Annotated in this window: 38 protein-coding genes (1 of these 38 running past the window's edge); 24 read left to right on the forward strand and 14 right to left on the reverse strand. The window is 69.9% G+C overall.

Annotated features, from left to right (window positions below):
- Positions 1 to 8,022: calcium-binding protein (locus J8J14_RS20320; protein WP_245216014.1), on the reverse strand; the 8,022-nt coding region annotated here is incomplete at its 3' end.
- Between the two features lie 305 nt (positions 8,023 to 8,327).
- On the opposite strand from J8J14_RS20320, the gene J8J14_RS20325 reads away from it, so the two are divergent.
- From J8J14_RS20325 to J8J14_RS20360, 8 genes are all read left to right on the forward strand, one after another.
- Entirely contained in the window at positions 8,328 to 8,849 is a 522-nt protein-coding gene (locus tag J8J14_RS20325) for a molybdopterin-dependent oxidoreductase (protein ID WP_209381387.1), read from the forward strand.
- A complete protein-coding gene (locus tag J8J14_RS20330; RefSeq protein ID WP_209381388.1) occupies positions 8,849 to 10,249 on the forward strand; it encodes a sensor histidine kinase in 1,401 nt (466 codons plus the stop codon). Before J8J14_RS20325 ends, J8J14_RS20330 begins: the two co-directional genes overlap by 1 nt.
- Positions 10,246 to 11,325 carry a response regulator gene (locus J8J14_RS20335; RefSeq protein ID WP_209381389.1) on the forward strand — a complete coding sequence of 360 codons (1,080 nt, stop codon included), beginning with the start codon at positions 10,246 to 10,248 and terminating at the stop codon, positions 11,323 to 11,325. Before J8J14_RS20330 ends, J8J14_RS20335 begins: the two co-directional genes overlap by 4 nt.
- Before the next feature lie 48 nt (positions 11,326 to 11,373).
- Positions 11,374 to 12,498 (forward strand): 2OG-Fe(II) oxygenase, encoded by a 1,125-nt coding sequence (locus J8J14_RS20340; protein WP_209381390.1) that lies wholly within the window; start codon positions 11,374 to 11,376, stop codon positions 12,496 to 12,498.
- Positions 12,499 to 12,536: 38 nt separating this feature from the next.
- On the forward strand, positions 12,537 to 13,778 hold the full coding sequence (locus J8J14_RS20345) for a glycosyltransferase (protein ID WP_209381391.1): 1,242 nt from the start codon (positions 12,537 to 12,539) through the stop codon (positions 13,776 to 13,778).
- Between the two features lie 52 nt (positions 13,779 to 13,830).
- The gene (locus J8J14_RS20350) at positions 13,831 to 14,862 is read left to right on the forward strand and encodes an MBL fold metallo-hydrolase (protein WP_209381392.1); all 1,032 of its coding nucleotides are present in this window, start codon (positions 13,831 to 13,833) and stop codon (positions 14,860 to 14,862) included.
- Positions 14,863 to 15,080: 218 nt separating this feature from the next.
- A complete protein-coding gene (locus tag J8J14_RS20355) occupies positions 15,081 to 20,306 on the forward strand; it encodes a VCBS domain-containing protein (protein ID WP_209381393.1) in 5,226 nt (1,741 codons plus the stop codon).
- Positions 20,307 to 20,539: 233 nt separating this feature from the next.
- Positions 20,540 to 21,370 carry a hypothetical protein gene (locus tag J8J14_RS20360; RefSeq protein WP_209381394.1) on the forward strand — a complete coding sequence of 277 codons (831 nt, stop codon included), beginning with the start codon at positions 20,540 to 20,542 and terminating at the stop codon, positions 21,368 to 21,370.
- Positions 21,371 to 21,509: 139 nt separating this feature from the next.
- Here J8J14_RS20360 and J8J14_RS20365 read toward each other — a convergent pair whose 3' ends face one another.
- The 3 genes from J8J14_RS20365 to J8J14_RS20375 all read right to left on the reverse strand — a co-directional run bounded on the left by J8J14_RS20365 (position 21,510) and on the right by J8J14_RS20375 (position 25,470).
- Positions 21,510 to 22,124 (reverse strand): DUF2161 family putative PD-(D/E)XK-type phosphodiesterase, encoded by a 615-nt coding sequence (locus J8J14_RS20365; protein ID WP_342452500.1) that lies wholly within the window; start codon positions 22,122 to 22,124, stop codon positions 21,510 to 21,512.
- Positions 22,125 to 22,204: 80 nt separating this feature from the next.
- On the reverse strand, positions 22,205 to 22,528 hold the full coding sequence (locus tag J8J14_RS20370) for an HU family DNA-binding protein (protein WP_209381395.1): 324 nt from the start codon (positions 22,526 to 22,528) through the stop codon (positions 22,205 to 22,207).
- Positions 22,529 to 22,641: 113 nt separating this feature from the next.
- Positions 22,642 to 25,470, reverse strand: coding sequence for a PAS domain S-box protein (locus J8J14_RS20375; RefSeq protein WP_209381396.1), 2,829 nt, complete (start codon positions 25,468 to 25,470; stop codon positions 22,642 to 22,644).
- Positions 25,471 to 25,658: 188 nt separating this feature from the next.
- Here J8J14_RS20375 and J8J14_RS20380 point away from each other — a divergent pair, with 188 nt between their 5' ends.
- The 11 genes from J8J14_RS20380 to J8J14_RS20430 all read left to right on the forward strand — a co-directional run bounded on the left by J8J14_RS20380 (position 25,659) and on the right by J8J14_RS20430 (position 37,974).
- Complete coding sequence (locus J8J14_RS20380; RefSeq protein WP_209381397.1) at positions 25,659 to 26,387, forward strand: sulfite exporter TauE/SafE family protein; 729 nt, start codon at positions 25,659 to 25,661, stop codon at positions 26,385 to 26,387.
- A 61-nt stretch (positions 26,388 to 26,448) separates the two neighbouring features.
- Complete coding sequence (gene ccoN / locus J8J14_RS20385) at positions 26,449 to 27,951, forward strand: cytochrome-c oxidase, cbb3-type subunit I (protein WP_209381398.1); 1,503 nt, start codon at positions 26,449 to 26,451, stop codon at positions 27,949 to 27,951.
- A gap of 13 nt (positions 27,952 to 27,964) precedes the next feature.
- On the forward strand, positions 27,965 to 28,699 hold the full coding sequence (ccoO, locus tag J8J14_RS20390) for a cytochrome-c oxidase, cbb3-type subunit II (protein WP_209381399.1): 735 nt from the start codon (positions 27,965 to 27,967) through the stop codon (positions 28,697 to 28,699).
- A 13-nt stretch (positions 28,700 to 28,712) separates the two neighbouring features.
- The gene (locus J8J14_RS20395; RefSeq protein WP_209381400.1) at positions 28,713 to 28,865 is read left to right on the forward strand and encodes a cbb3-type cytochrome oxidase subunit 3; all 153 of its coding nucleotides are present in this window, start codon (positions 28,713 to 28,715) and stop codon (positions 28,863 to 28,865) included.
- Between the two features lie 12 nt (positions 28,866 to 28,877).
- A complete protein-coding gene (ccoP, locus tag J8J14_RS20400) occupies positions 28,878 to 29,768 on the forward strand; it encodes a cytochrome-c oxidase, cbb3-type subunit III (RefSeq protein ID WP_209381401.1) in 891 nt (296 codons plus the stop codon).
- The gene (ccoG, locus tag J8J14_RS20405; RefSeq protein ID WP_209381402.1) at positions 29,765 to 31,270 is read left to right on the forward strand and encodes a cytochrome c oxidase accessory protein CcoG; all 1,506 of its coding nucleotides are present in this window, start codon (positions 29,765 to 29,767) and stop codon (positions 31,268 to 31,270) included. Before ccoP ends, ccoG begins: the two co-directional genes overlap by 4 nt.
- Complete coding sequence (locus J8J14_RS20410) at positions 31,267 to 31,755, forward strand: FixH family protein (RefSeq protein ID WP_209381403.1); 489 nt, start codon at positions 31,267 to 31,269, stop codon at positions 31,753 to 31,755. The genes ccoG and J8J14_RS20410 overlap by 4 nt, the downstream gene beginning before the upstream one ends.
- Positions 31,752 to 34,115 carry a heavy metal translocating P-type ATPase gene (locus J8J14_RS20415; RefSeq protein WP_209381404.1) on the forward strand — a complete coding sequence of 788 codons (2,364 nt, stop codon included), beginning with the start codon at positions 31,752 to 31,754 and terminating at the stop codon, positions 34,113 to 34,115. Before J8J14_RS20410 ends, J8J14_RS20415 begins: the two co-directional genes overlap by 4 nt.
- Positions 34,112 to 34,288 (forward strand): cbb3-type cytochrome oxidase assembly protein CcoS, encoded by a 177-nt coding sequence (ccoS, locus tag J8J14_RS20420; protein ID WP_209381405.1) that lies wholly within the window; start codon positions 34,112 to 34,114, stop codon positions 34,286 to 34,288. Before J8J14_RS20415 ends, ccoS begins: the two co-directional genes overlap by 4 nt.
- The gene (locus J8J14_RS20425) at positions 34,264 to 34,473 is read left to right on the forward strand and encodes a hypothetical protein (RefSeq protein WP_209381406.1); all 210 of its coding nucleotides are present in this window, start codon (positions 34,264 to 34,266) and stop codon (positions 34,471 to 34,473) included. The genes ccoS and J8J14_RS20425 overlap by 25 nt, the downstream gene beginning before the upstream one ends.
- Positions 34,474 to 34,596: 123 nt before the next feature.
- Complete coding sequence (locus tag J8J14_RS20430) at positions 34,597 to 37,974, forward strand: transglutaminase family protein (RefSeq protein ID WP_209381407.1); 3,378 nt, start codon at positions 34,597 to 34,599, stop codon at positions 37,972 to 37,974.
- A gap of 290 nt (positions 37,975 to 38,264) precedes the next feature.
- On the opposite strand, the gene J8J14_RS20435 is transcribed toward J8J14_RS20430, so the two are convergent.
- The 6 genes from J8J14_RS20435 to J8J14_RS20460 all read right to left on the reverse strand — a co-directional run bounded on the left by J8J14_RS20435 (position 38,265) and on the right by J8J14_RS20460 (position 44,954).
- Entirely contained in the window at positions 38,265 to 39,332 is a 1,068-nt protein-coding gene (locus J8J14_RS20435; RefSeq protein ID WP_209381408.1) for a zinc-binding metallopeptidase family protein, read from the reverse strand.
- Between the two features lie 88 nt (positions 39,333 to 39,420).
- Positions 39,421 to 40,170 (reverse strand): Crp/Fnr family transcriptional regulator, encoded by a 750-nt coding sequence (locus J8J14_RS20440; RefSeq protein ID WP_209381409.1) that lies wholly within the window; start codon positions 40,168 to 40,170, stop codon positions 39,421 to 39,423.
- A 228-nt stretch (positions 40,171 to 40,398) separates the two neighbouring features.
- Positions 40,399 to 41,658 (reverse strand): beta-glucosidase, encoded by a 1,260-nt coding sequence (locus tag J8J14_RS20445; RefSeq protein WP_209381410.1) that lies wholly within the window; start codon positions 41,656 to 41,658, stop codon positions 40,399 to 40,401.
- A 1-nt stretch (position 41,659) separates the two neighbouring features.
- Positions 41,660 to 42,808 carry a UDP-galactopyranose mutase gene (gene glf, locus J8J14_RS20450; RefSeq protein ID WP_209381411.1) on the reverse strand — a complete coding sequence of 383 codons (1,149 nt, stop codon included), beginning with the start codon at positions 42,806 to 42,808 and terminating at the stop codon, positions 41,660 to 41,662.
- The gene (locus tag J8J14_RS25660) at positions 42,801 to 43,991 is read right to left on the reverse strand and encodes a glycosyltransferase family 1 protein (RefSeq protein WP_209381412.1); all 1,191 of its coding nucleotides are present in this window, start codon (positions 43,989 to 43,991) and stop codon (positions 42,801 to 42,803) included. Before J8J14_RS25660 ends, glf begins: the two co-directional genes overlap by 8 nt.
- Before the next feature lie 102 nt (positions 43,992 to 44,093).
- The gene (locus J8J14_RS20460; RefSeq protein WP_209381413.1) at positions 44,094 to 44,954 is read right to left on the reverse strand and encodes a manganese catalase family protein; all 861 of its coding nucleotides are present in this window, start codon (positions 44,952 to 44,954) and stop codon (positions 44,094 to 44,096) included.
- Between the two features lie 342 nt (positions 44,955 to 45,296).
- On the opposite strand from J8J14_RS20460, the gene J8J14_RS20465 reads away from it, so the two are divergent.
- From J8J14_RS20465 to J8J14_RS20475, 3 genes are all read left to right on the forward strand, one after another.
- The gene (locus tag J8J14_RS20465; RefSeq protein WP_209381414.1) at positions 45,297 to 45,800 is read left to right on the forward strand and encodes a DUF892 family protein; all 504 of its coding nucleotides are present in this window, start codon (positions 45,297 to 45,299) and stop codon (positions 45,798 to 45,800) included.
- Between the two features lie 54 nt (positions 45,801 to 45,854).
- A complete protein-coding gene (locus tag J8J14_RS20470) occupies positions 45,855 to 46,364 on the forward strand; it encodes a ferritin-like domain-containing protein (RefSeq protein ID WP_209381415.1) in 510 nt (169 codons plus the stop codon).
- Between the two features lie 105 nt (positions 46,365 to 46,469).
- Positions 46,470 to 47,957, forward strand: a complete 1,488-nt coding sequence (locus J8J14_RS20475) for a glycoside hydrolase 5 family protein (RefSeq protein WP_209381416.1) — start codon at positions 46,470 to 46,472, stop codon at positions 47,955 to 47,957.
- 6 nt (positions 47,958 to 47,963) lie between these two features.
- On the opposite strand, the gene J8J14_RS20480 is transcribed toward J8J14_RS20475, so the two are convergent.
- Together J8J14_RS20480 and J8J14_RS20485 are read right to left on the reverse strand one after the other, a co-directional pair.
- Positions 47,964 to 49,001, reverse strand: a complete 1,038-nt coding sequence (locus tag J8J14_RS20480) for a trans-3-hydroxy-L-proline dehydratase (protein ID WP_209381417.1) — start codon at positions 48,999 to 49,001, stop codon at positions 47,964 to 47,966.
- A gap of 10 nt (positions 49,002 to 49,011) precedes the next feature.
- Complete coding sequence (locus tag J8J14_RS20485) at positions 49,012 to 50,025, reverse strand: Ldh family oxidoreductase (RefSeq protein ID WP_209381418.1); 1,014 nt, start codon at positions 50,023 to 50,025, stop codon at positions 49,012 to 49,014.
- A gap of 142 nt (positions 50,026 to 50,167) precedes the next feature.
- On the opposite strand from J8J14_RS20485, the gene J8J14_RS20490 reads away from it, so the two are divergent.
- Positions 50,168 to 51,532, forward strand: coding sequence for a formimidoylglutamate deiminase (locus J8J14_RS20490; protein ID WP_245216016.1), 1,365 nt, complete (start codon positions 50,168 to 50,170; stop codon positions 51,530 to 51,532).
- Positions 51,533 to 51,583: 51 nt separating this feature from the next.
- Here J8J14_RS20490 and putA read toward each other — a convergent pair whose 3' ends face one another.
- Complete coding sequence (gene putA / locus J8J14_RS20495) at positions 51,584 to 55,276, reverse strand: trifunctional transcriptional regulator/proline dehydrogenase/L-glutamate gamma-semialdehyde dehydrogenase (protein ID WP_209381419.1); 3,693 nt, start codon at positions 55,274 to 55,276, stop codon at positions 51,584 to 51,586.
- Positions 55,277 to 55,450: 174 nt separating this feature from the next.
- Here putA and J8J14_RS20500 point away from each other — a divergent pair, with 174 nt between their 5' ends.
- A complete protein-coding gene (locus J8J14_RS20500) occupies positions 55,451 to 56,074 on the forward strand; it encodes a helix-turn-helix domain-containing protein (RefSeq protein WP_209381420.1) in 624 nt (207 codons plus the stop codon).
- Positions 56,075 to 56,078: 4 nt separating this feature from the next.
- On the opposite strand, the gene J8J14_RS20505 is transcribed toward J8J14_RS20500, so the two are convergent.
- On the reverse strand, positions 56,079 to 57,671 hold the 3' portion of the coding sequence (locus tag J8J14_RS20505) for a TonB-dependent receptor plug domain-containing protein (protein ID WP_209381421.1). It continues 408 nt past the right edge of the window; only the last 1,593 of its 2,001 coding nucleotides appear in the window; its start codon lies beyond the right edge, outside the window — the gene reads right to left on this strand; the stop codon is at positions 56,079 to 56,081.

Below are 57,671 nucleotides of genomic sequence, written 5' to 3' on the forward strand. Positions count from 1 at the left end.
ATCGAAGCCCTTCGAGCCGACGATGTTCTCGACCGAGACCAGCACCGTGCCCGTGGCCGCGAAGGCGTTGCTCTGCGCAACACCCTTCTCGTCCGTGCCGTCCAGATAAATCCAGGACCGCGAAACCATCCTTGACATGTCGAGCGTGTCGGTGCCCGACCCACCATCCAGCCGGTCGCCAAGGTCAAGGTTGACGAAAATGTCGTCACCTGCGCCGCCCTCCAGCGTGTCCGCGCCGCGCCCGCCCGAGAGGGTGTCGTTGCCGTCCAGGCCCTGGATGAGGTTGGCCCCGTCATTGCCGGTGATGCTGTTGTTGAGCCCGTTGCCCACGCCGGTCAGCGCGGCCGTGCCCGTCAGGGTGAGGTTCTCGACAAAGGCGCCAAGGGTGAAGCTGACCGAGGCCTTGACCGTGTCCAGCCCGCCCGCATCCAGGCCGAGCGAGACCGTCTCGGTCACCACATCGCCAAGATCGTCCACCACATAGGTGTCGTCGCCCGCGCCGCCGAACAGGCTGTCCGCTCCCACCCCGCCATCGAGCAGGTCGTTGCCATCCCCGCCCAGCAGCGTGTCCGTGCCATCCAGCCCAAAGAGCCGGTCATCGCCCCCGTTACCTGCCAGGAGGTTCGCGACCGCATCGCCGGTGAGGGTGTCGCTGAACGCACCACCCAGCACATTCTCGATGTTCAGGATGAGGTCACGGTCCTGGTCGGCGCCGATGGTCTGCAGGACCGTCTTCGAGAGGTTCACGGTCACCCCGCCCGTCGCGCCGGAGAGGTCGAGCGTGTCCACGCCCTCTCCACCATCCAGGCTGTCCACGCCCAACCCGCCGACCAGCGTGTCCGAGCCGCCACCGCCGAGCAGGGTGTCGTTGCCCGATCCGCCCTCCAGCCGGTCGGCGCCGCCCATCCCGAGAATGGTGTCGTTGCCGCCGATCCCGATGATCGTGTCGTCGCCCGCACCGCCGACCAGGCTGTCCGGGCCCGGCGTGCCCTGGGGAGGCTGGGTGCCCGGCTCCACGGTGATCGAGGCAGTGGCGGCGGCGCTGTTCAGCCCCCCGTCATTCGCCGTGTAGGCGAAGCTGACCGGTCCGCTGAAGCCGGCATTGGCCTTGAAGTACAGGGCCAGCGTGCCCCCCGCCCCGGCGGCGAGAAGGGTGTTCGCCGTGACCGCCTGCGTCATGGCGGCATCCAGGTAGAGCGTGCCGCCGGAAGGCAGGGTGGTGACGCGGAAGCCCTGCACGGTCCCGTCGATATCCGTGCCCTTCAGGGTGATGGCGATGGCATTGTCGGCCGATCCGCTGGCCGAGACAGCCTCCGCCACCGGCGCGTCGTTCACCGGGGTGATGGAGAGGGTGACGGTCTGTGTCGCGGTGCCGCCCTGCCCGTCGCTCACCACATAGGTGAAGCCCCCGGCCGCGCCATTCGCATCCTGCGCCGGGCGGAAGATCAGGCCGGTGAGCTGCGCCACGGTCAGCACCTGCCCGTTCGCCACGGCGGTGACGCCATCGGCCAGCAGCACCACGCCCTTTGCCGCATCCGGAATGCCGGTCACGGTGATGGTCAGCGGGTCGTTGTTGGCGTCGGTCGGCGCGGTGATGCCCAGGGGCTTGGCCGCGCCATCCTCCGTCACGCTCAGGGCCTTGCTGGCCTGGGCCACCGGGGCGGAATTGGCAATATCGTCGTTCAGGATGGTGCCCGTCGCGGTCCCGGTGCCCAGCACGGCGCCGGAGGGCGAGAGCAGCTCAATGGCGAAGGTCTCGTTCCCCTCCACCATCAGGTCGCCATTCACGGTGATGGTGATGGTCTGGGTCACCTCGCCCGCGCCGAACTGCACCGTGCCGGTGGCGCCGACATAGTCGCTGCCCGCCACCGCCGTGCCGTCCACCGTGCGCCAGCCCACCAGCACGGGCCCCTCGGCCGGGGCGCTGAGGCTGACGGTGAAGGTGAGGGTGCGGGTTCCGGAAGCGCCCTCCGTCACGCTGCCACCCGCGATGGAGACGGTGACATCGTCGTTCAGGATGGTGCCCACCGCGCTGGCGTCGCCGATCGCGGCGCCCACCGCATTGCTGAGGGTGAGGTTGAAGGTCTCGTTCGCCTCGTTCAGCCCGTCGCCATTGATGGTGATGGCGATGGTCTTGCTCACCTCGCCGGCCTGGAAGGTGAGCGTGCCACTGCCGGCCAGGTAGTCGCTGCCGGCCGTGGCGGTGCCGCCACCCGTAGCCCAGGCCACCGTCACCGGGCCGGATGAGGGACCGCTGAGCGCGACGGTGAAGAGCATCTGGCGCGTGCCGTCCGGTCCCTCGACGATGGAGGCATCGCCCACCGAGACGAAGCGCGTCGCACCGCCGCCGGCGAACTGCAGCAGCTCCACATTGCGCAGCACGTCCACACCATCGGCGCCGAGGCCACCCTGGTGGCGCACCACCAGCGCGCCATCCTCGTAGCTGATCTCGTACTGGCTCTGGGCATGATTGAAGACGACCGTATCCGTCTCCGTGCCGCCATCGATCGTATCGTTGCCGCTGCCGCCATAGAGGGTGTCGTTGCTGGCGCCGCCCTCCAGCAGGTCATGGCCAGCGTCGCCATAGAGCGTGTCGTTGCCGTCCTGCCCGGCCAGCGTGTCGTTCCCATCGCCGCCATAGAGGGTGTCGTTGTCCGCCCCGCCCTCCAGCAGGTCGCCATCCGTGCCGCCGACCAGGTAGTCATTGCCGAAGCCGCCACGCAGCGTGTCGCTCCCGGCCTCGCCATAGAGGTCGTCGCTCTGGCCGTCCCCCTCCAGCACATCATTGCCGGTGCCGCCATAGAGGGTGTCGTTGTCGTCACCACCCATGAGCGAGTCGTTGTCCGCACCGCCATAGAGGCTGTCCCGGCCCTCGGCGCCGCTCAGCGTGTCGTTGCCTGCCGCGCCGGAGAGGTTGTCGGCGCCGCCCAGGCCCAGCAGCAGGTCATCCCCGCCCTGGCCGACCATGGTGTCGGTGCCGGTGCTGCCCGTCAGCGTATCCGCGCCATCCGTGCCGCGCTGGACCACGAAGGTGCCGGCGAAGTCGAGGCTGGTGAGGTCGATCAGCCCGTCCAGCACCAGGGCCATGTCGTTCGGGCCCAGCACGCCGTCATCGTTCAGATCGGCATAGAGCCAGGTCTTCCCGCCGGACTGGGCGTACCAGACATCCGCGAAGCCATCGCCGCCATGCGGCACCGCGCCCACGGCCTGCGCGCCCGGATTCCAGGCCAGGGCATAGCTGCCCGCGCCGATGCGGAAGCTGTCGACGCCCTGGGTGAAATCGATGATCCGCGCCGGGGCCGCCGTGGTGCTGCCGGAGGTGCTGGTGCTGGTGGATACCTCGAAGCGATCCGCCCCCTCGCCGCCCGTCAGCGTGTCGCCGGTCGTGGCCCAGAGCGTGTCGTTGCCCTCGCCGCCCAGCAGGATGTCGGCTCCGGCCGCGCCGTTCAGCGTGTCGTTGTCGGCGCCGCCTTCCAGCGTGTCGTCGCCATCGCCGCCGTTCAGCCCGTCATCGCCAAGGCTGCCCAGCAGGTGATCCGCCCCGGCATCGCCATAGAGCTGGTCGGCACCTGCCTGGCCCAGCAGGCGGTCGTCCTGGTCGCCACCATAGAGCGTGTCGTTCTCGCTGCCGCCATCCAGGCTGTCCTCCCCGGCGCCGCCGGAAAGCCAGTCATTGTTGGCGCCGCCCAGCAGCGTATCGTTGCCGGCCTCGCCATAGATGTCGTCACTGCCAGCGCCGCCTTCGCCGATGTCGTTGTCGGCACCGCCATAGAGCGTGTCATTGTCCTCCCCGCCCAGCAGGGAGTCATCGCCCGCGCCGCCATAGAGGGTGTCGCGCGCCGCGCCGCCATCGAGGGTGTCCTTGCCCTCGCCACCCGTCAGATTGTCGGCGCCACCCAGCCCGGCGATCGAATCGTCGCCCCCCATGCCATAGGCAAGGTCACCCGCCTCGCTGCCCAGGATGGTCTCACCGGCGCTGGTTCCGCGCAGCGCGCGGAAGCTGCCGGTGAAGTCGGCCACCGTCAGGTTCAGCGTGCCGTCCAGCTCGATCGAGAGATCATTGGCGTCCAGCACGCCATTGTCGTTCAGGTCGCCATGGATCCAGGTTTTTCCACCGGACTGGCTGTACCAGATATCGGCAAAGCCATCCCCGGCATTGGGCACCGTGCCCGGCGCGTGGTTGCCCGGGGTGAAGGCGAGATAGAGGTTGCCCTCGCCCAGCTTGATCTTGTCCACCCCCTGCTGGAAATCCGTGATCCGGGCGGGGGAGGCATGGTTGGCCGTCGCCTGGGTGCTGGAAATCCCCACCGAGAACACATCGGCATCCGCACCGCCCGTGGCAACATCGCCCGCGCCGAGATGCAGCAGGTCGGCACCCACGCCGCCGTCCAGCGTGTCGGCGCCGGCATCGCCGTTCAACGTGTCGTCGCCCTCGCCGCCCAGCAGGCTGTCGCCGCCCTCGCCGCCACCGAGCATGTCATTCCCGGCGCCGCCCTCCAGCGTGTCCTGGCCTGCATCGCCATAGAGGTTGTCCGCATCGTCCTGGCCGAGCAGGCGGTCCTGGCCGTTGCCGCCATAGAGGGTATCGTTGCCCGTGCCGCCCTCCAGGCTGTCGTCATTCTCGCCACCGGACAGCCAGTCATTGTTCGCGCCGCCCTTGAGCGTGTCGTTGCCGGCCTCGCCATACAGATCGTCGCTGCCGTCGCCGCCCTCGGCCCGGTCCCCCTCGTCGCCGCCATAGATCGTGTCGTTGCCCAGCCCGCCGAGCAGGGAGTCCAGGCCCGCGCCGCCATACAGCGTGTCATTCGCGGCGCCGCCATCGATGGTGTCATCGCCCGCGCCCCCCATCAGGCTGTCGGCGCCGCCGCCGCCATTGATAAGGTCCGCGCCGCCCTGGCCGAAGATGGTGTCCGCGCCATCGCCGCCCGCCAGCGTATCCGCCACCTCGCTGCCGCGCACCACGGCGAAGGTGGAGGTGAAGTCGGCCAGGGTGATGTCGAAGTCGCCCTGCAGCTCCAGCGCCAGGTCGGTCGCGTCCAGCACGCCGTTGTCATTGGTGTCGGCATAGATCCGGGTCGTGCTGCCGTCGCGGGTCACCCAGACATCCGCCAGCCCATCGCCGCCGAAGGGCACGGTGCCGGCCGGGGTGGCGCCGCCGTTGAAGACCAGCGCGCGGCTGCCCGCCGTGATGCGGATCTGGTCCAGCCCCTGCTGGAAATCGGTGATCCGGGCCGGGCCCGCCAGGTTCACGGCCGCCGTGGCGGTGCTGATGGTGATGCGGAACAGGTCGGCCCCGCTGCCGCCGGTCACGGTGTCCGCGCCTTCCAGGATGATCTCGTCGGCATCGGCGCCGGCATTGATCAGGTCCGCCCCTGCGCCACCGGTGATGGTGTCGTTGCCGATGCCGCCGGTGATGGTATCCGCGCCCTCGCCGCCGGTGATGGCATCGGCGCCATCGCCGCCATCCAGCAGGTCGGCGCCCTCGTCGCCATGCAGGCTGTCGTTGTCGGCGCCACCGATCAGCGTGTCGTCCTCGCTGCCGCCATAGAGTGTATCGTTGCCGATGCTGCCCTCCAGGCTGTCCCGCCCGGCACCGCCGACCAGATAGTCATTGCCCTGCTGGCCCAGCAGCGTGTCGTTGCCCTCATTGCCATAGAGGTCGTCACTGGCATTGCCGCCATCCAGGCGGTCATTCTCGGTGCCCCCGTACAGCGTGTCGGCGCCCTCGCCGCCCAGCAGGCTGTCGTCGCCCGCATTGCCGTTCAGGTTGTCGTTGTCGTCGCCGCCCTCCAGCGTGTCTGCGCCCTCGCCGCCATGCAGCGTGTCGCGCCCGCCCGCGCCGCTGATGGAGTCGTCCCCGCCCATGCCATAGATGGTGTCGGGGCTGGCGCCGCCCAGGATGGTGTCCGCCCCCGCGCCGCCGCGGATGACGGAGAAGCTGTCCGCGAAGTCGGAGAAGTTCAGCGTGGGCGCATTGGCCAGGTAGACCAGCAGGTCATTCGTGCCGAAGACGCCGTTGTCGTCCACGTCCACCGCGATGCGGGTGCGGCCCGTGCCGGCCTCGATGTCCCAGATCACATCGGCCAGCCCGTCGCCCGCCAGCGGGAACTGCGTGCCGCTGTTGCCGAAGGTGCCGTCGAAATAGAAGGGCTTGTAGCCATACCAGGCCAGCGGGAGGTTGCCGGTGATGGACAGCTGCAGCACGTCCCCGCCCGCGACGCCGCCGCCCTCGAAATCCGTGATCAGGTTGGGGGAAGCCGCGGGGGAGGTGCCATTGGTCACCACGAAGCGGTCCGCGCCCGCGCCGCCGGTAAGGCTATCCTGCCCGATGCCGGCCTGCAGCGTGTCATCGCCCTCGCCGCCCAGGAGGATGTCGGCGCCCGAGCCGCCGATGAGGGAGTCGTTGCCCTCGCCGCCCATCAGCAGGTCGTCGCCATCGCCGCCATTCAGCGTATCGGCATCGCCGCCGCCCTCCAGCGTGTCGTTGCCGCCATCGCCCCGCAGATTGTCGGCGCCAGCATCGCCGAACAGGTTGTCCTCGCCGTCGCCGCCCTCGAGCGTGTCGCTGTCGGCGCCGCCGCGCAGCGTATCCCCGCCGATGCCGCCATAGAGCTCGTCATTGCCGGCATCGCCCAGCAGGCTGTCCGCGCCATCGGCGCCATAGAGGTCGTCCCCGCCCTCCCCGCCGGCCAGCGTGTCGTTCCCAGCCTCGCCATAGAGCTGGTCGGAGCCCAGCCCGCCCTCCAGGCTGTCGTTGTTCGCGCCGCCATAGAGGCTGTCATTGCCGTCCTGGCCGGCGATCGTGTCATCGCCCACGCCGCCCAGCATCGTCTCGGCATTGCTGCCGCCAAGCAGGTTGTCCGCCCCGTCCGTTCCGCGCACCACGGCGAAGTTGCCGTTGAAGTCGGCAGCCTGGAGGGCATGGATGCCATCCAGCACCACATAGGTGTCCCCGGCATCCAGCACACCGTTGTCGTTCACATCCACCACCACATGGGTTTGGCCATTGGCGTGGTGGAAGAAGGTGTCGGCGAAGCCGTCCCCGCCATTGGCGAGGGAGGCGCCCAGGGCCGCGCTGAAGGCGCGCTGGCCCAGGAAGGCGCCGGGCAGGCCCCCGTTGCCGGCAGGCAGGTCCAGACGGTCCCCAACCACGCTGCCGGCCCCGGTGAAGTCCGTCACCCGGTCGAAGGCGGCCAGGTTGCTCTCATTGCCGCGGCGGATGAGGAAAACGTCCTCCCCGGCGCCGCCGGTCAGGCTGTCCGCGCCCGCGCCGCCGGTCAGCGTGTCGTTGCCGCCGCCGCCGGACAGGGTATCGGCGCCCGCGCCGCCCTTGATGCCGTCCGCCGCGCCGGAACCGGTCACGTCCAGACGGCCATCCGTCTCGGCCGTGCCGTCCAGGTTAAAGCCGGCGGCGGCGGAGGCATCCACACGCAGCACGGCGCCGGCCGGCGTGTTGGCATTGTTCAGCGTGGCATTGACCTGGGCCGTGCCCTCGAAGGCCAGGCGCTCGATCCCGGAGAACAGATTGGCGCCGAGGGTGAGGTCGGCCGCCACCCCGTTGATCGCGAAGCGGAGCGTGTCCGTGCCGCCCTCGCCATCGATGCGCAGGCCGGCGGCGATGCTGCGGCCCAGGATGATGGTGTCGTCGCCCTCGCCACCCAGCACCAGGTCGGCACCGCCCTGGCTGGCATCGATGGTGTCATCCCCGCCCAGCCCCTGCATGTGGTCGGCGGCGCTGGTGCCGGCGATGCTGTTGCCCGCCCCATCCGCGGCGGTGCCGTTCGTCTCGTCGCCGATGCGGACCGCGCCGCTCCAGAAGCTGAAATTCGCCCCGCGCAGCGCGGCCAGGGTCACGCCCGCCAGGGTCACGCTCGCGCCGCCATGGGAAACCACCAGCCCGGCGCCGGAGGCGGAGAAGGACACCCCTGCGGCCGTGGCCGGATAGCCGAAGGAGAGGATGTCCACTGCCGGGTCGAAGCTGACGGTCTGACCGTTGAGGGCGGCGAAGTTCAGCGTGGCCATGGCGCGATGTTCCATCGGTGGGAAGGATTGCTCGCGCCATACGGCGAAGGGGGATATGGCCGCCCCCTCCGTTTGAATGGGAATACTAAACGCGTGTTAACTTTCTTGCGGCCGGATGGGGGCCAGGCCGGCATAGGACGTGGCAGGGCTGGACACCCGTGCTAGGATCGGGTGAGGAACATTCACGATGTCTTCCCCCCGGATACAGATATAGACCCAGCCCTGACAGGCCCAGCACCGCCCACCTGCGCCCGAAACGGGACGCCTGCCGGCCGAGCCCGGCCACCGGAGCCCCGAGCCCCCTGATGCGAGACCTCCTCCGCCCGCCATCCTTCCCGCGCCGCGCCGCGCTGTCGCTGCTCCTGGCGGCGCCGGCCCATGCCCAGTCGCGGCCGGCGGCGCCGACGGGCCCGGTCCTGCTGAGCGTCACCGGGCGGATCACCCGGCCGAATCGTGGCGCCCAGGCCGATTTCGACCGGGCCATGCTGGAGGCCCTGCCCCGCCACCGCCTGCAGACCGGGACCAACTGGACCAGCGGCATCCGCAGCTTCGAGGGACCGCTGGCGCGGGACGTGCTGGCCGCTGCCGGGGCAGAGGGCGAGCGGGTGAGGGCCGTGGCCCTCAACGACTATACGATCGAGATCCCGATGCGGGATTTCACCGAATATGATGTGATCCTTGCCATGCGAATGGATGGGCAGGTGCTGACGGTGCGGAACAAGGGGCCGGTCTGGGTGGTGTACCCGCGGGACCATCATTCCGAGCTGCGCGTCAGCCTCTATGACAGCCGCTGGATCTGGCAGCTCAGGACCATGCAGGTCCTATGATGGCGGTGGCCGCCGCCGATCTGCCGAGGAAACGGCGCCTCCTGGCCACGCTGGGGGCCGGGGCGGTGATCGCGGCCTTCTTCGTCTCGCTCGTCCTCACCTGCATCCATCTCCTGCGGCTGGAGCGGCAGCTGACGCCCCATCCCGGCGAGAGCGTGGTGTGGCTGGCCAGCCAGGCGCAGTACGAGGCCATGCGGACCCTGGACATGGTGGTGCGTCGCGTGGCGGGCGATCCGGAGGCGGACGAGGCCGCGGTCCAGCTCCGATACGACGTGCTGCTGAGCCGCATGGCGGTGCTGCGGGAGGGGCGGCCCCTGCTGCGCGTGCAGCAGACCGGCCTGGAGGAAACCATGGAGCAGCAGCTTGCAGCCGTGGCGGGGCTGGAGCCGGCCATGCTGAGCCTCCAGCCCGAAGAGCGCGCGGCCGAGGCCATGATCCGCGCCGCCCTGCACGCCGCGGCGGGCTTCCTGCGGGAATTGGCGAACCGCGTGCTGCTGGAAGACCAGCAGAACGCGAACACGCTGCGCCAGGCCCGCGGGCAGGCCGTGGCGGAGATCCTGTTCTATGTGGTCGGCGTGCTGGCCAGCGGGATGCTGCTGATGCTGGTGCTGGTGCGCCAGCGCAAGGCCCAGATCCGGGCGGAGGCGAGCCTGGAGCGGGAGCGGGAGGTCAGCCGCCTGCACCGCGCCTTCGTCTCCATGGTCTCCCACCAGTTCCGCACCCCGCTGGCCATCATTGATTCGAGCGCCCAGCGGATGATCCGCCGCGGCACGGCCATGCCGCCGGAGGAGGTCTTCTCCCGCGCCGGCAAGATCCGGGAGGCGACCCGCCGCCTCACCCGGCTGATGGAAAGCACCCTGAACGCGGCGCGGCTGGAGGCGGGGGAGATCAACATGGCTCCCCGCGAAACCGATCTGGCCGCGCTGGTGCGCGAGGTCTGCGGCCATCAGCAGGAGATCGCGCCCGCCGCCCTGCTGGAACAGCGGCTGGACGGGCTGCCCGCCCGGCTCCGCTGTGACCCGACGCTGGTGGAGCAGGCCGTGGCCAATCTTGTCTCCAATGCCGTGAAATACTCTCCCCCGGGCAGTCCCGTGGTGCTGCGCGGGCTCACCGGCCCCGGCGGCTCGGCGGTGCTGGAGGTCGTGGACCAGGGCGTCGGCATCCCGGCCGATGAGCTGCCCCGGATCTTCGACCGCTTCTTCCGCGCCCGCACCGCCGAGGGCGTGACGGGCACCGGGATCGGCTTGGCTTTCGTGCGCCATGTGGCGCGGCTGCATGGCGGGGAGGTGACCGTGACCAGCGAGGAGGGCAAGGGTTCCACCTTCGTCCTGCGCCTTCCCCCGGCCCCGCCCCCGGCCGGAGGGGCCCAGGCCGGCGCGAAGGAGGCCGCCCTGGCATGAGGCAGCGCCTGATCCTTTGCGTGGAGGATGAGACCGATCTCCGCGCCGATATCGCGGAGGAGCTGCGGGCCGCCGGCTATGCCGTGGCCGAGGCGGCGCATGGGGAAGCGGCCCTGGCGCTGATCGGCGAAACGCCACCCGATCTCGTGCTCTGCGACATCAACATGCCCCGGATGGACGGCTTCGCCCTGCTGCGCCGGCTGCGGGAGGAACGGCCGGATCTGGCCGACACGCCCTTCCTCTTCCTCACCGCCCTCGCGGACCGGCGCGACATGGTCGCCGGCAAGGAAGCAGGGGCGGATGACTACCTGGTCAAGCCGATCGACTATGACGTGATGCTGGCCACCATCGCCGCCCGGCTGCGCCAGGTGGACCGGATGCGCAGCAAGGCGGAGGCCGAGATGGAGGCCGCCCGCGCCGCCTTCGGCGCCCTGGCCACACAGCCCGAGGCGGCGCTGCCCCATGCGCCCGATGCCGGGGGCGCCGGCGCCGCCGCCGCCGCGCTGGACCGCGTGGCGCTGGGCGTGTTCCTGCTGGGCGCGGACCGGCGGGTGAGCTTCGTCAACCGCGCCGGCCGGGCCATGCTGGCCGAGGCGGATGGCCTTCATCTCTCGCCCGAGGGAATGCTGCGCGGCGCCGGCGCTGCCCAGACCACGGCGCTGCGGGAGGCGGTGGAGGCCGTTCTGGCCGGCGGGCCCGCCCTCCGCACCGGGGAAACCGGGCTGGCCCTGACGCGCCCTTCGGGCCGCCGGCCGCTCACCGCCCTGATCTGCCCGCTGCGCGCCGAGGACGGGGCGGCCATTTCCATCTTCATCTCGGACCCCGAGCGGCAGCCGCAGCTCGCCCCCGATGTGATCGCCGGGCTCTATGGCCTGACCCCGGCCGAGACGCGGCTGGCCGTGGCTCTGACCCAGGGCCAGAGGCTGGAGGAGATCGCCGAGGCCTTCGGCCTGTCCCGCAGCACCCTCGCCTATACGCTGCGGAACCTGTTCCGGAAGACCGAGACGGATCGCCAGGCCGACCTGGTCCGGCTTTTCCTGGCCAGCCCGCTGACCATCGGCTCCAGCGAGCGCTGACCGGCGCGCTCGCGCCAGATTCCTCCCACCAGCCGGATCGCGAGAGACATGAGCGAGAACGCCCAAACCCGGCCCGACCAGCCCTTCCGCTTCGGCATCGGCGACCCCGCCCCCTGGTTCCACGGGGTGACCGACGTCAATCCCCGCTACGCCTTCGACAGCGTGGCGGGCCGATATGTCGTGCTGGCCTTCCTCGGCTCCGCGGCGGCGCATCCCGCCGCGGCGGGGGCCTGGCAAGCCCTGCGGCAGGCGCGTGAGGCGGGGCTGCTGGATGACGAGCGGGCCTGTGCCTTCGCGGTGACGGCCGATCCCGCGGACCAGGCCGGGCTGTCCGACCAGCTTCCCGGCCTGCGCGTGTTCCGCGACCCCGGCCTCTCCCTCAGCCGCCTCTATGGCGCCTATGGGCCTTCGGCCGGCGAAGGCGGCAAGGCGGCCTATCGCGGCTTCGCCCTGCTGCTCGATCCCTCCCTGCGGGTGCTCGGCATTTCCGATCTTCCCTCCATTGGCCGCCTCCTCGCCCGGCTGCCGACCCTTCCACCGCCCGGGGAACATGCGGGCCCTTCGATGGTCGCGCCCGTGCTGGTGCTGCCGCGCGTGCTGGACGCCGACTTCTGCCGACACCTGATCGGCCTCTACGAGGCCGGGGGCGGGACGGAGAGCGGCTTCATGCAGGAGGTGAACGGCCGCACCGTGGGGGTGCACAATCCCCTGCACAAGCGGCGCCGCGACCATGAGATCGCGGACGAGCCCACCCGCGCGGCGCTGCGCGGCATGCTCGCCCGCCGCGTCGTGCCGGCGATCGAGCGCGCCTTCCAGTTCCGTGCCACGCGGATCGAGCGCTACATCGTGGCCTGCTACGACGCGGCCGATGGTGGGCATTTCCGCGCGCATCGCGACAACACCACGGCGGGCACCGCCCATCGCCGCTTCGCCGTGACGATCAACCTGAATGATGATTTCGAGGGCGGGGAGCTGTGGTTCCCCGAATTCGGCAACCGCCGCTACCGCGCCCCGCCGGGCGGGGCGGTGGTCTTCTCCTGCTCCCTTCTGCATGAGGCAACGCGGGTGACGCGCGGCATACGTTACGCGACGCTGCCCTTCCTCTATGACGACGCCGCCGCGAAGCTGCGCGAGCAGAACAGCCACCTGCTCGGCGAAACGGCAGGCGGCTGAGTCCAGGGGCAGGCGATCCGGGAGGGCGATGCGCGCCGATGAAGGTTCTGTTGGTTCACCCCAACTTCCCGGGGCAGTACGCGCATCTCATGCCGGCGCTGGCCGCCCGCCCCGGCACGCAGGTGGTGGGGATCGGCGCCCGCCCCTTCGAGGTGCCGGAAGGCGTCTCCCTCCGCACCTATGAGGCGCCACCGCCGCCGGCCGAAGGCGTGACCCGCCGCGCCCGCCCGGCCGATGCCGCCATCGCCCGGGCGGACCGCGTGGCGCGGCTGGCGCTGGACCTGCGGCGGGAGGGCTTCGTCCCCGACGTGACCTTCAGCCATATCGGCTGGGGCGACACGATCTTCCTGAAGGACGTGTTCCCCGAATCAGCCCTGCTGCTCTATGCGGAATTCTTCTACAGCGCGACCGGCGCCGATGTGGGCTACGAGCCCGGCAAGCCCGCCACCATCCAGGATGCCGTGCGCGTGCGGGCGATGAACATGCCGCTGGTCTCGGCCATGAATGCCTCGGATTGGGGCATCGCGCCCACCGCCTGGCAGCGCGCCCGCTTCCCCGAATGGTATCGTGGCCGCATCAGCCTCGTGCATGAGGGCATCGACACCGCGGTCTGCCGCCCGGATCCAGAGGCGCGCTTCCCCCTGCCCGATGGCAGCGTCCTGCGCCCGGGGGACGAGGTGGTGACCTATGTCGCCCGGGGCCTGGAGCCCTATCGCGGCTTTCCCACCTTCATGCGCGCCCTGCCCGCCCTGCTGGCGGCGCGGCCGAATGCCCGGGTGGTGATCGTGGGCGGGGACGAGGTGCGCTACGGCCGCGGGCCGGAGGGCGGGCATGCCACATGGCGGGAAGCGATGCTGGCCGAGGTCGGGCCGCTGGACCCGGCGCGGGTGCATTTCCTCGGGCGTATCCCACATCCGGCGCTGCACGCGCTTTTCCGTGTCTCCTCCGTCCATATCTACCTCACCGTGCCCTTCGTCCTTTCCTGGAGCGTGCTGGAGGCCATGGCCTGCGGGGCGCTGATCCTCGGCTCGGCCACGCCGCCGGTGCAGGAGGTGATCCAGGATGGCAAGAACGGGTTGCTCACCGACCTGTTCGACCATGCGGCTCTGGCGCGCCGCATGACCGAGGCGCTGGTGGATCCCCAGCGCATGGCGCCACTGCGCGCCGCCGCGCGCCGCACCATCGCGGAGCGATACGACCTGCACCGCATCTGCCTGCCCCGGCAGGTGCAGGTGCTGGAAGCCCTGGCAGCCCGCCGCCGGCCGCCGAGCTTCGCCTAAGCCTTTCCCGGCGGGGCTCGACCGCGGCCGGGCCGCGTGGCACCTGGATGCCATGCGGCCGAGCCTTCATCCGCGCCTGCTGAACGGGCGCAGCGGCGACCCTGCCGTCTATGTGGAAGCGCTGCACCTGCCCCAGGCGGTGCTGCTGGATTGCGGGGACCTTTCCAGCCTCTCTGCGCGCCACCTACTGCGCGTGGGGCTGGTGGCCGTCTCCCACGCCCATATGGATCACTGGGCCGGGTTCGACCGGCTGCTGCGGCTGCTGATCGGGCGGGAGAAGCGCCTGCCCGTGGTGGGGCCGGAAGGCTTTGCCCAGCGGCTGTTCCACAAGCTGCAGGCCTATACCTGGAACCTGGTGGACCGGATCCCGGCCGAGCTCGTCTTCGAGGTGACGGAGGTGACCCGGGGTGCAACCTGGCCCCGCAGCCGCTTCCGCCTCCGGTCCGGCTTCGCCGCGGAGCCTCTTCCCGCCATGGCCGCCGCGCCCGATGGCACCGTGCTGCATCTGGGCCCGCTTCGCCTTCGCGCCACCCAGCTCGACCACGGCACCCCGAGCCTTGGATTTGCCCTGGAGGAAGCCCTGCACCTGAATGTCTGGCGGACCCGGCTCGTGGAGCGGGGGCTGCCCACCGGGCCATGGCTTGCCGGACTGAAGGCCGCGATCCTGGCAGGGCATGCAGATGATGTACTGATTCCTGTCTATGCAAGGCCGTCCGAGGCGGAGGGGGCACCCTGCCTCCCCCTCGGCATGCTGCGGGACCTGATCGGAATCACGCCTGGGCAGCGCCTGGCCTACCTGACGGATTTCGCCGACCTGCCGGGCAACCGCGCCGCCGCCATGACCCTGGCTGAGGGGGCCGACATCCTGTTCATCGAATCCCCCTTCATGGCTGCGGATGCTGCCCTGGCCTTGGATCGCCGTCACCTGACCACCCGGGCCGCCGGGGAGATCGCCCGGCAGGCGCGCGCGCGAAAGGTCGAACCATTCCACTTCTCGCCGCGCTACGCCGGGATGGAAGCAGGGTTGTTGGCCGAGCTGGCCGAAGCCGCAGGCCCCGACGTGGCGGTGCAGGGCCTTGGCTGACGATCGGGCCTGGCTCAAAAAGTGGAAGTACTGCGATTTGCGGCCTGATGCCGCCGTTCGGAAACTCCCGCTCTCCGGGTTGGAGGCCAAAACATCCACAGAACCACGTGCGTCGGCTGCTCAGTCTCATTTAAGAGATTTTTACATCATTTTTATAGCTTATTAATTCATTCCCCCTCTGGTTTGTTTCGCGGCGTTACCAAAACGGAACCCGCGCCATGCCCAATGTCATCCCGCCCCCCGCGCTGCCGAAGGTGACCGGAACCAGCGGTTCTGATCTCCTGCAGACGCGGAAGCTGCTCGGCATCGGCGTTTCCGGCCATGTCGAGGGCCTGGACGGTGACGACATCATTCTTGGCGACGGGGGCAATGACTGGCTGGTTGGCGGCTCTGGCAACGACCAGCTGAATGGCGCCGGCGGGAACGACACGCTTGAGGGCGGCGCGGGCGCTGACCTGCTCAAGGGCGAGGCCGGGAACGACCTTCTCGATGGCGGCGATGGTGATGACCAGCTGCTGGGTGGCAAAGGCGACGACACGCTGCGCGGCGATGCCGGCCGTGACCTGCTGAGCGGCGAGCTGGGCAATGACTCCCTCGACGGCGGAGCGAATGACGACACGCTCTGGGGCGGCGACGGGAAGGACACGCTGGCCGGAAGCGATGGCGACGACTTCCTGTACGGCGAGGACGATAACGACCAGCTCGATGGCGGCAACGGGAACGACCGGCTCGAGGGCGGCGCAGGCCACGACACGATCACTGGCGGCCAGGGCAACGACAACATCCTCGCCGGTGATGGGAACGACGTGGTGGATGCCGGAGACGGCGACGACTATGTCCATGCCGGCCTGGGTGCGGACCGCATCACAGCCGGCGCGGGCGACGACATCATCCTGGCCGATGACGGGGACGACGTGATCGATGCCGGCCCGGGCCATGACCGGATCTGGGCAGGCGCTGGCGATGACGTGATCATCTACCGGCGCGCCGAGAATGCCGGCCATTCCGACTACGTGGATGCGGGAACGGGGCGCGACACGCTCCAGCTGGAGTTCACGGCCGCGGACTGGTTCGACCTGGCCGTGCAGAACGACCTTGCCGGCTTTCGCGACTTCCTCGCCGGCCCCTACGCCGCCGTCGGCGCTGTTTACGCCTGGTCCAGCATGGGGCTCAGCTCCAGCTCGATCGAGGTCACGGCGATCACGGTGGATGGCATCAAGGTCACCCTGGCCGACGATGCGGTGAGGGCGCGCAACGACATCTTCGACATACGCGAAGACGCGACGATTTCGGCCAATGTCCTTGCCAACGACACGGTTCCTGACCTCGTGCGCCTCGTCACGCTGCTGACTGCCCCGAACCGGGGCACGATGGGCGTGCTTGGGCAGGATGGCAGCTTCACCTTCACCGCGGATTCCGGGCTGCAATCCCTGCGCGAAGGCGAGGTGCGGGACATCGTTTTCACCTACCGCGTTACCGATGCGGATCTGGACACGGGGGACGCGAAGGTCACGCTGCGCGTGACCGGCACGAACGATGCCGCCACCATCTCCGGCGACGCGGCCGGGAATGTGGGGGAGGATGGCACGCAGCTGGCCACCGGCAAGCTCTCCGTCGCCGACCTGGACGCGGGTGAGGCGACCTTCGCCACGCCGGCGAGCTTGGCCGGCACCTATGGCAGCTTCACCTTCAATGCCGGCACCGGCACCTGGACCTACACGCTCGACAATGGCCGCGCCGCCACCCAGGCCCTGCGCCAGGGCGAGGTGGTGACGGATGTGCTGAACCTGGCGTCGCTGGACGGCACGGCCACGCAGGCCGTCACCGTGACGGTGGCGGGCACCAACGACACGGCCAGCATCGGCGGCACGGCCGCGGGCGGCGTGACCGAGGATGCGGCCACCAGGACCACGGGCGGCACGCTGGCGCTGCAGGACGTGGATACGGGCGAGGCGGTGTTCCGCGCGGTGGATCCTGCCGCCCTGGCCGGACGGTACGGCAACTTCACCTTCAATTCAGCGACCGGCGCCTGGACCTATACGCTCGACAACAGCCGGGCTGTCACCCAGAACCTCGACACCCACCAGGGCGCGACCGAGACCCTGACCGTCACCTCCCTCGACGGCACGGCAACCCAGGTGATCACCGTCAACATCGCCGGCACGAATGACGGCCCGGTCCGGATCTCCAACGGCAGCACCGGAACGATCACCGTAGTGGAACGGGCGGATGGCGCCGCGGACGAGAACAGTGGCCAGTTCGTCTTCGCGAACCAGAGGATGAACTTCCGCGACCTGGATTCGGGCGACACGCACACCGCCACAGTGGATCTCGTCAGCGGCCCTGGCCTGGGCCAGGCCACTCTCACCTCGGTCACCCCCTCCTCGGAAAACAGCCTCGGCACGGTCTACTGGTCCTATGCGGTGGACAGCGCGAAGCTGGACAGCCTGCGCGGCGGAGAGGTGATCGAGGAGCGCTACCGCGTGGCGGTGAGCGACGGCGATGCCTCGGCCCAGCAGATCGTGCTGGTGCGCCATGTGGGCGTGAACGATGCAGCGACCTTCGGGGGCGATACCTCCGGCACGGTGCGCGAGGACGGCACCCTGACCACCGGCGGCATCCTGACCACGGCGGATGTCGATCGCGACGAGACCGGCTTCGCCGCGGTCAACCCGGCAGCGCTGGTCGGCGCCTATGGCAACTTCACCTTCGATGCCACGACCGGTGCCTGGACCTATGCGCTCGACAACACCAACCGGCCCGTCCAGTTCCTGAAAGATGGCGAAACGCTGACCGACAGCCTGACCGTGCGCGCCAAGGACGGCACGGCCCAGCTTCTGACCGTGACCATCCAGGGCACCAATGACGGGCCCATCTACACCGGCACCAACAGCACCCCCGGCTTCACCGTGACGGAGCGGCCGGATGGCGCCGGGGACGAGAACAGCGGCGAGATCATCATTGCCGACCGGCGGATGAACTTCCGCGACATGGATGCGGACGATGTCCACACCGCCACCGTGGAGCTCGTCAGCGGCCCCGGGCTGGGTTCGGCCTCCGTCACCTCCATCACCCCCTCCACGAAGAACAGTGTCGGCACGGTCCACTGGGCCTATGCCGTGGATGCCGCGAAGCTCGACAGCCTGGCCGAGGGCGAGGTGGTTGAGGAGAAGTACCGCGTGACGGTCAGCGACGGCGATGCCACCGCCCAGCAGACCGTGCTGGTGCGGCATGTGGGCGTGAACGATGCCGCCATCTTCGGGGGCACCACGGCCCGGACCATCACCGAGGACATGGCGGGCGGCATCCACTCCACCGTGACGGTGAGCGACGTGGATACCGGCCAGGGCGTCTTTGACCCGGCCACCCCGCATCAAGTGACGGCTGGCCAGTACGGCAGCTTCACCTTCAACGGCACCAACGGAAACTGGCTCTATGTCCTCGACAGCACCCGGGCGAGCGTGCAGGGCCTGGTGGCCGGACAGAGCCTGACCGATACCCTCGCCATCCGCTCCAAGGACGGCACCACCCAGAACCTCACGGTCACCATCCAGGGCCAGGACGATGCCGCGGTGTTCGGCGGCGACTTCGCCAAGCACATCCGCGAGGATGCGACCGGGGTGGCTTCCGGCCAGCTCACGGTAACGGATGCCGATGCCGGCCAGACCGGCTTCCGCGCGGCCCTGGCGGGGGATCTCGCCGGGGATTACGGCAGCTTCACCTTCAACAGCGCGAATGGCCGCTGGACCTACAGCCTCGACAGCAGCCTGGGCGTGATCCAGGCCCTCGCCGAGGAAGAGACCCTGACGGACAGCATGACCGTCCGGTCGCTGGATGGCACCGAGACGGAGGTGGTGGTCACCATCATCGGCCGCAATGATCTGGCGGTGTTCGGCGGCGACCTCAGCGGCCATGTCACCGAGGATGATGCCACCCCCTTCTCCGGCGTGGTGACGGTGTCCGACCTGGACAACGGCCCGGACGGTTTCCTGGCCTCGAGCAACGGCAACCTCACCGGGCAATACGGGCGCGCCACCTTCGACAAGGATACAGGCGCCTGGACCTACACCCTGAACAGCGGCCTCGCCGCCGTGCAGGCGCTGGGCGCAGGCCAGACCCTGACCGACAAGGTGCTGATCCGGGCGCTGGACCGCACCACCCAGGATCTCACCGTGACCATCCACGGCACCAACGATGCCGCGATCATCACCGGGGACTTCAACGGGGCGGTAACGGAGGACGCGGTGACCGTCGCCTCCGGCAAGCTGGCCGTAGCGGATGTGGATGCGGGCCAGGCCCGCTTCGCCGAGGTCGATGCCACGGCGCTGGCGGGGGTCTATGGCAGCTTTACCTTCGACGCGCCGACAGGCGCCTGGAGCTACAGCCTGAACAACGCCAGCAGCGCGGTTCAGGCGCTCAAGGCCGGACAGGTCGAGTACGAGACCCTGGCCGTGAAGTCGCTGGACGGCACCACGCAGATTGTCACCGTGGCGGTGGCCGGCGCCAATGACGCGGCCGTGTTCAGCGGCACGTTGGCGACAAGCCTGACCGAAGACCAGAACAGCACCTATGCCACCGCCAGGGTCTTCGATGCCGATACGGGAGAAGGAGCTTTCCAGCCCGCGACGGCAGGGCAGGTGACGCAGGGCACCTATGGCACCTTCACCTTCAACGGCACCACCGGCGCGTGGCTGTACCAGCTGAACAGCGGCCGCGCCGATGTGCAGGGCCTGGCCGCGGGGCAGAGCGTGACCGATACTTTGACCATCCACTCGGCGGATGGAACGGCCCAGGATCTGGTCGTGACCATCCGGGGCGTGAACGATGCCCCGGTTTTAAGCAAGCCGATTTCGGATCAGGCGGCCAAAGAAGGAATGCCCCTTTCCTTCACTGTCCCGCACGACACTTTCACCGACGTGGACAATGGCGATCATCTTGTGCTGTCGGCGACCCTGCTGGACGGATCCGCTCTCCCGTCCTGGCTCAGCTTCGATGGAACGACGTTCAGCGGCACGCCAACTTACAGTTCCGCCGGATCGCTGTCGGTCAGGGTGACGGCTCGCGATCAGGCGGCCGCGGTTGCATCCGACATTTTCGACCTTTCTATCGCAAACACGCCTTATTATATTGGTTCCTACCGCGTATCGGATGGCCCCACCTGGAGCACCAATCCGCCAGTTTACTCGGCCAAACAAGCCGCAGCTCTCATCTTCGGTGGAAGCGCATCGGACTACATCATCTCCGCCTTGCCTTCTCAGGATCCCAGCACAATCACAGGCACTGCCTGGTATGACGGCTGGGGCAAGCCGTGGACGCTGTTTGATGACGATTTCAGGCAGGACGCCGCTCCGGCTGGCTACGAGTATCCTGCCTACGACGCTTGGTCAGCTTATGTCCGGGATCATGTGGATACCTCCAAGATGAACTACGTCTGGCACGTTTGAAACTCAGGCACGTGCATCCCAGTCCGGAAGCCTCCCCGGCCGGGAGGCTTCCACACGGAAGCGCCTCGGCGGCCGCCTGCCCGGCAAACAGGCAGAACGGCCGCCGAGGCGATCCTCCCGCTTTATGAAATCGGGGGCGAAGAAGGGCGCTGATGCAGCTATAAGGCGTGCAAGCGCAGCAGGGCGGCTCGACCGGAAGACGCGGGTGCCCTTTTCACTCGGAATGATGTTCGATGATCCTCATCAGCGGCATCGTCCATCGTAAACCCGAGCTCATCCGGGAACAGATCCTCCTCTACAATGCCGCCATGGGCGGCGAGGCCGCCTGCCACCACATCTTGCATGTCAGCGCGGATGGCGTGCGGGAAGGGCTGTTGCAGAAGCTGGACCTGCCGCACAACGTCACCATCAACCCCACCCATCTCCACACCCGCCGGCCCACCTTCCTGGCCTGCCATGTTTCGAACCTGCTGCACGCCATGCGGGCGGGGATGGCGCACACGCATGTCTACCTGCACACGGAATCCGACATCCCCTATCGCCACGGCCTCGGGGCTCAGATCCGCGCCCATGACCTCGGCCTGGCGGAGCCGGCAGTCTTTCGGCCGGATAAGGCCCGCAGCACCTGGGCGGAACCTGTCGCGGCCGACTGGCGGTTGCGGCGCTTCGTGGAAACAGCCGGGGACGGCAACATCTACACCTCCCGCTACGAGGGCATGTTCGCCGCCCGTGCGCTGATGACCGAGATCCTGGCGCAGATGATGGCTGCCTGGCCGATGGATGAGCATCACTGGCGCGGCGACTACCCATATGAGGAATTCGGCCTGCCCACCGTCACCGCCGCCGTCGTGCGGAACCGGGCCATTCGCCGCACCCGCCACGCCGTCCTCACCACCTCATCCAGCCGCGCCTATGGGCTGAAGGACCGGGAAATGCTGCGGGCCGACAGCATCGCCCTGCTGCAGGCCGAGCCGCCGGAGATTTTCTCCGCCAAATTCGCCCCGCACGACCTGAATTCGCCCGTGCGCGCCTTCGCCCGCCGCTCCCTGGGATTGGAGGAATAGGGCGGCTGGGGGAGCCGGCCATGGCGCCCCCCCTGCCGGGCCGCGCCGCAACCTTTGCGGGCCGTGGCGGTGTGCGGGCCGATCCTGCTGCCGCCGGGCGGGGCATGATGGCAGCGGGGGTGCCGCTCTCCGTTACCCCTCAGGCGCTCCGCAACGCCTCCATGCCGATGGCAGTCAGCCGGTACACGCCGCGCTCCGCCCGCTCGAACCAACCATAGACATTGCGCTGCAGGATTCGCGCCGCATCCGGCGCCGCCGCCCGCAGCTGCTTCACGGGCGCCGGCCCCTCGCGCAGCGCCTCCGCGCAGGTCAGGGCCTGCTGCCGGTAGGCCGTCATGATCGGCCCGCGCGCCGTGCCACCCGGGTTCGGGTCGCCCTTGCGGTTCCGGTGCTCGCGCAGCAGCAGGGCGCGCCGCCTTGGATTGGGGCGGGGACGATAGGCGGTGGGTTCAGCGAGAACCTCGACATTCCTGCCGCCCGCATCCACTGCGAGCAGGCCGAAGCCGAGAAGGCGGCAGAGCTTGTGCACCCGCCTGTCCCGGTCCCTCCCGCGGCGGGAGGCACGGATGGCGAGCCAGACCTCGTCCGCGGCCGCAAGGCGGTCCACGCCCTGCAACAGCAGTTCGAGCGTGAAGCTCATCTTCAGTTCGGTGATGACCAGGAAGGGCGGCTCGCCCGGCCGCAGCGCGACGATGTCGCAGCCGCAGACCTCGCCCTTGGCCTCGTAGCCCAGCGCCTCGAGATGCGCCTTCACCGCCTCGTAGAGCGAGGTTTCCGGCGCGCGGGGCCGCCGCTGCGGCCTGGCGCCCGCGCGCCGGGTGGAAGCGGCCGGAATTACTCGGCCTTGGCGGTCTTGGCGGCCTTGCGCTTCGCCTTCTTGGCGCCGGCCAGGGCCGCGAGCTTCAGCGAGGGGCTCGCCTTGAACTTCACCGTGGCGCCGGCCTTCACGGCCACCTTCTCACCGGTGCGGGGGTTCAGCGCGGTGCGCTTCGGCGTTTCACGCACCGTGAAGGAACCGAAATCGGGAAGGGAGAAGCGTCCGTTTTCGACGATCTCCGACTTGATCGCCGCGATGATGTCGGCGGCCAGCCGGCCGGCGGCCACGCCGGTCATGTCGGCCGACTGCTGGATAACGTCGGTCAGGAACTTCTTCGACACTTTCTCACCTCTTCTCAATCCGGGCCGGGCGGAAGCGCCAAGCGGACCCGAATCCCCCATGGAAACACGGCGCTCTTACGGCGATCCTGCCGCCGCTGTGAAGGGGCACGACGTCAGGCCACCAGTTTCGGCGCGCCGACCAGCCGCCGGACGGCGGCGACGAGATCCTCCGGCCGGATCGGCTTCGTCAGCACGGGGGCGCCGTGATGCCCCGCCGGAGGTTCTCCATAGCCCGTCGCGAAAAGAATGGGCACCCCGCGCGCCACAAGCATGTCGGCGAGCGGAACAACCCCCTGTCCCTGCAGGCTGACATCCAGCACCGCCGCATCGATACGGCCGGCGCGGGTGGCCAGGGCGATCCCCTCGGCGAGGGTCGCGGCGGGGCCGATCACCTGGCACCCGGCCGATGCCAGCGTCTCGGCAGCCTCTATCGCGACGAGCACCTCATCCTCCACCAGAAGGACCCGCGCGTCCTGTATCCCGCCGGTATCGTCCCCATCGGCCGGGGGCGGAGCCAGAGCGGGCGTCACGGGGGATGGGGCCAGGGCCGTGATGGAACCGGCGCCGACACGGATCCGGACCACCAGCCCGGCCGGCTCCCATTCCACCGTCACCGCTCCCTGAAGCTGGTGCCGGACCGTGATCTCGATCAGCCGGGAGCCGAATCCCTTGCGTGTCGGGGCCGCTTCCACGGGCGGGCCGCCACGCTCGGTCCAGACGAGGGAAAGCCCGGAAGCCACCCCGTCCTCCTGCGGAAGGATCCGCCAGTCCAGCATCACCTTCCCCTCCCCGCGGGAAAGGGCGCCATATTTCAGGGAATTCGTGACGAGCTCATGCAGCACCATGGAGAGCGGCTGCACGGCATCGGGCCTCAGCATCACGGGCGGCCCGCGCAGCTCCACGCGCCGCGCGTCTCCGCCGCCATCGCGCCCGGCGACCTCCTCCTCCGCGAGCTCGCGCAGCGAGGCGCCCTCCCACCGGTCCCGCGCCAGCAGGCTGTGGGCACGGGCCATGGCGGAGATGCGGCCCTCGATCGCCCTGCCGAAGGCCACGGGATCGTTCTTGGGGGAGAGCTGCACGAGGGACCGGACCACGGCCATCACGTTCTTCGCGCGGTGGTCGATCTCGCGCATCAGCAGCTGCTGGTGCTGGTCCGCCGCGCGGCGCTCCCGCAGGTCACGCAGGATGACCGAGACGCCGAAGACCCGTCCATCGGCCGCCAGCATCCGCGTCATGGTGATGGCGACCGGGATGCGCTCGCCATCCCTGGCGATGCGGATTGCCTCGCGGTCGCGGATCGTCTCGCCAGCCAGGGCGAGGGGATAGAAGGAGCCCTCCTCGTCCTCGGGCGGCATCAGAAGCCCGGCCCTGGCCCCGACCGCCTCGGCCCCCGTGTAGCCGAACAGGGTTTCCGCCCCCTTGTTCCAGGTCAGGATCCGGCCATCCTCGCCGGACAGGCTGATGATCGCCTCGGGCGCCGAGGTGACGATGGCCGCCAGCCGCGCATTCGTCTCCTCGGCCTGGCGCTGCTCGGTGACATCCTGCATCACCGCGACGGCGCGGCTGGCTTCCCCGCCCGCCCGCTCGGACACGGAGGCGAAGACGCGCAGCCAGCGCACCGTGCCATCCCCGCGCAGCACGCGGTACTCCATGGTGATCTGGCCCGAGCGCCGCAGCCTGGCCATGCCTTCCGCCCCGGTGCGCTCATCCAGCGGGTGGACATGGTCCAGGAGCGCATGGCCGAGCAGCTCACCCTCATCCCGCCCCAGGATGTCGCAGAACCGCCGGTTCACCCGCTCGATCCGGGCATCCCGCGGGTCGATCTGCGCGACCCCCACTGCCGCCGTCTCGAAGATGGCGCGGAACTCGGCCTCGCTGTCGCGCAGGGATCGCTCGCGCACCTCCGTGGCCTCGGCCATGGCATTGAAGGCCGCGGCCAGCCGCGCGAATTCCGAACGCGCATCCCCTGCGGCCGGCAGGCGCGCGGAGGTGTCGCCCGCCCGCCAGCGGCCGGCGGCACGCAGCATCTGGTCCACCGGCCTCCTCACCAGGCTGCGGGCGCCCAGCACCGTCAGGGCCAGGGCGAGGAGGGTGGTGCCCAGCAGCACCAGCGCCCCCCTCCGCTCCGCGCCCGAAACCTCGGCCAGCATCGCGTTCCGATCGAAGCTGACCACGACATGATGCGTGCCGCCGGCGCTGGCGGGCAGATAGGCATAGAAGCGCCGGCGCCCCTCGGCATCCACGGCCTCCTCCACCCCTTCCGTTTCCCGGCCGAGGAAGGCGCGCTCCACCTTCCCGGCCGCCCCTCCCACCTGCTGGCCCTGCCCGGGCCGGATGGCGAGGATGGTGCCCTCGGCGTCGATGATGGACAGCACCGCATGGGCCGGCAGGGGAACGCGCCCGATCTCCTGCGCCAGCCAGTTCAGCCCGATCGCGGCATGCACCACCCCCGCCACCTCGCCCTGGTTGTCCCGGAAGGGCTGCGCGAAATGGAAGCTGCCCTGGCCCGAGGCCCGACCCATGACGAAGCCGCCGACGACGAAGCCGTTCTCCGCGATCGCCCGTTGGAAATAGGCGCGGTCGCCAACATTGTTTCCATAGGCCGTGGGCTGGGCGGAGCAGACCACCTGCCCGTCCAGGGTGGCGGTCGCCAGCACGGCGTAGCGCGGGAAATCGGCCAGGATCCGCTGGAAGAAGGACTGGCACTCCTCCTGGTCCAGCGCCCGCACGGCGCGCAGGTTGCCCAGCGAGGTCAGGAGTTGCCGCGCGCCATCGGCCAGGCGCTGGTGATCGGCCGCCACCAGCCGGGCCAGGCGCAGGGCGTCCTCCCGCACCGCGGCCTCGCGGCTCTGCGAGGTTTCCACGGCTCCCCAGACCAGCGCCGCCAGTGCGGGAAGCAGCGCAAGGCCCACCATCGACAGGAGACGGGACAGGAGGGACATCAGGCCTGATCCAACGCGGGTTCCGGCCCGGCACCGCAGGGGCGGAGACGTGCCGGCGGCTGGAATACCCGCAGAACCGGCTCTGTCACAGCCACCCCGCCGCGGCCGGCACCGCATCGCGGCCAGGGTTGCCCGCGCCTTGCGTTGGATCAAGGCGGCCTTGCGGTCGCCCATGCGAAGGGTCGGGCATGCTGTCCGACTGCCTGCATGGGCTCACCGCGCTGGGTACCGCGGGAATGGCCGCGCTGATGGGGGCGATGCTGCTGGCCGGGCTGGCCGGCGGCGTTACCCATTGCGCGGGCATGTGCGGCCCCCTCGTCATCGCCCAGATTGCCGACGCCCCGCCCGGTGGGCGCCTGGCGCGGATGGCGGGTGCCGTCCTGCTGCCCTATCACGCGGGCCGGCTGTTGGGCTATGGCGCGCTCGGTGCCCTGGCGGGCGGCACGGCGGGCCTGGTTTCCGCCTTCGTCTCCCCTGCCCTGCTGGCCCTTCCCCTGGCCCTGGCCGCGCTGGCCATGCTTGCCCAGGCCTGCGCCCGCCTGCCCCTGCCGGGCTGGGCCCGCCTGCACCTACCGGCGGCGCCCATGCCCGGCTTCGCCATGCTCGGGCGCCTGCTCCGCGCGCCACCCGGCCCGGGTCGCGGCTTCCTGCTGGGCCTCCTGCTCTCCGCCATGCCCTGCGGGCTGCTCTACGGGGCGCTGGCCGGCGCCATGGCCGCGGGAAGCGCCCTGGCCGGCGCGCTCGCCATGGGCGCCTTCGTCATCGGCACCCTTCCCGCCCTGGCCGGCGTGGCGCTGCTGGGCCGCTTCTTCGGGCGGCGCTTCGGGGGCGGGCTTCGCCTGGCCTCGGGCATCGCGCTGGCCGTGAACGGCGCCGCCCTGGCCGCCCTCGCCCTCCGCACGGCCGGGGGGGGTTGATCTCGATCAAGGAAGCCTTCCGCCCGCCGTGGGACCACAGGCGGGTCAACAGGAGTTCCCCATGCCAGAGGGTTTGATCACACAGCCCGTGCCGATAGAGGGGATCGGCATCCGAACGCGCCCGCAGCCCGACTACGTGGACGCGCCGCTGCGCGCCTTCGCGATCGCGACCGTGTTCTGGGGCATCGCCGGCTTCCTGGCCGGTGTCTACATCGCCCTCCAGCTCGCCTATCCCGCGCTGAATCTTGGCCTCGAATACACCAGCTTCGGGCGGCTGCGCCCGCTGCACACCTCGGCGGTGATCTTCGCCTTCGGCGGCAACGCCCTGCTGCTCACCAGCCTCTACGTCGTTCAGCGCACCTGCCGCGCGCGGCTGCTGGGCGGGGAGGACATGGCCTGGTGCCTGTTCTGGGGCTACCAGTTCTTCATCGTCATCGCGGCCACCGGCTACCTGCTGGGCGTGACACAGGGCAAGGAATACGCCGAGCCCGAGTGGTATGCCGACCTTTGGCTGACCGTGGTCTGGGTGGCCTACCTCATCGTCTATGGCGGCACGATCCTGCGCCGGCAGGAGCCGCATATCTACGTCGCCAACTGGTTCTTCCTGGCCTTCATCATCACGGTTGCCGTGCTGCATCTCGGCAACAACGTCGCCATCCCCACCAGCTTCGGTAGCACGAAGTCCTATGGCGCCGCCTCCGGCGTGCAGGATGCGATGATCCAGTGGTGGTACGGTCACAACGCGGTGGGCTTCTTCCTGACCGCGGGCTTCCTGGGGATGATGTACTACTTCATCCCGAAGCAGGCCGAGCGGCCGGTCTACTCCTACCGCCTGTCCATCGTGCATTTCTGGGCCATCACCTTCCTCTATATCTGGGCCGGCCCGCACCACCTGCACTACACCGCGCTGCCGGACTGGGCACAGACGCTCGGCATGGTGTTCAGCATCATGCTGTGGATGCCCAGCTGGGGCGGCATGATCAACGGGCTGATGACCCTGTCCGGCGCCTGGGACAAGCTGCGCACGGATGTCGGGCTGCGTTTCTCGGTCGCCGCCGTCGGCTTCTACGGCATGGCCACCTTCGAAGGCCCAGTCATGTCCATCCGCGCCGTGAACTCGCTCTCGCACTACACGGACTGGACCATCGGCCACGTGCATTCCGGTGCGCTGGGCTGGAACGGCTTCATCACCTTCGGCGTGCTCTACTGGCTCGTGCCGCGCCTCTGGGGCCGCACCAGGCTGTGGTCCGAGCGGCTGGCCGCCTGGCACTTCTGGATCGCGACCCTCGGGATCCTTCTCTACATCACCTCGATGTGGGTGTCGGGCATCATGCAGGGCCTGATGTGGCGCGCCTACGACCATCTCGGCTTCCTCCAGTATTCCTTCGTGGAGACGGTGGCCGCGCTGCATCCCTACTACGTCATCCGCGCCCTGGGCGGCGTCCTCTATCTCACCGGCGCCTTGCTCATGGCCTACAACCTGTGGCGGACGGTGCGCAGCCCGGTGGCGGAGGCGCCCGCCCTCCTCCCCGCCGCGCCTACTCCCCTTTCGGCCGCGGCCTGAGGAAACACCGACCATGTTCGGAATCCGCTTCAACCACGGCACGATCGAGCGGAACCTGCTTCTGCTCGGCGTGCTGACCCTGATCACCATCTCCATCGGCGGGCTGGTGCAGGTCATCCCGCTCTTCACGGTGGAAAGCACGATCGAGCGCGTGGGCGGCATCCGCCCCTACACGCCGCTGGAGCAGGCCGGGCGCGACATCTATGTGCGCGAGGGCTGCTACACCTGCCACAGCCAGATGGTCCGCCCCTTCCGCGATGAGCGCGAGCGCTACGGCCACTACTCCCTGGCCGCGGAGAGCATGTTCGACAAGCCGTTCCAGTGGGGCAGCAAGCGCACGGGGCCCGACCTCGCCCGCGTTGGCGGCCGCTACTCGGACGAATGGCATGTGCTGCACCTGCGCGACCCGCGGCACCTGGTGCCGGAGAGCATTATGCCCTCCTACGGCTTCCTGGACCGCCCGCTGAACTACGCGGATATCGGCCAGCGCCTTGCCGCGCTGCGCAGCGCCGGCGTGCCCTACACGGACGCCATGGTGGCCAATGCCCGCGCCGACCTGGAGGCGCAGGCCCGCCCGGCTGAGGACGGCAGCGCCTTCTCCGCCCGCTATGGCCGCGCCCGCCAGATGGACCCGGACGGCAACGCCAGGTCGATCACGGAGATGGACGCGCTGGTGGCCTATCTGCAGATGCTCGGCACCCTCGTGGACTTCTCCGAGGTGACGCCCGAGCGGCTGCGGCAGCAGTGAGCGGGAGCGCATCATGAGCATCGAGCAGCTTCACAGCCTTCTGCTGACCACCTGGATCGTCTGGTTCTTCTTGCTCTTCGGCGGAATCGTGACCTGGGCCCTGCTGCCCGCACGCCGGGAGAAGTTCGAGCGCGCGCGGCAGATCCCGCTGCGCGAGGCCGAATAGGAGCGCGCCATCATGGCGAACACACCCGAACGCGACGCCGTCACGGACGCCGTCACTGGCACCGCCACCACCGGCCATGAGTGGGACGGCATCCGCGAGCTGAACACGCCGCTGCCGAAGTGGTGGCTCTGGACCTTCTACGCCACCATCGCCTTCGCGGCGCTCTGGGTGGTGCTCTACCCCGCCATCCCCGTCACGGGCGCGACCGGCCTGCTCGGCTACACCGCGCGTGGCGCGGCGGACCAGGACCGCGCGGCCCAGGCCGCCGCGGCCGAGCCGATGCTGGCCCGGCTGCGCGCGGCGGAACCGGCGCAGATCGTGGCCAATGCCGAACTGCGCGCCCATGCCATTGCCGGCGGGCGCGTGGCCTTCGCCAACACCTGCGCCGGCTGCCACGGCGCGGGCGGCCAGGGCGCGCCCGGCTTCCCGAGCCTGGCCGATGACGACTGGCTCTGGGGCGGCAAGCTGGCCGAGGTGGAGCAGAGCATCCGCCACGGCATCCGCGCGCCGGATGACGATGCCTCCCGCACCTCCCTCATGCCCCGCTTCCAGGCGGATGGCATGCTGACCGCGGCGCAGGTGAACGACGTGGCCGAGCATGTGCTCTCCCTCTCCGGCCGCGCCACCGATGCGGCGGCGGCCAGCCGCGGCGCCGGCGTCTTCGCCGAGAACTGCGCGAGCTGCCATGGCGAGCGCGGCGCGGGGAACCGCGAGATGGGCGCGCCCAACCTGGGCGACCAGGTCTGGCTCTATGGCGGGGAGAAGGCGCAGCTCATCCGCAGCATCGCCTTCGGCCGGGGCGGCGTGATGCCGGCCTGGGAGAAGCGGCTGGATGCGGCCACCATCCGCATGCTCACCGTTTATATCCACAGCCTCGGCGGCACGGAGGCCGCGGCACAGTGAGCCGGATCCAGAAGCCCGAGGCCTTCGCGCCGGATGACCGGGAGCAGCCGCTCTACGCCGATCGCGTGCGGGTCTATCCGCAGGCGGTGCAGGGGCCGGTGCGCCGCGCGAAGTGGATCATCCTGATCCTCTGCCTCGGGCTCTACTACCTCGTGCCCTGGCTGCGCTGGGAGCGTGCTCCCGGCCAGCCGGACCAGGCGGTGCTGGTGGACATGGAGCATGGCCGCCTGTTCTTCCTGTGGCTCGAGATCTGGCCGCAGGAGGTCTATTACCTCACGGGCCTCCTGCTGCTGGGCGCGATCGGCATCTTCGCCGCCACCTCGCTCTTCGGCCGCGTCTGGTGCGGCTTCGCCTGCCCGCAGACCGTCTGGACCGATCTCTACATGCTGGTGGAGCGCTGGATCGAGGGCGACCGCAACGCCCGCATGAAGCGCGACCGCAAGCCGCGCTGGAACGCGGCCGACTGGGGCCTGAAGATCGGCAAGCACGCCGCCTGGGTTTTGATCGCGGCCCTCACGGGCGGGGCCTGGGTGATGTACTTCACCGATGCGCCGGGGCTGCTGCGGGACATCCTCGCCCTGCAGGTGCCGATGACCACTCTCGGATTTATCGGCCTTTTCACCTTCACCACCTATCTCCTTGCCGGTTGGGCACGGGAACAGGTCTGCACCTATATGTGCCCCTGGCCGCGCTTCCAGGCCGCGATGCTGGACCAGGACAGCCTGGCCGTGTCCTACCGCGCCTGGCGCGGCGAGCCGCGCGGCAAGGCACGCGGCGCCGGCACGGGCGATTGCGTGGATTGCCGCGCCTGCGTGAATGTCTGCCCCACCGGCGTGGATATCCGCGAAGGGCTGCAGATGGCCTGCATCAATTGCGGCCTCTGCATCGACGCCTGCGATGGCATCATGGCGAAGCTCGGCCGCGAGCGCGGGCTGATCGCCTTCGAGACCGTGGGCAACCTCGCCGCGGCCGGGGCCGCCACGGCCGCCATTCCGCCCGGCCCCGCCCGCTGCGCGCCCGGCATGGCCGCGCGCAAGCCGGCGCAGCTGCTGCGCCCACGCACCTATTTCTACGCCGCCGCCATGGCGCTGATCGGCGGCACCATGCTTATCGGCCTCGCCAGCCGCCATCCGGTGGGGCTGGATGCGCTGCGCGACCGCTCGCCGCTCTTCGTGCGCCTCGCCGATGGCAGCATCCGCAACAGCTACACGCTGAAGATCTCCGAACGCCGCCACAACCCGGACGAGCTGGCGGTTTCCGTCGAAGGCCTGCCACCCGGTTCCAGCTGGCAGGTGCTCGACACCACGCAGGCCGATCCGTCAGGCCGCCCGGTGATCACCACCCGCCCGGATGGCCTGGCCGAGTACCGCCTCTTCGTTACCACCGCGCCGCATGGCCGGCCGGAGGAGGAGAGCACGGCCGTGATCATCCGCCTCCTCTCGCCCGGGGATGGCGCCGAGCGCGCCTCCGTGGGCACCACCTTCCTGAGGCCCCGCCCATGACCGCCCCCGCGACCCTGATGGCTCCCTCCCCCCGGCGCGGACGCTGGATTCCCTGGGCCTTCGTCGGCGCCTTCGCCGTGGTGATCGGCGTGAACGGCGTGCTCATCACCGCCGCCATCAGCACCTATAGCGGCACCACCACCGCCGGCTCCTATGACCGCGGCCGGAGCTATGGCGCGGTGCTGGCCGAGGCGGCGCGGCAGCAGGCCCTGGGCTGGCAGGGCAGGATCACGCGCGAGGGCGGTGCGGTGCGCCTCTCCCTGCACCAAGCCGATGGCATCCCGCTTCCTGCCGACGCGGTGGTGAACGGCACGCTCCAGCGCCCGCTGGAGCGCGCCTCGGTGCCGCTGGACTTCACCCCCGCCGCGCCCGGCAGCTGGCGTGCCGCCGCCGGTATCCCCGCCCCCGGCGCCTGGGAAGCCGTGCTCACCGTCACCCGCGGCACGGACCGGCTGGAACTGCGCGAAAGGCTGGTCTTCCCATGACCGCGCTCCCCGCCACCCTTATGCCTGAGGTCCCGCTCGTCTCGGCCGCGGCCTGCGCGCATTGCGGCGCGCCGGTACAGCCGGGCGGGGGCCGCTTCTGCTGCACGGGCTGCGAGGGCGCGGCCGCCCTCATCGCCGGGCTCGGGCTGGATGCCTTCTATCGGCGCCGGGAGGAGGGCTTCGGCTCCATCCGCCCCACCGCCCTGCCGCCGGTGGACTTCGCCGCGCGCGCCGAGCCCCTGCGCGGCGGCGCGGAGCACCGGCTGGACCTGATGGTGGCGGGGCTGACCTGCGGCGCCTGCGTCTGGCTGGTGGAACAGGCCCTGGCGGCCGATCCGGATGTGCTCGCGGCACGCGCCAGCCTCGCCACGCGCCGCCTGACCGTCACCTGGCGCGGCGGGGCCGGGAAGGCGGAGTCCCTGGCCGGGCTGGTCGCGCGGCTGGGCTTCCAGGTCGCCCCCTGGTCCGCCGCCTGCCTGCGCGCCACCGAGGATGCCGAGGAGAAGGCGCTGATCCGCGCCCTCGGCCTCGCCGCCTTCGGCGCCTCCAACGTGATGATGCTCTCCGTCGCCGTCTGGGTGGGCAGCGACATGGGGGAGGCGACGCGCAGCCTGATGCACTGGCTGGCGGCGCTGGTGGCCATGCCCGTGGTGCTCGTCGCGGGCATGCCCTTCTACCGCTCCGCCATCGCCGCCCTGCGCGCGGGGCGCGTCAACATGGACATGGCCGTCTCGCTCGGCGTCCTTGCCACCACGGCGATGAGCCTGTCGGAAGCGCTCCGCAACGGCCCCTTCACCTGGTTCGACGGCGCCACCGCCCTGCTGGCCCTGCTGCTCGGCGGCCGCGTGCTGGACCGCGCCGCCCGCCGCCGTGCCCGCCAGGCCTGCGCCGAGCTGCTGGCCCTGCAATCCGCCGAGGTCACCCGGCTGGATGCCGATGGCACGCCGCACCGCATCGGCGCCGAGCATCTGCGCCCCGGCGACCGGATCCTGGTGGCGCCGGGCGAGCGCCTTTCCCTGGATGGCGTGCTGGAGGAGGGCGAGGCCCTGCTCGATACCGCCGCGACCACGGGGGAGAGCCTGCCCCGCCGCTTCGCCGCCGGCGCGCCCCTGCCCGCGGGCGCGGTGAACCTCGGCGCCGCCTTGGTGCAGCGCGTGACCGCCGCTGCCTCCGAGGGATCGCTGGCTTCCGTGGCGCGGCTGCTGGAGCGGGCGGAGCAGGCGCGCGGCCGCTATGTCTCCATCGCTGACCGTGCCGCCCGGGTCTATGTGCCCATCGCCCATCTGGTGGCCCTGGCCACCTTCCTGGGCTGGTGGTTCGGCATGGGCGTTTCCTGGCAGGCGGCGCTGGTACCCGCGGTCGCCGCCCTGATCGTCACCTGCCCCTGCGGCCTCGCCATCGCGGTTCCGGCCGTGCAGGTGGTGGCGGTGGGCGCGCTGTTCCGGCGGGGCGTGCTGGTGGGCGCCCCCACCGCGCTGGAGCGCCTGGCCGCCTGCGACGTGGCGGTGCTGGACAAGACGGGCACCCTGACCACCGGCCGCCCGGAGTTGCTGGCCGATGCCGCGCGCCCGGAAGGCGCGCTGCGGGCCGCCGCCGCGCTGGCCGCCAATAGCCGCCACCCGCTCTCCCGCGCGCTGGCGGCAGCCTGCCCCGGCATGCAGGCCGCCACGGGGGTGGAAGAAATCCCCGGCGCCGGGCTGCGGCGTGGCGATGAGCGCCTGGGCAGCGCCGCTTTCTGCGGCGCGGCGGATGCGGAGGAACAGGGGCCGGTGCTGTGGTATCGCGCCTGCGCAGCGGCCGAGCCCGTTGCCTTCCGCTTCGCCGATCCGCTCCGCCCCGATGCCGCCGGGGCCGTGGCCGCGCTGCGCCGCCTGGGCCTGCAGGTGGAACTTCTCTCGGGCGATGCCCCTTCCACCGTGGCCCATGCCGCGCAATCCCTGGGCATCACCGAATGGCGCGCGGGCGTGACACCCACCGGCAAGGCCGCGCGGATCGAGGCCCTGCGCGCCGCCGGCCACCGCCCGCTGATGCTGGGGGACGGCATCAACGATGCAGCAGCCCTCGCCCTGGCCCATGCCTCCGCCAGCCCGGCGGGCAGCACGGATCTCGCGCAGTCCGCCGCCGACCTCGTGCTGCGGGCTGAAGGCCTGTCCGCCCTGCCCGCCGCCATCGCCACCGCCCGCAAGGCGCAGCGCGCGGCACGGCAGAACATCGCCTTCAGCCTGGTCTACAACGTCATCGCCGTGCCGACCGCGATCACCGGCATCGTCACGCCGCTGATCGCGGCGCTGGTGATGGCCTCATCCTCGCTCGCCGTCATCCTCAATGCGCTCCGCGTGGGGCGGGAGGCTTCCCAGTGACCGCGCTCGCCCTTCTCGTGCCGCTCGCCTTCGGGCTCGGCATCCTCGCCTTGCTGTTCTTCGGCTGGACGCTGCGGAACGGCCAGTATGACGACCCCGACGGGGCCGCCAGCCGCATCCTCTTCGACGAAACCCGGGAGAACCCGCCATGCAAGCCCAAGCCTTCCCGCTGAGCCGCGTGCTCACCATCATCCTCTCCGGCCTCCTGGCGCTGCTTGGCCTCTTCGCCGCCTCGCGTGCCACGGATGTCGGCTTCAGCCTCTTCGGCTACGGGCTGATCGTCTTCGGCTATGCCTTCGGCTTCTGGATGCTCAAGCGCGGGCTGGATGCCGCGGAGGAGCAGGCCGGGGAGGCCTGATACCCGCCGGGGCAGGCAGGCGGGCCATGCGGCCCCCTGCGCACCGGGAATTCACCACAGGCGTGGAACTTGCAGGGCGGCTGCCCCCTTTCCCTTCCCGCCTTTGACGGTGAAGCTCGACCCATGCCCCTGCACGTTGCCCTGACGCACCGCACAGCCTACCGCTACGACCGGCCGGTCTCGCTCGGCCCGCAGACGATACGGCTGCGCCCCGCGCCGCATGCGCGCACGCCCGTCCTCTCCTACGCGCTGCGCATCGAGCCGAAGGGGCACTTCGTCAACTGGCAGCAGGACCCGCAGGGGAACTTCCTGGCCCGCGTGGTCTTCCCCGAGCGCGTGACGCATTTCGAGGTCACGGTGGACCTGCTGGCCGACATGGCCACCATCAACCCCTTCGACTTCTTCCTGGAGCCGGAGGCCGAGACCTGGCCCTTCGCCTATGACCCCGTGCTGGAGCAGGAACTGGCACCCTTCCGCCGGACGGAGGCGCCGGGCCCGCTGCTCTCCGCCTTCCTGGCCGAGGTCCCGCGCCATGAAGGCCAGGGAACGGTCAACATGCTGGTGGCCCTGAACCAGAAGCTGCAGCAGCGCGTCTCCTATGTGGTCCGGATGGAGCCCGGCGTCTGGACGCCGGAGGAGACGCTGACGGCCTGCAAGGGCTCCTGCCGCGACAGCGCCTGGGTCCTGGTGCAGTTGCTGCGCCATTTCGGCTTCGCCGCGCGCTTCGTCTCGGGCTACCTCATCCAGCTCGTGGCCGATGTGAAGCCGCTGGAAGGGCCGGAAGGGCCGACCGAGGACTTCACCGATCTTCACGCCTGGTGCGAGGTCTATCTCCCCGGTGCCGGCTGGATCGGCCTCGACCCCACCTCCGGCCTGCTGACCGGCGAGGGCCATATCCCCCTCGCCGCCACGCCGGAGCCCGCCTCCGCCGCCCCGATCAGCGGCATGGTTGAGCCAGCCGAGGCCGAGTTCGGCTTCGAGATGCATGTCACGCGGCTGCGGGAGACCCCGCGCGTGACGAAGCCTTATACCGAGGAGCAGTGGCAGGCGATCCTCGCCCGCGGGCGCGAGGTGGACCGCCTGCTCCAGTCGGGCGATGTGCGCCTGACCATGGGTGGCGAACCCACCTTCATCGCGGCCGACGACATGGACGCGCCGGAGTGGAACACCGCCGCCCTGGGCCCGACGAAGCGCGCCTATGCCGGCCGGCTGATCCGCCGCCTGGCCGCACGCTGGTCCCCCGGCGGCGCCCTGCAATACGCGATGGGCAAGCACTACCCCGGCGAGCAGCTGCCGCGCTGGGCGCTCTTCTCCCATTGGCGGAAGGATGGGGAGCCGGTCTGGCGCAATCCCGCCCGTCTCGCCTCCGACGACGACAGCGGCGATGCCACGGCCGAGGACGCGGCCCGCTTCGCCCGCATCCTGGCGGAGCGGCTGCAACTGGATCCCGGCCTGGTCACCCCGGCCTATGAGGACATCCACTACTTCCTCTGGCGGGAGCACCGCCTGCCCGCGAATGTGCTGGTGGAGGACGCGAAGCTGCGCGACCCGCTGGAGCGCGCGCGCCTCGCCCGTGTCTTCGGCCAGGGGCTTGCCTCCTCCGTGGGCAGCGTGCTGCCGATCCGGCGCGTGATGCAGGATGGCGTGCGGCGCTGGCAGTCCGGCCGCTGGTTCCTGCGGGGCGAGCACTTGTTCCTTGTCCCCGGGGACAGCCCGATCGGCTTCCGCCTGCCGCTGGAAAGCCTGCCCTGGATCTCCGAGGAGGACCGGGCGCGGGCGTTCGAGACGGAGCCCGATCCCTTCGCCCCCAGTGCCCCCCTCCCCTCCCGCGAGGCGCTGGGCCGGGCCGCCGGCCCGCAGGCACAGCCCATCTGCGCCGTCCCGGGCAGGAATGGCGCCGGCGCCGGGCTGAACAACAGCCTCGCCAATGGCGCCGAGGGATTCCGGCCCGTGCACCAGGAACTGCCGGTGGTGGGCCAGAGCGAGCCGGGCGTGGTGCGCACCGCCATGGCGGTGGAGGCGCGCGGCGGCATCCTCCATGTCTTCTTCCCGCCTCTCTACCAGGCGGCGGACTGGCTGGACCTGGCGGCTGCGGTCGAGGCGACGGCGGAGGAAACCGGGCGCAAGGTGGTGCTGGAAGGCTACCTGCCGCCGCGCGACCCCGGCCTGCTCAGCTTTTCCGTCACCCCCGATCCTGGCGTGATCGAGGTGAACCTGCATCCCGCCGCCACATGGGCTGAGCATGTGGCCCGCACGGAGGAATTGTATGATGAGGCGCGCCAGGTCGGGCTCGCCTCGGAGAAGTTCATGCTGGATGGGCGGCATGTCGGCACGGGCGGCGGCAACCATGTGGTGATGGGCGGCGCGACGCCGGCGGACAGCCCTTTCCTGCGCCGGCCGGATCTTCTCAAGTCCCTGCTGGGCTTCTGGCACAACCATCCCAGCCTCTCCTACCTCTTCTCGGGCCTGTTCATCGGCCCGACCAGCCAGCATCCCCGCGTGGACGAGGCGCGGATGGACAGCGTGGCGGAGCTGGAGGTCGCCTTCTCCCAGATCAAGGCTGGCAAGGAGACGCCGCCCTGGCTGGTGGACCGGCTGTTCCGCAACCTGCTGGCGGACATGACCGGCAACACGCACCGGACCGAGTTCAGCATTGATAAGCTCTACGCGCCCGAAACATCCTCCGGCCGCCTGGGCCTCGTGGAATGGCGCGCGGCGGAAATGCCGCCCCATGCGCGCATGTCCGCGGCCCAGGTGCTGCTGCTGCGCTCCGCCATCGCCGCCTTCTGGCGCCATCCCTATGATCGGCGCCTGGTGCGCTGGGGCACGCGGCTGCATGACGAGTTCATGCTGCCCCACTATGTCGCGCAGGATTTCCACGACGCGCTGGAGGAGCTGGCAGGGTTCGGCTGCCCGCTGAAGAAGGACTGGTTCGCCCCGCACCTGGAGTTCCGCTTTCCGCTGATCGGGGAAGTCTCCATCCGCGGCGCCGGCATCGAGCTGCGCCATGCGCTGGAACCCTGGCATGTGCTGGGCGAGGAGCCCGGGGGCGGCGGCACGGTGCGCTACGTGGACAGCTCGACCGAGCGCGTGCAGGTCAAGGTGAGCGGGTGGGTGGAGGAGCGCTTCGTCCTCTCCTGCAACGGCCGCACCGTGCCGCTGGCCGCCACCGAACGCCAGGGCGAATACGTTGCCGGAGTGCGCTTCAAAGCCTGGAACCCGCCCTCCGCCCTGCACCCCACCGTGCCGGCGCAGTCACCCCTGGTGTTCGACATGCATGACCGCTGGACCGGACGCAGCCTTGGCGGGCTGACACACCACGTCTCCCACCCCGGCGGACGCAATTACGAAACCCTGCCGGTGAACGCCAACGAAGCGGAGGCGCGCCGCCGCATCCGCTTCCAGCCCTTCGGGCACACGCCCGGCCCCATGAAGGAGCCGACGCCGGAAGTCTCGCGTGAGGCGCCGCGGAGCCTGGATCTGCGACGGGGAAGAATGTGATGCCGGCTGTCGTCCGCTTCTGACCTGCCGTTTGCCGGAGAGGGCGCTGCCCTCTCCGGACCTCACCCGCCAAGGGCCTGAGGCCCTTGGATCCCCCTTCTGGCTGCCGCGGATACGGTGCAACACGGGGTCTCTGCCCCTGCTCCGGCCCTTGCAGTCGCCTCCGGTCATGGACCGGAGGCGCACCGCCAACCGAACCGCTCCAAACTGCCAAAAGAAGATGATGGTGAGGGGTCCGGGGAGAGGAAGAATTCCTTCTTCCTCTCCCCGGGGCCAAAAGCGCCCGAAGTTCAGGCCGAAGGCGCCCCACCCGAGCGGATGAGGTTATGGATGAAGCCCAGCTTCCCGATCGCCGCCGGCGAGAGCACGAAGGGGTAGAGGTCGGGCTGCCCCATGCTGCGGTTCAGGCTGTTCACCGCGAAGGCCAGGGGCAGCCAGTCGTCGATGATCCGGTTGATGTCCGGTTCCTTGTAGGGGTCGTAGTCGATCCTGGCATGCAGCTCGCCGGTTTTGTCCAGCTTCGGCTGCACGCGCAGGCCGAAGGAGCTGGCGGTCTCCAGCGTGTCCACGATGTGCAGGTAATGCGCCCAGGTCTCGGCGAAATCCTCCCAGGGATGGGTGGTGGCATAGGCGCTGACGAAATGCTCCTGCCAGTCGGCGGGCGGCCCTTCGGCGTAGTGGCGCTGCAGTGCCGCCTCGTAGCTCTGGCTGTCATCGCCGAAGATGGCGCGGCAGGCCTCCAGCTGCCCGCCATCGCGCACCAGCTTGTCCCAGAAGTAATGCCCGACCTCATGCCGGAAATGGCCCAGCAGGGTGCGGTAGGGCTCGCCCATGTTCTTGCGCATCAGCTCGCGCTCGGCGTCATCCGCTTCCTTCAGGGCAATGGTGATGAGGCCGTTGTCATGGCCGGTCATCACCTTCGGGCCGGACGGGTCCGGGGAATCCGCCAGGAAGTCGAAGGCCAGGCCTTCCGGATCGTCGTTGCGGTTGGCGAGCGGCAGGCAGAAGCGGACCAGCGTGTAGAACAGCCGGTGCTTGGCGACTTCCAGCTTCCGCCAGTTCAGCAGGTTCTCCCCCACCGATACGTCCGGCACCAGATGGTTGTGGCGGCACGCGGCGCAGAAGCTTTCCGGCTCATCCGCCGGGATGGCCCAGTTGCACAGATCGAACTCTGCGTTGGAACAGAAGCGCCGGGGCCGGTCGGGCGAGGCAAGGGGCCGCCAGGCATCGCCTTCGGGCTGCATGGCGGAGAGCGTGGCCAGATCGGGCAGGTAGCCGAGCCGGAGCTTGCAGCGCTCGCAATGCGTGTTCTCGAAATACAGCAACTGCTCGCAATTCTGGCAGCGGAACAGGCGCATCGGATGAGCTTTCTAAGGGGGATGTTCTTCGGATGCCCAGAAACGCAACCGATGCGCGTCCGTTTCCCGGGCGCCCGGGGCGCATGGCCTATTGCTTCAGCGCTGGCGGCCTGATGTGCAGGTAGCCCGGGTCAAAGCCTGCAAGATCCTCGAGCGCCTTCCAGTTCAGGACGGTGATGGTGTTCCGGCGCCAGTGAATCAGCTCGTCGCGGCGCAGGTCCTGCAGAACGCGGTTCACATGCACGTTCGAAAGGCCCAGCGCGTCCGCGATATCGCCCTGGGTCACGGGCATCTGGTATGAATGGTCCTCGGCCAGCCCCACCGAGGCGAAGCGCATCGCCATCTCACAGAGAAGATGGGCGATCCGCTCATGCGCCGTCTTGCGCCCCAGCGAGACGAGCCAGGCGCGGAACACCGCGGCGTCGATCAATGTTTCCCGCCAGAAGGCATGGAGCAGGCCGGGATGCTGCTGGGTCAGGCGGTGCAGGTGCTCATGGGGGATGAAGGCGGCCGTCGTGGGGGCCATCGTGCCCACATTGTGGTCCATGGTCTTCAGGTGCAGGGTCTGCAGGTCCGGGATATCGCCTGGCGGGTGGAAGGCCACGATCTGCCGCCGCCCATCCGACAGCAGCATGTAGCGGCACACGAAGCCGCTCAGGATCAGGCAACTGGCCTGTGGCCGGTCCCCCGCGCGAACGATGTCATGCCCTGCCTCGAACTCCCGCAGATGGACCGGCAGTTCCATCAGCGCCTGCCGCTCGGCCTCGGTCAGGTCCGTGATGCTCTCCAGCTTGCGCAGAAGCCTATGCCGTTCCGGCAACTTCTCGATCTGCTCCACGGGACGCTCCTGATCTGCACCATCCCTGGGGACAGGATCGTTGCAGTAAAGATGATACACAGCCCCGGGAAATCCGCCTTCCGTTGCGGATACCCCTGCCAGGGCCCGGAGCCCGAAGCAGGCGCGGCCAGGGCGGCTTCCCGCCGCCCTGGCCGCATTCTTAACCTAAGCAGTGTTTAGGCCGAGACGAAGCGCCCATTCCGGTCCTTCACCGAAACGGGATCGGTTCTAGGCGCTGCGGGCCTGGCTCGCCCGCTGCCCCGCGTCCCGCGCCTTCCGCTCCTCCTCCAGCTCGTTCAGGGAAACGGCCAGGAGAGGAAGGGCATCAGGGTCCTCGGGCACGGCCACGCCCCGAAGCTGCGCCTCGAACAGGGTGCGCTGGCGCCGCAACTCCAGGGCCAGGGGGCCATGGCAGGGGCGGTGGCCACCCGTTGCCTCCAACTCGAACAGGCCGTTGGGGCAGTAGCGGTCATTGTCCCAGCCGAGATGGCTCAGCACGGGGTAGAGGCAGATCCCGCCCACCGGAACGCCAGCCTGCATCGCCGCCCGCACCTCGGCACAGACATAGCGCAGCCAGGGCGCCCGGGGCGGCCCCTCGATGCTCGTCTCCGCCAGGAAGAGGGGCTTGCGGTAGCGGTTCCACGCATCGACGAGCAGTTCCCGGAAGGGGCGGTAGCGGGGATCGCCGGCCTGGATCTTCTCGCCCTGATACTCCCACTGGTTGTTCCAGTAGTAGTTCAGGCCCATCACGTCGAAGCCGTCCTCGGCGCCACCCAGCTCCGGCCAGAACCGGCCGAGCAGGCCATCCCAGCCCTGCCATTGGGAAGCGGTGTAGCCTTCGGCATGGCCCGCATCCTCCGGGCGCAGCGGCACCACGCGGATCAGCGGGTCCACGGCCAGGATGGTGGTGCCCGGCACTGCTTCGCGCGCCGCCCGCGCGGCCCGCAGGGCGGCGCGGATGAGCTGCTGCTTCAGCTCCCCGCCTCGCCCGCGCGCCAGCGGGTTGAAATGCCCCACTTCCGCCCCGGCCCAGGACCAGAAGGAGATCTCGTTCACCGGGCAGATGATGGGTGGCCGCCCCTCCTCCTCCAGCGCCAGGCGCACGAAGGCCGCGGTGTAGCGGGCCAGGGATTCCACGAAATCCTCCGACCAGGGGTCGATGAAGTCGGGATAGCCGTAATGGGCCATGTCCCAGGCCACGCGAACCCCGGCCGCCCGTGCCGCGCGCATCTGCGGCAGCACGCTGGACCAGTCATAGACGCCCCGCGAGGTCTCCACGAGATGCCAGCGCACGCCGTCGCGGGCACCGAGCATCCCATGCGCGGCCAGGGCGGTGAAATCCTCCGTCGCCAATGCGTCATGCCGGGTGGAGGCGACAAGGTCGAGCCGCTTGCCGTCATGGCGCCGATGGGTCGAGCACTCGAAGCCGCCCATGAAGAAGCTGGGGAAGAGCGTTGCCGCTCCTCCCCGGTCGTTCGAGGCCCGCATGTCAGTCCGCCGCCGCGGCGGGAGGCCGCTCCTGCCCGTCGCCCGAGGGAAGCGCCGCCTCGATCCGGCGGAAGGTCGCCAGTGCCTGCGCCACCACCTGGTCCATGTTGTAGTAGCGGTAGGTGGCCAGGCGGCCGACGAACCACACATCCTCCGTGGCATCCGCCAGCGCCTCGTACTGCTTGTAGAGGGCGGCGTTCTCGGGCCGGGGCACGGGATAGTAGGGGTCGCCCTCGGCCGAGGGGAACTCATAGGTGACGCTGGTCTTGGGGTGCACCTGCCCGGTCAGGTGCTTGTACTCGCTCACCCGCGTGAAGGGCACGTCCTCCCCGGGGTAGTTCACCGTGCCGACGGGCTGGAACCACTCCTGATCCAGCGTCTCGTGCTGGAAAACCAGGGAACGGTAGGGCAGCTTGCCGAAGCGGAAGCCGAAATACTCGTCCACCGGCCCGGTCCACACCATGCGGCGATAGGGGATCTTGTCCTTCACCGCGGCGAAGTCCGTTCCCGTCATCACCGTGATGTTCGGATGGTCCAGCATCTTCCGGAACATGGCGGTATAGCCATCGGCCGGCATGAACTGGTGCGTGTCGGTGAAGTAGCGGTCGTCGTTATCCGCGCGCGTGGGCACGCGGGAGGTGACGGACCGGTCGAGCTCCGAGGGATCCAGGCCCCACTGCTTGCGGGTGTAGCCCCGGAAGAAGGTTTCGTAGAGCTTCCGGCCGACGCGGGAGACCACCACGTCCTCGGAGGTGCGGATCTCCGGAACCGGCTCCGCCTGGGCGGAGAAGAAGGCCTCCACCTCATCCTCGGTCGTCAGGCTCAGCCCGTGCAGCCGGTTCACCGTGGTGCGGTTGATCGGCATCGGCACCAGCATGCCATCCGCCACGCGGGCCAGCACGCGGTGCTCATAGGCCCGCCAGCGCGTGAACTGCGACAGGTGCTCGAACACCGCCGCGCTGTTGGTGTGGAAGATGTGCGGGCCGTAGCGGTGGATCAGGATTCCCGCCGCGTCCAGCTCATCATAGGCATTGCCCGCGATGTGATCGCGCCGGTCGATCACCAGCACCTTCTCGCCCCGCACGGAAGCCAGGCGCTCCGCCAGGGTGGCGCCGGCAAAGCCGGCGCCGACAACGAGCCAATCAAACATGGGGCGGCGCCGCCGTGGAGCCGGTCATCACGCGGCTTTGCAGCCCGTCCGCCGGGCGCCGGGCCGCGGCCTGCCCGATCAGCGATCGCATTCGCGCCCAGACGGAATCCCAGGAGATCAGCGCCAGGCGCTCATCGGCCCTGGGCAGCCATTCGGCGCGCGGCTGCCGCATCGCCGCCTCCGCGCCGGCAACCATTTCCTCCGCGGTGGAGGCGATGGTGGCCAGCCCGTGCTCGCCCCAGTCGCGCACCACGTCGGCGATGGGGGTGCACACCACCGGCACGCCAGCCGCCAGGTATTCCGGCGTCTTGGTCGGGCTGATGTAGCGGGTGGATTCGTTCAGCGCGAAGGGCATGAGGCCCACATCCCAGCTGGCCAGGTAGCCCGGCAGCTCATCATGACCCTTCATGCCGAGCCAGTGGATGTTCGGAAGCCGCGGAAGGCTGGCAGGATCGATCTTCACCACCGGCCCGAGCATGACGATGCACCAGTCCGGGCGAAGCTCCGCCACGCGGCGGACCAGATCCAGGTCCATCCGCTCATCCACCACGCCGAACCAGCCCAGGCGCGGGCGCGGCAGCCCCACCTGGTCCGCCGGCTCGCCATGGCCCGGGCGCGTGTTCCGCGCGGGGGCGAAATGCATCACATCCACCCCGCTGGCGAAGAGATGGGTGTGCGGGTGCAGGCCGCGCTTGGCCTCGTACAGGCTGCGGCCACCGGTGAAGACCAGATCCGCGCGCTGCATCAGGCGGCGCTCCAGCAGGCGCAGGCCCGGGGATGCGCCGCGGAAGGCGGAGAGCTCGTCCATGCAGTCATACACGGTGACAACCGGCTGCAGATGGCCGGAGAAGGAGAGGGCCATGGGGGTGTAGTACCAGGCCACCGCGACATCTTCCGTGCCCGAGGGCCCTTCCAGAAGATCGTCCAGCAGGGCGCGCTGGGCGGCATCGGCGCGGACCTCGTCCAGACCTTGCGGCAGGATCGGGGTGGCGACGAGCACGCCCTCATCCGTCAGGCGCAGGTCCATGCGGGGAAGGCCTGCCTCGTCCGGCCGGTGCAGCGGTTCTTCCACGAACAGCACGCGGTGACTGGCTGCCGCACGCGACAGAAGGTGCTGGGGACGCTGGAAGACGAAGTTCCAGCGCAGGTGGGAGAAGCAGACGAGCAGCGGCTTCGACGCCACGCCGTCGGACGGAAACGGAAGAATGGGAGCACTCCTGGTTCTGGTTGGTCCAAAGGGGCAGCCGCCCTGCAGGCGGCCGCCCCGATGCTGGCTAGGCCCCGTTCAACGGGCCGTGGTCCCCATGGCGCCGGACGGCGGGGTTGTGGTGGTCTGCTCCGTCTGCGCGCCCCCATCGGGGCGGGCCGGGGCGAGCTGCGGAACCTCGCCGAGCGGCTTCGAGACCATCGCCTCGAACTGGCCCTTGCCGTCGAGGGAGGGCCCGGTGGTCCAGCGGCCTTCGGGCGAGATGCCGTCCGCGCTGTGGACAAAGAAGGCGTAGGCGAACTCGCCCTTCTCCTGCTCCTGCGGGAAGCTGTTCGGGATGGGAAGCGCGTCGCTGCCGCCCAGCTCCTCGATCACGGCGAGCCATTGCTGCTGGTGCATCGTGTCCCGCGCGATGAGGAAGGAGAGCATGTCCTTCATGCCGGGATCATCGGTCATGCCGTGCAGGCGCACCGCCAGGGCGCGCCCCGTCGATTCCGCGGCCACGTTCGCATACATGTCGGCGGCCAGGTTGCCGCTGGCATAGACATGGCTGGCGTTGAACGGCACGCCGTTGCAGTTCTCCGGCGTGGCGGCCAGGCCGGTTGAGAGGATATGGCGCAGGTTCATGCCGTTCAGCACGGCGCCGGCGATCGGATCGCTGGACACCTGCTCCTGGAAGGAGAGCGGCGCCCCCTCAAGGTTCAGGGCGACGGCGGTCGCCAGCATCTCGACATGGCCGATCTCCTCGGTGCCGGTGTTGAGGAGCATGTCGCGGTACTTCATCGGACCCCGGGCACCCCAGGACTGGAAGAGGTACTGGAGCATGACGCGAATCTCACCCTCGACACCGCCGATCGCCTGCTGCAAGGCGCGGGCGAAGACGGGATTGGGCTTGTCAACGCGAACAGGATACTGGAGGCGAGGCGTCGAGAAAAACATCTAAAGCGCTTCCTTATGCCCTGGCAGGGTTTGCCTGCCTCCTAACTCGACTCTCCTTCCCGAGGTTTCCACGAGCACGCCAACGAGGGCACACGCCGCCTTGACCTGTCCCGCACCGTGGAACATCCCACGCGGCGACGACAAGCCCCGGCCCGCTCACGCTTTGCGGAGAACATGGTCTCCGCCTTCAACAATATGACAATGCCGCACCGACAGCGCATTTAACCCATGTTTAGTTTCATGCCCTTTTCGGAATCTCTGCCACTCATCCAACCGCCCCGTTGATGGCGCGTTCGAAAGGTCTCGGTGGAAGATCCACCAGATCCCCGGAGCACGAGACGAATGAGCGTATTGCGCGCGATGCTGGTCGACCAGCTGAAGGACGCCTACAGCGCCGAGAAGCAGGCGATCCAGGCGATGAAGCGGACGCTTCGCAAGGCCACGGACGAGAAGCTGAAGCAGGGCATCGAGGCCCATATCGCCCAGACCGAGGAGCAGCGCGACCGCGTTGAGCAGGCGCTGGACAAGATGGGTGCCCGCCCCGGCCGCAAGGTGTGCGAGGCGATGCGCGGCCTGGTCGAGGAGGCCACGCATGAGATGGAGGACCAGGAGAAGGGTCCGGTGATGGACCTGGTGATCGTGGCCAGCCAGCAGCGGATGGAACATTACGAGATCGCTGCCTATGGCACCATGGCGGAGCTGGCCAAGGCCATGGGGGAAAAGGAGGTGGCCAGCCTCCTCGCCCAGACCCTCGCCGAGGAGAAGGCGCAGGACGAGGCCCTGACCAAGGTGACGCGTGCCAGCATCCTCCCGGCCGCGCTCAAGATGGAGGCGGAGGAGGGCTAGCCGGAAGGCGGAGCCTCCCCAACTCACCCGAACACTGAGGACCGGAGAAGACTGATGCAGGAAAGTGCCCGCGACATCTACATCACCGGGCTGGTGAATGCCCGTGCGCTGGAAACCCAGGCGATCGAACTGCTTTCGCGGCAGGTGGAGCGCCTGGAGAACTACCCCGAGGTCGAGCAGGCCCTGCGCCGCCACATCACCGAGAGCGAGCAGCAGCGTACCCGGCTGGATGAGATCCTGGAGAGCCTGGGCACGTCCAACTCCAGCGTGAAGGACTTCATCACGGGCCTGATGGGCAACATGGCCGCACTGGCCCACGCGCCCATGCAGGATGAGATCCTGAAGAACACCTTCGCCAACTACGCCTTCGAGCATTTCGAGATCGCCTCCTACAAGGGCCTGCTCGTGCTCGCGGACATGGCCGGCGATGCCCGTGCCCCCACCGCGCTGCGCCAGTCGCTGCAGGAGGAGGAGCGGATGGCGCAGTGGTGCGCCGACAATCTTGAGCCGACCGTGCGCAAGTTCGTGATGCGCGCCGGCCAGGGCTCGACGGCCGGCATCTGAACGGCCTATTCCAGAGTAGCTGCTGCGGGGCGTCCCGCGCTGGTCCTTTCCGGTGAAAGGCCAGCGGGGCGCCCCTTCTTTCTCTGCGCTGGAGGCGTATCGCGCGTGGCCGACGGCTTTGTGCAGGTTTCGCAGGACGCTGAGTCAACCTCCTTCAGGACAGGCCAACAACAGGACGGTGGGGCGGCATCGCTTCCCTGGATCCTGCGCGCGCCGGGCGTGCCCTACTTCACGACCGGGGACGGCGAAGCCTGGACACCGATCGGGCAGAACGACGCCATCACCTGGCCCGAACTGGCCGGGCTGTTCCGGCGGCGGGACCTTGAGAGTGTCGAGCAGCATATCCGGCAGTTGCGCGAGAAGGGCGTGACCTGCCTGCGGCTGATGCTGGAATACGCGCATACCGAGCACCGCTATCTCGAGCGGCCGGCCGGGCGCTTCGTGCCCGCCATGGTGCAGCTCTGGGATGATCTCTTCGCCATCTGCGAGCGCACGGGCATGCGCATCCTGCTGACGCCGCTGGACACCTTCTTCACCTGGATCCGCTGGAGCAAGCACCCCTACAACCAGGCGAATGGCGGCCCCTGCGCGGACCGCACGCAACTGATGATCTGCCCCGCCACGCGCGAGCTCCTGAAGGCCCGCCTGGCCTTCGCGACCGAGCGCTGGGGCGGGAGCGGCGTGATCTTCGCCTGGGACCTGTGGAACGAGATGCATCCGGCCCAGGCGGGCAACCAGCCCAACGCCTTCGCCGAGTTCATCGACGATGTCAGCCCCTTCCTGCGCGACCTGGAGCTGCGGCTGCATGGCCGCGCGCATCTGCAATGCGTCTCCGTCTTCGGCCCCGAGCTGATCTGGAAGCCCTGGATCGTGGAGCCGATCATGCGGCACCCGCTGCTCGACTTCGCGAACAGCCATTTCTACGAGGAAGGCACGATCGACGACCCGCGGGACACGTTGGCGCCCGCCCTCAGCGCCGCGCGCCTGACGCGCGAAGCGCTCGCCGAAATCCGTGACCTCCGTCCCTTCTTCGATTCCGAGCACGGGCCGATCCACGCCTTCAAGGACCGGCACCGGAACCTTCCCGAGGCGTTCGACGACGAGTATTTCCGGCACATCCAATGGGCGCATCTGGCCTCCGGTGGCGCGGGCGGCGGCATGCGCTGGCCGAACCGCCGCCCGCATGTGCTGACCCCGGGGATGCGGGAGGCGCAGAAGGCACTGGCCGCCTTCCTGCCGCGGATCGACTGGCTTCGCTTCCGCCGCCGCAACCTGAACGCGGAGATCGCCGTCGAGGAAGGCGCCGTGCATGCGGTGGGCTGCGGTGACGAGGCGCAGGCGCTGCTCTGGGTCGTGCGCTCCCGTCTCGGGCCGGCGCAAGGTGGGCTGCGCCGCGTGGACGGTGCGGGCGAACTGCGCGCCACGATCCGCGTCCCCGGCCTGGCGCCAGGCCGCTATGCCGCGACGCTCTGGCATACGCGCGCGGGGCAGGAGATCGGCCAGCAGGCGGGCGTGGCGGATGATACGGGCCTGCGCCTGACCCTCACCCTTGCCGGCCCGGATGTGGCCATCGCCATCCGTGCGGCCGGCTGAAGGGCCTCAGCCCGCCCGCGGCATCGGCCAGGTGTCGGAAAGCCTGTAGCCGCCCGGATAGGGATCGGAGGGGTCCAGCATCTGCTGGTGCGTCCCCGTGATCCAGGCCTGGCCGGCGATCACGGGGATGATGGCGGGGCGGCCGCCCAGCTTCGTCTCCTCCGCGATCCGGCAGTGGAAGGTCGAACCGATGATCGAATGGGCGGTGTAGCGCTCCCCGGTCCGCATGCGCCCCTTGGCGTGAAGCACCGCCATGCGGGCGGAGCATCCGGTGCCGGTCGGCGAGCGGTCCACCTTCCCCGGTCGGATCGCCACCGCATTGGCGCCGGTGAGCACCCCGTCCTTCTCCTCCAGCGGCCCCGCCATCTGGCAGAAGGAGATGTGGTTCCAGCCCGGATTGGTCGGATGGGTGAAACCGAGCTGCTCATTGGCGGCGGCGGTGATCCTCACGCCGGTTTCGGCAATGTCGCGCGCCTCGTCCGGCGTGATGGCGAAGCCCAGCGCGCGCGCATCGGTGATGACGAAGCTGTCCCCTCCATAGGCCGTGTCCACGGTGAGGGTGCCGATCCCCGCCACCTCGATCACCGCATCCAGCTTCCCCGCGAAGGACGGCACGTTGCGCACGCTGACGCGCTCCGCCTTGCCGTCGCGGCAGGTGGCGGTCACCTCCACGATGCCGCCGGGCGCTTCCAGCACCAGCCGCGTCTCGGGCTCCTGCATCGGCACGAGCCCGGTTTCCAGCAGCACGGTTGCCACACAGATGGAGTTCGAACCGGACATGGGCGGCGTGTCCGCGGGCTCCATGATGATCCAGCCCGTGCAGGCGCGGGGGTCCTTGGGCGGCACCAGCAGGTTCACATGCCGGAACACGCCGCCGCGCGGCTCGTTCAGCATGAAGTTTCGCAGCACCTCGTCCCGCGCGATGAAGCGGGACTGCTCCCAGATCGTCTCGCCCGGGGGCGGCAGCACCCCGCCCACGATCACGTCGCCCACCTCGCCCTCGGCGTGGCAGGAGACGACATGGATCACCTTTGTGCTCCGCATCGTGCTTCCCTCAGGCCAGCAGGGCTTCGATATCGGCCAGCAGGGCGCGGGAGACGCGCACGCCTCCGGCTTCGGAGCGCCGCCGCGCGGCGTAGCGGCGAAGCGATGGCAGCCGCGCGCCCTGGTCGGTAATGGCCTGGAACATGGCCTCCGCCGCCTGCATCCGTCCCGCCGCGCGGTCGCCCTGGAAGCGCGCGGGGTCGATCGCGAGGATGAGCTCGCCGCCGAGCGGCGCGGCGCCCTTGCCCTCGTCCTTCGCCAGGGATTCGGCGCTGGTCATGTCCCCGATCATCGGGCCCGCGATCAGCTCGATCATGGCTGAGATGGCCGAGCCCTTGTGCCCGCCGAAGGGCAGCATGGCGCCGGCCAGCACCGCCTCGGGCGAGGTGGCCGGGTTGCCCTCGGCGTCGATGCCCCAGTTCTCCGGCAGCGGCTTTCCGGCGCGCCGGTGCAGCTCGATATCGCCGCGCGAGCTGGCGGAGGTGGCGAAGTCGAACACGAAGGGATCCTTGCCCGGGCGCGGCCAGCCGAAGGCGAGCGGGTTCGTGCCGAAAAGCGGCTTCCTGCCGCCCGCAGGCGCCACCCAGGCATGGCTGGGCGTGCAGGCCAGCCCCACCAGCCCCTCGCGCGCCACCGCCTCCACCTCGGGCCAGAGGGCGGCGAAATGCGCGCAATCGTTCAGCGCCAGCGCCGCGATGCCGTTCGCGCGCGCCTTCTCCACCAGCGCCGGCAGCCCCGTGCGGAAGGCCAGCGGCGCGAAGCCGCCGCCCGCCTCCACCCGCACCAGGGCCGGGGCGATGTCCCGCACCACGGGCACCGCATGGGGGTTCACCTTTCCCAGCCGCATGGTGCGCGCGACCATGATGAGGCGGTACAGGCCATGCGATCCGCCTCCGTCGCGTTCCCCGGCGAGGATCGTGTCCCGCACGGCCGGCACATGCGCATCGCCCAGGCCGAGCCCCGTCAGCACGCGCGTGATGAAATCACCCAGTTCCGCCAGCGAGAGGTGCTGCGTGTCATCCATGGCTGAAGCTCACCCCGCATCCGCTGCGCGCCGACGACCTGCATCCTGGCCGGCCGGTCCGCGCGGGAGTTCCGCACAGGAAGGCGCCAGCGGCAAGGCGGGGCGCCTTGCCAGCGGCGGGCCGCGGAAGGACCATCCGGCCATGTTCCGCAACGATGCCCGCGTGATGCTGCACGCAAGCGCCGCCCTGCTGCCCGATGGCTGGGCGCGCGATGTCCTTCTGGCCATCGAGGCCGGGCGGATCGCCGCCGTCACGCCCGGAAGCGCCGCGCCGGCCGGGGCGGAGCGCCACGCCATCCTCGTGCCCGGCCTGCCGAACCTGCATTCCCATGCCTTCCAGCGCGCCATCGCCGGCCGCACGGAACGCCGCGGGCCGGGGGAGGACAGCTTCTGGTCCTGGCGGGACGTGATGTACCGCTCCCTCGGGCTGATAACGCCGGAGGATGTCGAGGCCATCGCCGCCATGGCCTATGTGGAGATGCTGGAATCCGGCTTCACCCGCGTGGGCGAGTTCCACTACCTGCACCACACGCCCGATGGCCGCCCCTATGACGAGCCGGCGGAGATGGCCCAGCGGATCGCCGCCGCTGCCGCGCGGACCGGGCTGCGCCTGACCCTGCTGCCCGTCTTCTACGCCCATGCCGGCTTCGGCGGGCTGCCGCCCACGGAGGGGCAACGGCGTTTCGTCAACGGCCTGGACGGCTTCGCCCGGCTGCTGGAAGGCAGCGCCCGCGCCATCGCCCCGCTGGAAGGGGCCGGGCTGGGCGTGGCACCCCACAGCCTGCGCGCCGTGACGCCGGAGGAGCTGGCGCATGTGGCGGCCCTGCTGCCCGGCCGCCCCGTGCATATCCACGCCGCCGAGCAGCTGCGCGAGGTGGAGGATTGCCTGGCCTGGAGCGGCGCGCGCCCGGTGCAATGGCTGCTGGACCATGCCGGCCCCGATGCCCACTGGTGCCTGGTGCATGCCACCCATATGCAGCCCGAGGAGACATCCCGCCTGGCCCGTAGCGGCGCCGTGGCGGGGCTCTGCCCGGTGACGGAGGCCAATCTCGGCGACGGCATCTTCGATGCGGGCGGCTGGATGGCCACAGGCGGCGCCTGGGGCCTTGGCACGGATTCCAACGTCTCCATCGCCGCCAATGGCGAGATGCGGATGCTGGAATACTCCCAGCGCCTGGGCCGCCAGGGCCGCAACCTGATGGCCGCCTCCCCCGGCGCCTCGACCGGCCGTGCCCTGTTCGACGCCGCCCGGGCCGGCGGGGCACGTGCCCTGGGCGAGCCCACCCCCGAGCTGCGCCCCGGCGCGCCGGCCGATCTCGTCGCGCTGCGCGGCGCCCCCGATGCAGGGAAGGACGAAGCATTGGACCGCTGGATCTTCGCCGAGGCGGACCGGGGCGTGGAGGCCGTGTGGTGCGGCGGGCGGGCCCTGGTGCGCGAGGGCCGGCATGTCGCGCGCGAGGCCGTGGCGGCACGCTACGGGACAAGCCTGAGGCGGCTGCTGGGGTGACAGCGCTTCGCGCGGCCCGGGGTGGCCGGCGCCACCCCGGGCCGCCTTCCCTCAGTTCAGGGTCATCAGCCCCGCATTCCCGCCTGCGGCAGCGGTGTTGGTGCTGACGGACTGCTCCGCCACTAGCAGGTCCAGCGGGTAGCCCTCTCCTTCCAGAAGCGCCTCGGGCGTCAGGGCGAAGATGGGCCGGATGGGGCCATCCAGCGCCGCCACCTGCTGGCCCAGGCGAAGCAGGGCCTCCGCCTCTCCCTCGAACAGCACGGCCGCGCAGCCGGCGGCATCCGCCGTGTCGATGCGCGTGATGTGCTGGCGCAGCAGGGGCGGCAGGCTGGCAATGGCCTCGCCCACCGCGCCGGGCGCGAAGACGCGGGCCGTGTTGCCCGTGGCCAGGGCCGCGCCGATTTGCAGGAACAGGCCGGGCAGGGTGGCGGGGAGGCAGAGCAGCGCGCCACGCCCATGCAGCGTGTAAAGATTGCTCTCCCCGACCGGCCCGGGCAGTTCCATGCGAAGGCCGAGGCGGGATTCGAGCGCCATCATGTCGCAGCGCGCCGCGGCCTCGGCATGGCCCTGGGCCAGCAGCCAGTCCTGCCAGGCACCGAGCACCGGCGCGGGGCTGGAGAGCCGGGGCAAGGGCGGCTGGGCAGGACGGGCGGCGAGCAGGCGGCGCAGATAGAGCGGCCCGCCCGCCTTCGGCCCGGTGCCGGAAAGCCCATGCCCGCCGAAGGGCTGCACGCCCACCACGGCGCCGATCAGGTTGCGGTTGACATAGATGTTGCCCGCGCCCGCCCGGCGGATGACGCGCGCGATGCTCTCATCGATGCGCGAATGCACGCCGAAGGTCAGGCCGTAGCCGGTGGCGTTGACGGAATCGATCAGCGCGTCCAGCTCATCGCGCCGGAAGCGGAGAACATGGAGCACGGGGCCGAAGACCTCGCGCTCCAAATCCGCCAGCTTGCGGATCTCGATGATGGTCGGGGCCACGAAGGTGCCGTTGCGCGCGGCCTCGGGCAGCTCCACCGCCTGCACGGCGCAGCCGCGGCCCCGCATGGCCTCGACATGCCCCTGGATGCCGCGCCGCGCCTCCTCGGTGATGACCGGGCCTATATCGGTGGCGAGGCGATCGGGGTTGCCGACGGAAAGCTCCGCCAGGGCGCCGCGCAGCATGGCCAGCACCCGGTCGGCCACATCCTCCTGCAGGCAGAGCACGCGCAGGGCCGAGCAGCGCTGCCCCGCGCTGTCGAAGGCGGAGGCGAGGACATCACCCACCACCTGCTCCGGCAGGGCGGAACTGTCCACGATGAGGGCGTTCTGCCCGCCCGTCTCGGCGATCAGCGGCACCGGCCGGCCATCGGCGCCCAGGCGCTTCGCCAGCTCGCGCTGGATCAGCCGCGCCACATCGGTGGAACCGGTGAACATCACGCCCTGCACGCGCGCATCCGCGACCAGCGCGGCGCCCACCTTCCCATCCCCGGGCAGGAGCTGCAGCGCGGCGGGCGGCACCCCGGCCTCGCGCAGGATGCCCACGGCCAGGGCGGCGATGAGCGGCGTCTCCTCCGCGGGCTTGGCAAGCACGACATTGCCCGCCGCCAGCGCCGCCGCGACCTGCCCGGTGAAGATGGCAAGCGGGAAGTTCCAAGGGCTGATGCAGGCCACCGGGCCCAGCGGGCGATGCGTGGCGTTGTCGAAGCCATCCCGCACCTGCGCGCCGTAGTAGCGCAGGAAGTCCACGGCCTCCCGCAGCTCGGCGATGGCATTCGCGAAGGACTTTCCTGCCTCCCGCACGATCGGGCCGAGCAGCGCCGGCAGGCGCGCCTCCATCAGGTCGGCGGCGGCCAGCAGGCAGGCGGCGCGCTGGGTGGGCGGGGTGGAAGCCCAGCCCGGCGCGGCCGCGACGGCCTGGGCGATGGCGGAATCCACCACCGCCGGCGTCGCCTCCACCACCTGGCCCACCAGATCCCGGTGATCGGCGGGGTTGCGGACATCGCGCGGCTCTCCACCGGCCTCGCCATCACCCAGCAGGGGCGCGGCGCGGAGCGGGGCCTGGGCCCCGTCGCGCAGCCTGGCCGAAAGCAGGGCGAGGCTCATCTCGTTCGAGAGGTCGAAGCCCGCGCTGTTCGGCCGATCCCCCGCGAAGAGCGCGCGCGGATGGGCGATGCGCGGATGCGGCGCGCCCAGGGGGCCCGCGGCGCGCACGATCTCGGTGGGGTCCCCGATCAGCTCCTCCACCGGCACGGCGGGATCGTTGATGCGGTTCACGAAGGAGGAATTGGCGCCGTTCTCCAGCAGGCGGCGCACGAGATAGGCCAGCAGAGTCTCATGCGTGCCCACGGGGGCGTAGATGCGGCAGGGGCGGTTCAGCTTGTCCGGGCCCACCACCTCCTCATAGAGCGGTTCGCCCATGCCGTGCAGGCACTGGAACTCGTACTGGCCCACATGGAACTCGGCGCCGGCCATGCTGTGGATGCTGGCCAGGGTCTGCGCGTTGTGGGTGGCGAATTGCGGGAAGACCGCGTCGGGCGCGCCCAGCAGCTTCCTCGCGCAGGCGAGGTAGGAGATGTCCGTGTGGATCTTGCGGGTGAAGACGGGAAAGCCATCCAGCCCGTCCAGCTGGGCGCGCTTGATCTCGCTGTCCCAATAGGCGCCCTTCACCAGGCGGATCATCAGCCGGTGGCCGGTGCGGCGGGCCAGATCGATCATCCAGTCCAGCACGAAGGGCGCGCGCTTCTGGTAGGCCTGGACGACGAAGCCGATGCCGTTCCAGCCCGCCAGCTCCGGTGCCTCGCACAGCGCCTCCAGCAGGTCGAGCGAGAGCTCCAGCCGGTCCGCCTCCTCGGCATCGATGTTCAGGCCGATGTCGTAGCGGCGCGCGAGGATAGCGAGGTTGAGCACGCGCGGCAGCAGCTCGCCCATCACCCGGGCGCGCTGGGCACGGGAATAGCGCGGATGCAGCGCCGAGAGCTTGATGGAGATACCCGGCCCCTCATGGATCCCGCGCCCGGCCGAGGCCTTACCGATGGCGTGGATCGCCGTCTCGTAGTCCCGCAGGTAGCGGGCGGCATCCTCCGCCGTGGTCGCCGCCTCGCCCAGCATGTCGTAGGAGTAGCGGAAGCCCTTGGCCTCCATCCTTCGGCTGCGCGCCAGGGCCTCCTCGATCGTCTGGCCGGTGACGAACTGCTCGCCCATCATCCGCATGGCCAGGTCCACGCCACGGCGGATCACCGGCTCGCCACCGCGGGCGATCAGCCGCGTCAGGGCGCCGGTCAGCCCGGTCTCGCTGTTCGTCGTGGTCAGCTTGCCCGTCACCACCAGGCCCCAGGTGGCCGCATTCACGAAGAGGGAGGGGCTGTGGCCGAGATGGGAGCGCCAGTCGCCCCCACCGATCTTGTCCCGGATCAGCGCGTCGCGCGTGGCGGTGTCGGGGATGCGCAGCAGCGCCTCGGCCAGGCACATCAGCGCGATGCCCTCCTGGCTGGAAAGGGAGAATTCCTGGACCAGGCTCTCCACGCCGCTCCGGCCGCCCTTGGCCCGCAGCGCCTCCACCAACCGGCGGGCCAGGGCCCTGGCGCTGGCGGCCTCGGACGGCGGGAGGGCGGCGGCCGGAAGCAGCGCGGCCACGCATTCCTCCTCCGGGCGGCGATAGGCGGCCGTGATGGCATCGCGAAGGCCGGACTGGGGAACCAGTTCCTCAGCAAAGGCCGAGAAGGGTGCGGTTTCTGGGGCCAGATCGATCGTGGCGTGGGACATTGCGTGCCTCCGGACCGGTTGCTGTGAGGCCGCCCATCAGGGCGCAGGCCATCTCCGATCCGCGCACGGATTTTCGCATAAGAAATTTGCGCCGCCAACCGGAAACGACATAAAGTCGCTGCACCGTGCCGCCCGCCCCTGGGCCAGCCGGCGCTAGCCAGGAGGTGGCGATCCATGTCGAGCGCAGCACGCATCCCGCCGCTACCGGCCGAGGGCGGGCTGGGCATGCGTGTGCGCACCCTGCGTGCCGCGGCCCGGTTGACGATCCGGGAGGTGGCGGAGCGGAGCGGCATCGCGATCTCCTCCATCTCCAAGATCGAGAACAACCAACTCTCGCCGACCTATGAGAATATCCTGCGCCTCGCCCGCGGCCTGGGCGTGGACATCGCCGAGCTGTTCTCTGACACCCGCAAGGAAAGCCCGAGGGGCCGCCGCTCCCTTACCCGCGCGGGTGATGGCAAGGTCTACCGGACGCCCAGCTACGCCTATGAGATGCTGTGCACGGACCTTGTCGGGAAGAAGATGATCCCGATGAAAGCGCGGATCCTCGCCGGCTCCGGGACGGATCTCAGCCCCCTGATGACGCATGAGGGGGAGGAGGTGCTGCTCATCCTCTCCGGCGTGGTCGAGCTACGGACCGAGTTCTACGAGCCGGTGATCCTCCGCGCGGGCGACTGCGCCTATTTCGACAGCACCATGGGCCATGTCTGCCTGCTGCATGGTGTGGAGGATGCGGAGGTCTTCTGGGTCTGCTCCAGCAGCGACGTCATCGGCCTGGTGGCCGGCGGACAGGGCTGAGCCCTCAGAACTCCGATCTCAGGGAGAGATAGAAGCGCCGCTCCGCCTTCAGCGCGAAGCTCTGCTCCTGGCGCTGGTGGAGCAGGTTCTCGCCTTCCAGGGCAAGGGTCATGCGGTCCGTGACGTGGTAGGCCAAGCGGGCCGCGACCGAAACATGGTCCTTGCTCCGGACCAGCACGGTCCCCACCTCGTCCACCGTGCGGAATCCCTGGGCCTGGCTCGCATAGCGGCCGAAGAGGTCCAGTTCCACCGGGCCTCCGGACCAGCCGAGCCGGGCCGAGACGAGATGGCGCGGCGAGGCCCGCTTGGGATCCAGCAAGGAGGGCCGGAACTCCGAGGAGACGGAGGCCAGGCGGTACTCGACCCCCCAGTTCACCGCCTCCGCCAACCTTCCCTTCACGGAGAGGTCGAAGCCGGTCGCGCTGGAGCGGCCCAGATTGTACGGGCTGTAGGTCTCGTAGGCGACATCCGGGGGGAAATGCGTGGCTGCCGAAAGGCCACTGCTGAAGCCGCTGTTGCGCTGGTGGAAGACGGTGGCCACGAAGCGCCCGTCGATTACCTCGATCCGCCGGCCATATTCCAGCTGGTAGTCATCCACCACGGTCGGCTTGAGGAAGGGATTGCCGGTGTCCTGGTAGCCGAAATCGGGATAGGAATCCCGCCATCCCAGGTCATAGAGCGTGGGCACCCCCACGCCGCGCGCCGCGCTCAGCCGGATCGTGTCCTGGTCGCTCACCCGCCAGACCAGGCCGAGATTCCAGGCCAGCGTGCCGAACTCGCGGTCGTAATCCGCGCTGCGATAGGGGAAGTCGGGGTTGTCATAGCCCTTCCCGCGCAGCCAGAGATGGTCGTAGCGCAGCGCGACCGTTGTCTCGGCCTGCGGGTCGAAGGCCCAGTTCCACATCACCCCGACGGAGGCGACGCCGTAGCCGACCTCGGAGGCCCCGATATCCATGACGGCGTGCCGGTACTGCAGCGACGGGCGCAGCGTGTGCGCGGCGCCAAGCTTCACCGTGTCGCTCAGCTCCGCCACCGTCACCGAATGGTCCGTCACGAAGGGCGTGGCGGCATAGAGGCCACGGAAGCTGTTCCGGTACAGCTGCCCCTCCACCAGGCCGATCGTGGTGTCAGCCTCCACGCGCCCGCGCAAGCTCCAGATCCGCTTGTCCTCGCGCCAGAACTGGCCGTAATCGGCGAAAGGCGCGCTGATGGTGCGGCCATAGCTGGCATCGATGCTGCCCCGGGCCTGGCTGCCCAGCGGGAAGCGCACCTCCCCCGCCACCTGCGCGCGCGTGGGGTCGCGCCCGGCATCCAGCGCGCCATACTCGAAATCCGTGTAGCCGCGGCCCCAGTTGCGCTCGCCGCGCAGCCCGGCGGAGAGGCGGATGCCGCCCCCCTCCCCCATCGGCGCGCTCGCAACGCCCGAGGCCTCCCGGTACCTGCCCGTGCCCAGGCGGAGCACGGCGCTGGAATGCCGCTCATGCACGGGGTTGCGGGTGATGATGTTGACGACGCCCGCCACCGCGTTGAAGCCGAACAGCGCGCTGTTCGGCCCCTTCACCACCTCGATCTGCCGGATTTCGGAGAGCTGCACCGG

The organism is Pararoseomonas baculiformis, from assembly GCF_017813395.1.
Taxonomy (GTDB): Bacteria; Pseudomonadota; Alphaproteobacteria; order Acetobacterales; family Acetobacteraceae; genus Roseomonas; species Roseomonas baculiformis.

What these genes read in the sequence shown, in the direction of transcription:
- J8J14_RS20330 (WP_209381388.1), top strand. Translation starts at nt 8,849, where the DNA reads ATGGCGGTGGCCGCCGCCGATCTGCCGAGGAAACGGCGCCTCCTGGCC.
- J8J14_RS20490 (WP_245216016.1), top strand. Translation starts at nt 50,168, where the DNA reads ATGTTCCGCAACGATGCCCGCGTGATGCTGCACGCAAGCGCCGCCCTG.
- J8J14_RS20425 (WP_209381406.1), top strand. Translation starts at nt 34,264, where the DNA reads ATGCAAGCCCAAGCCTTCCCGCTGAGCCGCGTGCTCACCATCATCCTC.
- J8J14_RS20355 (WP_209381393.1), top strand. Translation starts at nt 15,081, where the DNA reads ATGCCCAATGTCATCCCGCCCCCCGCGCTGCCGAAGGTGACCGGAACC.
- J8J14_RS20460 (WP_209381413.1), bottom strand. Translation starts at nt 44,954, where the DNA reads ATGTTTTTCTCGACGCCTCGCCTCCAGTATCCTGTTCGCGTTGACAAG.
- J8J14_RS20500 (WP_209381420.1), top strand. Translation starts at nt 55,451, where the DNA reads ATGTCGAGCGCAGCACGCATCCCGCCGCTACCGGCCGAGGGCGGGCTG.
- J8J14_RS20335 (WP_209381389.1), top strand. Translation starts at nt 10,246, where the DNA reads ATGAGGCAGCGCCTGATCCTTTGCGTGGAGGATGAGACCGATCTCCGC.
- J8J14_RS20345 (WP_209381391.1), top strand. Translation starts at nt 12,537, where the DNA reads ATGAAGGTTCTGTTGGTTCACCCCAACTTCCCGGGGCAGTACGCGCAT.
- J8J14_RS20430 (WP_209381407.1), top strand. Translation starts at nt 34,597, where the DNA reads ATGCCCCTGCACGTTGCCCTGACGCACCGCACAGCCTACCGCTACGAC.
- J8J14_RS20325 (WP_209381387.1), top strand. Translation starts at nt 8,328, where the DNA reads ATGCGAGACCTCCTCCGCCCGCCATCCTTCCCGCGCCGCGCCGCGCTG.
- J8J14_RS20415 (WP_209381404.1), top strand. Translation starts at nt 31,752, where the DNA reads ATGACCGCGCTCCCCGCCACCCTTATGCCTGAGGTCCCGCTCGTCTCG.
- J8J14_RS20435 (WP_209381408.1), bottom strand. Translation starts at nt 39,332, where the DNA reads ATGCGCCTGTTCCGCTGCCAGAATTGCGAGCAGTTGCTGTATTTCGAG.
- J8J14_RS20470 (WP_209381415.1), top strand. Translation starts at nt 45,855, where the DNA reads ATGCAGGAAAGTGCCCGCGACATCTACATCACCGGGCTGGTGAATGCC.
- J8J14_RS20380 (WP_209381397.1), top strand. Translation starts at nt 25,659, where the DNA reads ATGCTGTCCGACTGCCTGCATGGGCTCACCGCGCTGGGTACCGCGGGA.
- ccoP (WP_209381401.1), top strand. Translation starts at nt 28,878, where the DNA reads ATGGCGAACACACCCGAACGCGACGCCGTCACGGACGCCGTCACTGGC.
- J8J14_RS20395 (WP_209381400.1), top strand. Translation starts at nt 28,713, where the DNA reads ATGAGCATCGAGCAGCTTCACAGCCTTCTGCTGACCACCTGGATCGTC.
- J8J14_RS20340 (WP_209381390.1), top strand. Translation starts at nt 11,374, where the DNA reads ATGAGCGAGAACGCCCAAACCCGGCCCGACCAGCCCTTCCGCTTCGGC.
- ccoO (WP_209381399.1), top strand. Translation starts at nt 27,965, where the DNA reads ATGTTCGGAATCCGCTTCAACCACGGCACGATCGAGCGGAACCTGCTT.
- J8J14_RS20465 (WP_209381414.1), top strand. Translation starts at nt 45,297, where the DNA reads ATGAGCGTATTGCGCGCGATGCTGGTCGACCAGCTGAAGGACGCCTAC.
- J8J14_RS20360 (WP_209381394.1), top strand. Translation starts at nt 20,540, where the DNA reads ATGATCCTCATCAGCGGCATCGTCCATCGTAAACCCGAGCTCATCCGG.
- J8J14_RS20445 (WP_209381410.1), bottom strand. Translation starts at nt 41,658, where the DNA reads ATGCGGGCCTCGAACGACCGGGGAGGAGCGGCAACGCTCTTCCCCAGC.
- J8J14_RS20375 (WP_209381396.1), bottom strand. Translation starts at nt 25,470, where the DNA reads ATGTCCCTCCTGTCCCGTCTCCTGTCGATGGTGGGCCTTGCGCTGCTT.
- J8J14_RS20350 (WP_209381392.1), top strand. Translation starts at nt 13,831, where the DNA reads ATGCGGCCGAGCCTTCATCCGCGCCTGCTGAACGGGCGCAGCGGCGAC.
- J8J14_RS20410 (WP_209381403.1), top strand. Translation starts at nt 31,267, where the DNA reads ATGACCGCCCCCGCGACCCTGATGGCTCCCTCCCCCCGGCGCGGACGC.
- putA (WP_209381419.1), bottom strand. Translation starts at nt 55,276, where the DNA reads ATGTCCCACGCCACGATCGATCTGGCCCCAGAAACCGCACCCTTCTCG.
- glf (WP_209381411.1), bottom strand. Translation starts at nt 42,808, where the DNA reads ATGTTTGATTGGCTCGTTGTCGGCGCCGGCTTTGCCGGCGCCACCCTG.
- ccoN (WP_209381398.1), top strand. Translation starts at nt 26,449, where the DNA reads ATGCCAGAGGGTTTGATCACACAGCCCGTGCCGATAGAGGGGATCGGC.
- J8J14_RS20480 (WP_209381417.1), bottom strand. Translation starts at nt 49,001, where the DNA reads ATGCGGAGCACAAAGGTGATCCATGTCGTCTCCTGCCACGCCGAGGGC.
- J8J14_RS20485 (WP_209381418.1), bottom strand. Translation starts at nt 50,025, where the DNA reads ATGGATGACACGCAGCACCTCTCGCTGGCGGAACTGGGTGATTTCATC.